The organism is Collinsella aerofaciens (genome assembly GCF_015670745.1).
Lineage (GTDB): Bacteria > Actinomycetota > Coriobacteriia > Coriobacteriales > Coriobacteriaceae > Collinsella > Collinsella aerofaciens_T.
Map to the genome: position 1 here is coordinate 57,672 of NZ_JADPCH010000002.1, position 57,671 is coordinate 115,342.

Annotated in this window: 49 protein-coding genes, 1 tRNA gene and 2 pseudogenes (1 of these 52 only partly in view); 2 read left to right on the forward strand and 50 right to left on the reverse strand. The window is 56.1% G+C overall.

Annotated features, from left to right (window positions below):
• From I4W07_RS01205 to I4W07_RS01295, 19 genes are all read right to left on the reverse strand, one after another.
• On the reverse strand, positions 1-523 hold the 5' portion of the coding sequence (locus I4W07_RS01205) for a YceD family protein (protein ID WP_196025335.1). It extends 32 nt beyond the left edge of the window; only the first 523 of its 555 coding nucleotides appear in the window; its start codon is at positions 521-523; the stop codon falls past the left edge of the window.
• Positions 523-1,020, reverse strand: coding sequence for an ATP synthase subunit B family protein (locus I4W07_RS01210; RefSeq protein WP_040358176.1), 498 nt, complete (start codon positions 1,018-1,020; stop codon positions 523-525). The genes I4W07_RS01205 and I4W07_RS01210 overlap by 1 nt, the downstream gene beginning before the upstream one ends.
• Positions 1,021-1,088: 68 nt before the next feature.
• Positions 1,089-1,589, reverse strand: coding sequence for a pantetheine-phosphate adenylyltransferase (coaD, locus tag I4W07_RS01215; RefSeq protein WP_196025336.1), 501 nt, complete (start codon positions 1,587-1,589; stop codon positions 1,089-1,091).
• Entirely contained in the window at positions 1,582-2,238 is a 657-nt protein-coding gene (rsmD, locus tag I4W07_RS01220) for a 16S rRNA (guanine(966)-N(2))-methyltransferase RsmD (protein WP_196025337.1), read from the reverse strand. Before rsmD ends, coaD begins: the two co-directional genes overlap by 8 nt.
• Positions 2,235-4,412, reverse strand: coding sequence for an ATP-dependent DNA helicase RecG (gene recG, locus I4W07_RS01225; protein ID WP_196025338.1), 2,178 nt, complete (start codon positions 4,410-4,412; stop codon positions 2,235-2,237). The genes rsmD and recG overlap by 4 nt, the downstream gene beginning before the upstream one ends.
• Before the next feature lie 10 nt (positions 4,413-4,422).
• A complete protein-coding gene (locus tag I4W07_RS01230) occupies positions 4,423-6,084 on the reverse strand; it encodes a DAK2 domain-containing protein (protein WP_196025339.1) in 1,662 nt (553 codons plus the stop codon).
• 27 nt (positions 6,085-6,111) lie between these two features.
• Positions 6,112-6,468, reverse strand: a complete 357-nt coding sequence (locus tag I4W07_RS01235) for an Asp23/Gls24 family envelope stress response protein (protein WP_022093773.1) — start codon at positions 6,466-6,468, stop codon at positions 6,112-6,114.
• A gap of 195 nt (positions 6,469-6,663) precedes the next feature.
• A tRNA-Asn gene (locus I4W07_RS01240) sits at positions 6,664-6,738 on the reverse strand.
• A gap of 189 nt (positions 6,739-6,927) precedes the next feature.
• A complete protein-coding gene (rpoD, locus tag I4W07_RS01245) occupies positions 6,928-8,277 on the reverse strand; it encodes an RNA polymerase sigma factor RpoD (RefSeq protein WP_055286388.1) in 1,350 nt (449 codons plus the stop codon).
• 110 nt (positions 8,278-8,387) lie between these two features.
• On the reverse strand, positions 8,388-10,487 hold the full coding sequence (gene dnaG, locus I4W07_RS01250; RefSeq protein WP_196025340.1) for a DNA primase: 2,100 nt from the start codon (positions 10,485-10,487) through the stop codon (positions 8,388-8,390).
• On the reverse strand, positions 10,480-11,487 hold the full coding sequence (gene ribF, locus I4W07_RS01255; RefSeq protein WP_230317408.1) for a riboflavin biosynthesis protein RibF: 1,008 nt from the start codon (positions 11,485-11,487) through the stop codon (positions 10,480-10,482). Before ribF ends, dnaG begins: the two co-directional genes overlap by 8 nt.
• On the reverse strand, positions 11,484-12,416 hold the full coding sequence (gene truB / locus I4W07_RS01260) for a tRNA pseudouridine(55) synthase TruB (RefSeq protein WP_196025341.1): 933 nt from the start codon (positions 12,414-12,416) through the stop codon (positions 11,484-11,486). The genes ribF and truB overlap by 4 nt, the downstream gene beginning before the upstream one ends.
• A gap of 15 nt (positions 12,417-12,431) precedes the next feature.
• The gene (locus I4W07_RS01265; protein ID WP_195919396.1) at positions 12,432-13,475 is read right to left on the reverse strand and encodes a DHH family phosphoesterase; all 1,044 of its coding nucleotides are present in this window, start codon (positions 13,473-13,475) and stop codon (positions 12,432-12,434) included.
• A complete protein-coding gene (rbfA, locus tag I4W07_RS01270; protein ID WP_196025342.1) occupies positions 13,468-13,878 on the reverse strand; it encodes a 30S ribosome-binding factor RbfA in 411 nt (136 codons plus the stop codon). The genes I4W07_RS01265 and rbfA overlap by 8 nt, the downstream gene beginning before the upstream one ends.
• An 11-nt stretch (positions 13,879-13,889) precedes the next feature.
• Positions 13,890-16,604, reverse strand: a complete 2,715-nt coding sequence (infB, locus tag I4W07_RS01275; RefSeq protein WP_196025343.1) for a translation initiation factor IF-2 — start codon at positions 16,602-16,604, stop codon at positions 13,890-13,892.
• A 91-nt stretch (positions 16,605-16,695) separates the two neighbouring features.
• On the reverse strand, positions 16,696-17,943 hold the full coding sequence (nusA, locus tag I4W07_RS01280) for a transcription termination factor NusA (RefSeq protein WP_006234042.1): 1,248 nt from the start codon (positions 17,941-17,943) through the stop codon (positions 16,696-16,698).
• Position 17,944: 1 nt separating this feature from the next.
• On the reverse strand, positions 17,945-18,439 hold the full coding sequence (locus I4W07_RS01285; RefSeq protein ID WP_152068090.1) for a ribosome maturation factor RimP: 495 nt from the start codon (positions 18,437-18,439) through the stop codon (positions 17,945-17,947).
• A 258-nt stretch (positions 18,440-18,697) separates the two neighbouring features.
• Complete coding sequence (gene leuS / locus I4W07_RS01290) at positions 18,698-21,274, reverse strand: leucine--tRNA ligase (RefSeq protein ID WP_196025344.1); 2,577 nt, start codon at positions 21,272-21,274, stop codon at positions 18,698-18,700.
• A 370-nt stretch (positions 21,275-21,644) separates the two neighbouring features.
• Positions 21,645-23,156, reverse strand: coding sequence for an IMP dehydrogenase (locus tag I4W07_RS01295; protein ID WP_055251158.1), 1,512 nt, complete (start codon positions 23,154-23,156; stop codon positions 21,645-21,647).
• A gap of 193 nt (positions 23,157-23,349) precedes the next feature.
• On the opposite strand from I4W07_RS01295, the gene I4W07_RS01300 reads away from it, so the two are divergent.
• Entirely contained in the window at positions 23,350-23,694 is a 345-nt protein-coding gene (locus I4W07_RS01300; RefSeq protein ID WP_196025345.1) for a winged helix-turn-helix domain-containing protein, read from the forward strand.
• Here the strand turns inward: I4W07_RS01300 and I4W07_RS01305 are convergent.
• The 12 genes from I4W07_RS01305 to I4W07_RS09335 all read right to left on the reverse strand — a co-directional run bounded on the left by I4W07_RS01305 (position 23,684) and on the right by I4W07_RS09335 (position 37,070).
• Entirely contained in the window at positions 23,684-24,688 is a 1,005-nt protein-coding gene (locus tag I4W07_RS01305) for a PLP-dependent transferase (RefSeq protein ID WP_196025346.1), read from the reverse strand. The genes I4W07_RS01300 and I4W07_RS01305 overlap by 11 nt on opposite strands.
• Positions 24,689-24,783: 95 nt before the next feature.
• On the reverse strand, positions 24,784-26,325 hold the full coding sequence (locus tag I4W07_RS01310) for a glycoside hydrolase family 32 protein (RefSeq protein WP_196025347.1): 1,542 nt from the start codon (positions 26,323-26,325) through the stop codon (positions 24,784-24,786).
• A 107-nt stretch (positions 26,326-26,432) separates the two neighbouring features.
• Positions 26,433-27,833 (reverse strand): PTS transporter subunit EIIC, encoded by a 1,401-nt coding sequence (locus I4W07_RS01315; protein WP_196025348.1) that lies wholly within the window; start codon positions 27,831-27,833, stop codon positions 26,433-26,435.
• A gap of 185 nt (positions 27,834-28,018) precedes the next feature.
• Positions 28,019-28,990 carry a LacI family DNA-binding transcriptional regulator gene (locus I4W07_RS01320; RefSeq protein ID WP_230317418.1) on the reverse strand — a complete coding sequence of 324 codons (972 nt, stop codon included), beginning with the start codon at positions 28,988-28,990 and terminating at the stop codon, positions 28,019-28,021.
• A gap of 230 nt (positions 28,991-29,220) precedes the next feature.
• Positions 29,221-29,670 (reverse strand): hypothetical protein, encoded by a 450-nt coding sequence (locus tag I4W07_RS01325; protein ID WP_196025350.1) that lies wholly within the window; start codon positions 29,668-29,670, stop codon positions 29,221-29,223.
• Positions 29,667-30,059, reverse strand: coding sequence for a helix-turn-helix transcriptional regulator (locus I4W07_RS01330; protein ID WP_196025351.1), 393 nt, complete (start codon positions 30,057-30,059; stop codon positions 29,667-29,669). Before I4W07_RS01330 ends, I4W07_RS01325 begins: the two co-directional genes overlap by 4 nt.
• 39 nt (positions 30,060-30,098) lie before the next feature.
• A complete protein-coding gene (locus I4W07_RS01335) occupies positions 30,099-30,506 on the reverse strand; it encodes a hypothetical protein (RefSeq protein WP_196025352.1) in 408 nt (135 codons plus the stop codon).
• Positions 30,507-31,414: 908 nt separating this feature from the next.
• Complete coding sequence (locus I4W07_RS01340) at positions 31,415-32,080, reverse strand: RloB family protein (RefSeq protein WP_196025353.1); 666 nt, start codon at positions 32,078-32,080, stop codon at positions 31,415-31,417.
• A gap of 1 nt (position 32,081) precedes the next feature.
• Positions 32,082-33,299, reverse strand: a complete 1,218-nt coding sequence (locus tag I4W07_RS01345) for an AAA family ATPase (protein WP_196025354.1) — start codon at positions 33,297-33,299, stop codon at positions 32,082-32,084.
• A 372-nt stretch (positions 33,300-33,671) separates the two neighbouring features.
• Positions 33,672-34,577 carry an Abi family protein gene (locus tag I4W07_RS01350; RefSeq protein WP_196025355.1) on the reverse strand — a complete coding sequence of 302 codons (906 nt, stop codon included), beginning with the start codon at positions 34,575-34,577 and terminating at the stop codon, positions 33,672-33,674.
• A 183-nt stretch (positions 34,578-34,760) separates the two neighbouring features.
• Entirely contained in the window at positions 34,761-36,308 is a 1,548-nt protein-coding gene (locus tag I4W07_RS01355; protein WP_196025356.1) for an AAA family ATPase, read from the reverse strand.
• 303 nt (positions 36,309-36,611) lie between these two features.
• The gene (locus I4W07_RS09335; RefSeq protein ID WP_196025357.1) at positions 36,612-37,070 is read right to left on the reverse strand and encodes a 3'-5' exonuclease; all 459 of its coding nucleotides are present in this window, start codon (positions 37,068-37,070) and stop codon (positions 36,612-36,614) included.
• Between the two features lie 300 nt (positions 37,071-37,370).
• Between I4W07_RS09335 and I4W07_RS09115 the strand changes: the two are divergent.
• Positions 37,371-37,642 (forward strand): annotated as a pseudogene (locus tag I4W07_RS09115) (transposase); the annotation flags it as partial.
• Positions 37,643-38,058: 416 nt separating this feature from the next.
• Here I4W07_RS09115 and I4W07_RS01370 read toward each other — a convergent pair.
• The 19 genes and pseudogenes from I4W07_RS01370 to thrS form a co-directional block, all read right to left on the reverse strand.
• Positions 38,059-38,886 (reverse strand): trypsin-like peptidase domain-containing protein, encoded by an 828-nt coding sequence (locus I4W07_RS01370; RefSeq protein WP_196025359.1) that lies wholly within the window; start codon positions 38,884-38,886, stop codon positions 38,059-38,061.
• A gap of 41 nt (positions 38,887-38,927) precedes the next feature.
• A complete protein-coding gene (locus I4W07_RS01375) occupies positions 38,928-39,419 on the reverse strand; it encodes a hypothetical protein (RefSeq protein WP_196025360.1) in 492 nt (163 codons plus the stop codon).
• A 108-nt stretch (positions 39,420-39,527) separates the two neighbouring features.
• On the reverse strand, positions 39,528-40,373 hold the full coding sequence (locus tag I4W07_RS01380) for a DUF3800 domain-containing protein (protein WP_196025361.1): 846 nt from the start codon (positions 40,371-40,373) through the stop codon (positions 39,528-39,530).
• A gap of 159 nt (positions 40,374-40,532) precedes the next feature.
• Complete coding sequence (locus tag I4W07_RS01385; RefSeq protein WP_196025362.1) at positions 40,533-41,708, reverse strand: helix-turn-helix domain-containing protein; 1,176 nt, start codon at positions 41,706-41,708, stop codon at positions 40,533-40,535.
• A gap of 459 nt (positions 41,709-42,167) precedes the next feature.
• Entirely contained in the window at positions 42,168-42,404 is a 237-nt protein-coding gene (locus I4W07_RS01390) for a hypothetical protein (RefSeq protein WP_196025363.1), read from the reverse strand.
• 48 nt (positions 42,405-42,452) lie between these two features.
• Positions 42,453-42,632, reverse strand: coding sequence for a hypothetical protein (locus I4W07_RS01395; RefSeq protein ID WP_196025364.1), 180 nt, complete (start codon positions 42,630-42,632; stop codon positions 42,453-42,455).
• A 326-nt stretch (positions 42,633-42,958) separates the two neighbouring features.
• Positions 42,959-43,744: a haloacid dehalogenase-like hydrolase gene (locus tag I4W07_RS01400; RefSeq protein ID WP_196025365.1), complete on the reverse strand. Its 786-nt coding sequence runs from the start codon at positions 43,742-43,744 to the stop codon at positions 42,959-42,961.
• 440 nt (positions 43,745-44,184) lie between these two features.
• Positions 44,185-45,393, reverse strand: a complete 1,209-nt coding sequence (locus tag I4W07_RS01405; RefSeq protein WP_196025366.1) for a Coenzyme F420 hydrogenase/dehydrogenase, beta subunit C-terminal domain — start codon at positions 45,391-45,393, stop codon at positions 44,185-44,187.
• Between the two features lie 9 nt (positions 45,394-45,402).
• On the reverse strand, positions 45,403-46,908 hold the full coding sequence (locus I4W07_RS01410; RefSeq protein ID WP_196025367.1) for a lipopolysaccharide biosynthesis protein: 1,506 nt from the start codon (positions 46,906-46,908) through the stop codon (positions 45,403-45,405).
• The gene (locus tag I4W07_RS01415) at positions 46,901-47,956 is read right to left on the reverse strand and encodes a polysaccharide pyruvyl transferase family protein (RefSeq protein WP_196025368.1); all 1,056 of its coding nucleotides are present in this window, start codon (positions 47,954-47,956) and stop codon (positions 46,901-46,903) included. Before I4W07_RS01415 ends, I4W07_RS01410 begins: the two co-directional genes overlap by 8 nt.
• Before the next feature lie 51 nt (positions 47,957-48,007).
• Entirely contained in the window at positions 48,008-49,096 is a 1,089-nt protein-coding gene (locus I4W07_RS01420; protein ID WP_196025369.1) for a glycosyltransferase family 2 protein, read from the reverse strand.
• Positions 49,075-50,301 carry an O-antigen ligase family protein gene (locus tag I4W07_RS01425; protein ID WP_196025370.1) on the reverse strand — a complete coding sequence of 409 codons (1,227 nt, stop codon included), beginning with the start codon at positions 50,299-50,301 and terminating at the stop codon, positions 49,075-49,077. The genes I4W07_RS01420 and I4W07_RS01425 overlap by 22 nt, the downstream gene beginning before the upstream one ends.
• A 20-nt stretch (positions 50,302-50,321) precedes the next feature.
• Positions 50,322-50,478 (reverse strand): annotated as a pseudogene (locus I4W07_RS09340) (DapH/DapD/GlmU-related protein); the annotation flags it as partial.
• A gap of 345 nt (positions 50,479-50,823) precedes the next feature.
• Positions 50,824-51,954, reverse strand: coding sequence for a glycosyltransferase (locus tag I4W07_RS01435; RefSeq protein ID WP_196025371.1), 1,131 nt, complete (start codon positions 51,952-51,954; stop codon positions 50,824-50,826).
• 1 nt (position 51,955) lies between these two features.
• Positions 51,956-53,227, reverse strand: coding sequence for a nucleotide sugar dehydrogenase (locus I4W07_RS01440; RefSeq protein ID WP_196025372.1), 1,272 nt, complete (start codon positions 53,225-53,227; stop codon positions 51,956-51,958).
• 46 nt (positions 53,228-53,273) lie between these two features.
• Positions 53,274-54,182 carry a glycosyltransferase family 2 protein gene (locus tag I4W07_RS01445; protein ID WP_196025373.1) on the reverse strand — a complete coding sequence of 303 codons (909 nt, stop codon included), beginning with the start codon at positions 54,180-54,182 and terminating at the stop codon, positions 53,274-53,276.
• Entirely contained in the window at positions 54,183-54,848 is a 666-nt protein-coding gene (locus I4W07_RS01450; protein WP_196025374.1) for a sugar transferase, read from the reverse strand.
• Positions 54,849-54,966: 118 nt separating this feature from the next.
• On the reverse strand, positions 54,967-55,557 hold the full coding sequence (locus I4W07_RS01455) for a hypothetical protein (RefSeq protein WP_196025375.1): 591 nt from the start codon (positions 55,555-55,557) through the stop codon (positions 54,967-54,969).
• A 325-nt stretch (positions 55,558-55,882) separates the two neighbouring features.
• Complete coding sequence (gene thrS / locus I4W07_RS01460; RefSeq protein ID WP_055309551.1) at positions 55,883-57,646, reverse strand: threonine--tRNA ligase; 1,764 nt, start codon at positions 57,644-57,646, stop codon at positions 55,883-55,885.
• Between the last annotated feature and the right edge of the window lie 25 nt (positions 57,647-57,671).

A 57,671-nucleotide genomic window follows, 5' to 3' on the forward strand; every position in this document is an offset into this window, starting at 1 on the left:
CAAATGGATTTTCCGTGGCTTCGGCCCATTCGGCCTCGGCTTGGGCAGCACAATCGCATTGCTCGACGTTGAGATTGCAACCGCAAGTGGGGCACAGGCCGCGGCAATCGGGCTTGCAGAGCACCACAAACGGCGTGTCCATAACGACCGCGTCATTGATGGGCTCGCCAAGATCGACGATGCGGTCCTCACCCAGGAGCTCGTAGCCGTCTTCGTAGGCCTCTGGATCCTCAGGCTCCTCAAAGAGGTAGAACTCCTCGATCTCGCCGGCGATATCAAACGAGGCGGGCTCCAGGCAACGATCGCACTCGCCGGTGGCATGCGCGCGAACCATACCCGTGAGCAAGACACCGGTACCGGCATTGGTAAAGACAACGTCGTAGTCAATACCGTCCTGTAGCTGGTACTCCTTCTCGCCCACCGTGTACGTGGCGACATCGACCTTACCGGTCAGCGGATACGAATCTCCAGGAAACTCGAGCTCCTCGGAAAGATCGACGGTAACGCTCGGGAACTCAGCCATTACCACTGACCATTCTGTTGGGCGGCACCCTCGTTGAGCTGCTGACGGCAACGGGTAACGGTGCCGGTCAGGCTCTTAAGGTTCTCCTCCAGGTGCGTAAAGACCTGCTCTGCGTAGTCCTCGGCGGCATAACGCGTCTCGCGCTCATACTGCTGGGCACGATCGCGGATGTCGTCGGCCTGCTGCTGCGCAAGGCGGACGATCTCCTGCTCACCGGCAATGGTGAGGGCCTGCTGCTGAGCGTCGGCGATGATGGAATCGGCCTGAGCGGCGGCGGAAGCCATAAGCTCCTCGCGCTCCTTAAGGATACGGCGGGACTTCTGCCACTCCTCGGGATAGCTCATGCGGATCTCGTCGAGGATGTTGAAGAACACGTCGGCGTCGATGACCTTGAACTGAGCGTTCTTGCCGAAAGGCGGCTTGGCTTCCTCGATCAGCCCTTCGAGCTCATCGACCAAGCTGACGATCCTATCGCCAGGAAAATTCTCGCCCGGCATCCGGTCTCCTTTCATAGGTAACATATCATCGTGCTAGTTTACCACATGCCACCAGGCAATAAAAAACGTCACGAAAAGCGATGTCTGAGCGCTTCGACCACGTTGGGTGGGACAAACGTCGATACATCGCTGCCGAGCGAGGCAATCTGGCGAACGACCGAGCTCGAGATATAACCGTACTGCGGCGCACTCATGACAAAGATGGACTCCAGCTCGCTATCCAAGCGATAGTTGAGGTCGGCCTGCTGCAGCTCATACTCAAAGTCGGTCATGGCGCGCAGGCCCTTGACCACGGCCCCCGCCCCCTGCTCACGAGCGAAGTCGACCAAGAGGCCGGTAAAGGGCAGGACCTCGACACCGTCGATATCACCGAGCGCCTCGCGGGCCAGCGCCACGCGTTCATCGAGCATAAACGTGGTGCCCACACCGTTTTTACCCTGCGACTCGGCAACAGCGACGATCACGCTGGGAAAGATGCGGCGGGCGCGGCGGATCACATCGATATGGCCAAACGTGATGGGATCGAAGGTGCCCGGGACGATCACGCGGTTGATGGTGTCATCATTCATGGACGTCCTCCTGAAACGTCGTGGCATCGTTGTTGTCAGCATCGGTACCGGCGCTATCGCCCTCACCATCGTCATCGCCGACCCAACGAAGCAGGTCGACCGAGGTAATGCCGTAACGCTTCTCACGTACAGTCTCAAAGTCTGCCGGATGCGCGCCCGCATCGGCGGCGGCATGCTCAAACAGGGCATAAGCGCCAGGTGCAAGCAGGCCCTGCTGAGCTAGGTTCTGCAGCAATTCCTCGACCGGCTCGGCACCAAAAGCATAGGGCGGGTCGAGCAGGACCAGATCAAAGGGGCCGCCCGGTACACGACCGCGCGAGGCATTCGCCAGCATGTCGCCCGTGACCACGCGCCAACGCGCACGGTCACGGCAGAGCGACTCGATATTCTTGCTGATGAGTCGTGAGGCATTCCGATCGATCTCAAACGTCGTGAGCGAGCGGGCCCCACGAGAGAGCATCTCTAACCCTAAGGCACCGGAGCCGCCAAAGGCGTCCAGCACACGAACCTCGTCCAAATCGAAATCGAATGCCGACATGACCATAGATGCGCACGCCTCGCGCACGCGATCAGTCGTTGGGCGGGTGACATCGCGACCACGGGGCTCCTCGATCTTACGACCGCGCCATTCGCCGCCGATGATTCTCATCCTCCGCTGACCTCCTTAAAAATGTGTCGATATCGCATGGCGACCGCATCGCGCAGGGGGCGCGTCGCCACGGAGTCAAGGGTGCAAGCATACCGCAAGAGCTCGACCGCGTCCAAATGGGCCCACTCGATCAGCTCCTCGTCGGCATCAAGGTCGACGAAGCGCAAGGTCACACCGCCATGCTGGCGATAACCCAGGATCTCGCCTTCATGGCGCAGGCGCAGGTCCATCTGGGCGAGCGTAAAGCCGTCCGAGGTCTTTTCGAGCGACTGGAGACGATCTTGCGCCGCCGATGCGCCGCCGTTGCCCTTGGAATGCGTCATAACCAGGCAGGTGCCCGACACACTGCCGCGGCCCACGCGACCGCGCAGCTGGTGCAGGGCCGCCAAGCCAAAGCGCTCGCCGTTCTCGATAACCATGACAGTAGCGTTAGGCACGTCGACGCCCACCTCGACCACCGTAGTCGAGACGAGCACGTCAATCTCGCCACGCTTGAAGGCGTCGATCACGCGATCCTTCTCCCCCGCTGGCATGCGGCCGTGAAGGCGCTCGATGGCAAGCCCAGGCAACGCCAGACGCAGGCGATCGAGCTCGGTCGCCGTATCGTGCAGCGGCACGGGGACCGTCACGCGGCCCTCGTCGTCGCGGGCGATACCGGGCACGTCCTCCAGCTCATCGGCCGAGTCACTCGGCTCCACGAGCGGACAAATCACGTAGGCCTGTTGACCCTTTTCATGCGCCTCGCGGATGGCACCATAGGCGAGGTCACGGCTCGACTCGGTGAGCACGCGTGTCGTCACGCCAGCGCCAGGGACTGGCCGATGGCGGATGATGCTCGTATCCAGATCACCGTAGACCGAAAGCGCCAGCGTACGCGGGATGGGCGTTGCCGTCATAACGAGCAGATCGGCACCCGGGCCCTTGGCACGCAGGGCATTGCGCTGGCCCACACCAAAGCGGTGCTGCTCGTCGATGACGACAAGCGACAGATGCTTAAACGTCACGTCTTCCGAAAGGACCGCGTGGGTTCCAAAGAGCACGTCAAGCTCGCCCGATTCCAGCTGTGCATGGATGCGCTCGCGCTCTGCGGCCGGCGTGGCACCCGTCAGAAGGGCCCAGGAAATACCGGCCTGCGACAGCACGGGGCCGGTCTTATCGGCATATTGGCGCGCCAGCACGCCCGTAGGCGCCATAACGCAGGCCTGCGTGCCGCTATCGGCAGCCACAGCCAGCGCGCAGGCGGCAACGGCGGTCTTACCGGTACCGACATCGCCCAGCAGCAGGCGGTTCATCACACGCCCGCCATCGCACATATCGCGCAGGATATCTTGGAACGCGACCTCCTGCTCGTCGCTCAGCGAAAACGGCAGGGCTTGCTTGAGTGCGGCCAGGTGCTCGCCCGCGGTGTGGGCATAGGGCACAACATCGACTAGGCCGCCATCGTTGCGCAGGCGAAGCGCCAGCTGAAGGTAAAGGCACTCCTCATAAGCAAGGCGACGTCGCGCGATATCCCGCTCAGCCATACTCGATGGAAAGTGGATCGATCGAAGCGCGCGGGCATTGCTCATCAGGCGGCGCTTGACGCGCAAGCGTGCGGGAATCGGATCGAACGGATTGCCGACGACCTCGAGCGCGCCGCTTACGATGCGGCGCATCCACGCCTGGCTCACGCCATCGCTCACGTAATGGACCGGCAGAATGGTGCCTGCGGCGCGCCCGTCCTCGAGCTTTTCAAAGTGGGGCGAGGCCATCTGCTTAAAACCGTAGGCAAACTCGACCTTGCCCATCACGGCCAGGCGGTCGCCCTGCTTAAGCTGCTGGGCAATCCAGGGCTGGCGGAAAAAGGCGACCTGTAGCACGCCCGTCTCGTCAACAAGTGAGACCTCGGTCACCTGCATGCGCGGGCGCGGCTGCTTTTGGACGATACGGTCGACCGTGGCGATGATGGTGCACACGGTACCGATGGGCGCCATCTCGATGGACCACGAACGGGTAAAGTCGAGGTATCGATGAGGGATATGGAGAAGGAGGTCCCCCACCGTCCGAATTCCCAGACGGCGAAGGGCCTCCTCACGTTTACCCGAAACATATTTGAGTCGCGCGATATCCTCGTCGAGCGCATTGCTCTGGGCAAAGCGCTCCGAGACGCGCGGCACGGAGCACAGCTCGGACATGGGCAGTTGCCTACTCGATCGAGAAGATCACGGGATAGAGCGGCTGCTCGCCACGATGGGCGTCAATCTCCAGATCGGGCTGAGCCTCCTCGATAGCGTCGACGATCTCCTGGAAGGCCTCATCGGACAGCTCCTCGCCGGCCAGAATCGTCAGCGCGTCGCCTTCCTCTTCCTCCTGCATGCGGTTGATACAATCGAGCGTGACCTGCTTCACGTCGGAGCCGACCACATCGATGGAGCCGGCAATGATGCCCATGACGTCACCGGAGTGAATCGGAGAGCCGTCGGAGGCGCTGGAGTCGCGCACGGCGCGGGTGACCTCGCCATCGCGGACCTCGCTGATGGCGTCGACCATGGCGGCGACGGCGTCCTCGAGCTCGGAATCGGGCAGGACCGCGAACAGCGCGGAGAACGCCTGTGGGACGGTCTTGGTGGGAACGACGGCAACCTTCTTGTCCGTGCAGGCAGAAGCGGCAGCCTCGGCAGCCATGCGGATGTTGCCGTTGTTGGGCAGAATGATGACCGAGGTCGCGTTGACCTGGTCCACCGCGCCCAGCAGATCTGCAGTCGAGGGGTTCATGGTCTGGCCACCCGAGACGATCACGTCGACGCCAAGGGACTTGAGGATGTCGGCCTCGCCGGAACCGGCGGCAACGGCGACAAAGCCCAGCGCCTTGGCGGGCTCGTCGGCCTTTTCCTGGTCCTCGTGAATCTTGGCGGTACGGTCGTGGGCCTCCATCTCCATGTTGTGGATAAAGACCTCGTAGATCTGACCGAGCTGCAGCATGTGCTCGAGCACCAGGTTGGGGGTGTTGGAGTGCACATGGATCTTGTAGTCGGGATAGGCGCCCACGAGTAGCTCACAGTCGCCCATGGAACCCAGGAACTTAAGGCACTCGTCCTCGTCAAACGGGGCGTCGGCCTTAAACAGGAACTCGTTGCAGTAGCGGAACTCCGAGCCCTCCCAATCGTCGTTGGCCTCGATCTCAACGCGACCAAGGGCCGCGTCGCGGGCAGAGCCAGCGGAATCAAACGTGGCGGAGAAATCCTCGACAACGGTGCTGCGGCCAAGCGCGGCGGCAACAAAGTTCTCAAGGAAAATAGCAAAGCCGAAGGCGCCGGAGTCAACCACGCCGTTCTCCTTCAGAACGGGCAGCAGGTCGGGCGTGCGAGCGACGGACTGGTAGGCCTCGACGACGATGGCGTCGAGCGCATCCTCGGCCGAGAACTTCTTCTTCTCGCACTCGTCTGCCTTGGTCGAGACATCGCGCAGGACCGTGAGGATCGTGCCCTCGATGGGCTTGCGGACAGCCTGGAAGGCAACCTTGACGGCGCGACGGAAGGCGAAGGCGATGTTGGCAGCCGTAATAGGCTCATCGGCAGAGACGAGGCCCTCGGCCACACCGCGCAGAATCTGCGAGGTGATGACGCCGGAGTTGCCGCGGGCACCCATCAGGGAGCCGTGGGTGATGGCGCCGGCGATGGCTTCCATGTCGGCGTCGGCAGGAAGAGCAGAAAGCTCCTTGGTCACCGAGGCGAGCGTGAGCGACATGTTGGTGCCGGTATCGCCATCGGGTACGGGGAAGACGTTGAGCTTGTTGATCTCCTCGGCCTTGTCGGAAACGGCAGCCGCAGCGATCGGAAAACAGGTGCGAATGGTCTTTGCAATCATGGGTATTTGAATCTCCGTTTTCGGATGCTAGTTCAGACGGCTCTTGAGCGCGTCGATGTGGATGCCGATCTTAAGGCTGGCGGGATCGATCTGGGCGATCTCCTGCAGAGTGAAGGCAACGGAGCTCGAAAGATTGTGGCAGACGGACTTCATGTTGACGCCGTTCTCGAGCACGACGTGAAGATCGACCGTAAGGCCGTTCTCGTCGGCGGAGACAAGCACGCCCTTGCGGAGGCGCTGACCGGCAAGCAGGCGCACGCTCTCGGCGCCCTGGAGCTGCTCAGCCATACCGACAACGCCATAGCACGTCATCGCGGCATAACCGGCAATATCGGCAATAACGTCGTTCGAGACGCTCAGGCTGCCGTTAATGGTCTCAGACACAAGAATCTCCTTTTCTTGGTGCTCGCGGCACCATGTCGTGGGAGCAATCATTGCAATATTCTACAACGACCGCGCCATGTTGAGGTGGCGGGCCTCGGGATTACATCCTCGACACGAAATGTTGATACGGTAACGTTCACGAACGGCGATCGCAGCATGAAAAAACCCGCCGCATAAGCGACGGGTTTTACAACCTGGCTCCCCGGGTAGGACTCGAACCTACAACAGCGCGGTTAACAGCCGCGTGCTCTACCATTGAGCTACCGAGGAATAGGCGCGTGCTCTCAAGCAACGAAGTTTATTATACGGACGAATCAGCTTAGGGCAAGAACTTTTTTTAAGAAATTTTCCGACCTAGTCGTTGGGGACGTTCTTAAACGACTAGTCATTCAAGAACGTCCCCAACGACTACATGAAAGCACCCCCGAGCGGATGTGCTTGAGGGCGCCTCTTGCTTGACTAGCTTTCGATATAGTCTTTGAGCTTGCTGCTGCGGCTCGGGTGGCGGAGCTTGGCCAGGGTCTTGGACTCGATCTGGCGGATGCGCTCGCGCGTGACGCCAAACTCGCGGCCGACTTCCTCGAGCGTGCGGGGATGTCCGTCGACAAGGCCAAAGCGCAGCTCGATAACCTTGCGCTCACGATCGGCAAGCGAATCGAGCACCTGGGTGAGCTGCTCCTGCAGCATGGAGAAGCTGGCCGCATCGGGCGGAACGATGGCCTGGGAGTCCTCGATGAAGTCGCCCAGCTGGGAATCCTCTTCCTCGCCGATGGGGGTCTCGAGCGACACAGGCTCCTGCGAGATCTTCTGGATCTCGCGGACGCGGTCGGCGCTCATGTCCATCTCGGCACCAATCTCCTCGGGGGTCGGGTCGCGACCAAGGTCCTGAAGAAGCTGGCGCTGCACGCGGACGAGTTTGTTGATGGTCTCGACCATATGCACGGGAATACGGATGGTACGGGCCTGGTCGGCGATAGCGCGCGTGATGGCCTGACGGATCCACCACGTGGCGTACGTGGAGAACTTAAAGCCCTTCTGGTAGTCGAACTTCTCGACGGCGCGGATCAGACCGAGGTTGCCCTCCTGAATCAGGTCCAGGAACAGCATGCCACGGCCGACATAGCGCTTGGCGATGGAGACGACCAGACGCAGGTTTGCACTGATGAGCGCCTGCTTGGCTTCGAGGCCCACGTTCTCAATGCGCGTAAGGCGACGCATCTCGGCACGCGTAAGTTCGAGCTCACCAGCATCGGCAGCCTCGAGCTTCTCGGTGGCCTCAAGACCGGCCTCGATCTTCATGGCCAGATCGACCTCTTCGGAGGCGGTCAGCAGGTCGACCTTGCCGATCTCCTTGAGGTACATACGGACCGGGTCGCCGGTCAGCATCACCGTGGAGGCATCGATGCCACGCACGCGGGAGCGTGAACGGGACGTGCGCACGGTGCGCTTCTTCTTGCTCTTGGAAGAACCCATCTCGGCGTCGGCCTGACGGGCCATCTTGAGCTCGTGATCGTCGAGCGAGCCGGAATCGTGCTCGTCGTCGTCATCGAAATCGTCGGTATCGGTATCGTTATCGTCATCGTCGACGTCCATGGGGGCGTCGTCGTTACCGCTCGCGGAGATAATCTGGATGCCGCTGTTGCGCAGCGCGGAATACACCGCGGTGAGCTGCTCGTCAGAAACATCGATATCCTTCAGGGCGACCTGAATCTCGTCCTCGGTTACCGAAGTCCTGTTTGAGCCGTTGCCCATGAGCTTTGCAACGTAGGATTCCAGCCCAGTACCCGTGCTCTCAGTCTTTTTTGGCACAGATTCTCCCTTCATAGTCCACAGGACTCAATACTTTAGCACACACATTGACGTCTATACCCAAAAAGAGGACTGGATATAGGCGAGAATACGCTGGTTGACCACAACATCTAGGCCTGTTCGGTTCCTGCGGTCTCCAAACCAATCAAACGGAACGGGTCCGCCACGCCGCCGATCGACTTTTGCAGCTCGCGTTGACGCTGCGAATCTTGCGCGGCCTGAACGGTCAGCGAGCGACGGGCCTCATCATCGAGCGAACGGTCCTGTCGCAGCTTGGCCTGTGCGGCACGCATGCGGCGCTTGATGGTGTAGAGCTCGAGCGTATCGAGCATAAACACGATGTTCGTCTCGGTGGGGTGCTTGCTCGTCGCCGAGATGCGCCCGGCACTCACAAGCGTTGCCGCCTCGGGACACACCGAGCGCGCCGCATCCATGCAGGCTGCAGGATCGGTTCCCGGCGGCGTTGCCAGCACGGCCCATGCAATGGACTCGTGACGTGGGTCGACCCACTCGATGGAGCAGATGCGGTCGGCATACGTGCGGAACAGGTCAGGGTAGCTCGTGAGCATGGTCAGCAGCTCGCGCTCCCCTGCCAAGGACTTGCGCTCTAGATCGGTAAGAACCATAGGGGCCGAGGCGTCTGTCGGGGCACCGGCGGGCGCAGCGCCCATACCATCAGGCACATCGATCGGCGGAAGATCGTCGACGACCTCCACGGGCGCGACACCGTAGGCATCGAGCGGGACGTAGTCGTACGGCTCTTCTTCGACCGGCGCGGACACCGGCGGCGTCGCGCCCGATGCCCAAGCGCCGCGACCGACATCGCGAGAACCCGATGCCCGACCGCCCACATTTCCAGAGCGCTCGGCCTGCGCCCTCTGGCGTTCATAGTTCTGCTCACGACGTCGTTCCGCATCCTCGCGCTTGGCGACATCGCGAAACACACATCCCGAGCTCGCGCGCACGGTCTCCAGGTCCAAACCAAGCAGGTCGGCAATCTGGATAAAGTACGTGTCGATCATATAGCTATCGCGCAGCGGATAGATAAGCGTCAGCGCATCTTCCAGCGCCTTGGCGCGACCGCCCGGCGTGCTAATATCGCTCGATTCCTGCAGAGAACGGTACACGAAGTCCATGAGCGGCTCGGCAGCGTCAATGCGTTTCTGCAGCTCCTCTCCGCCGTGCGCCGTGATGAATTCCATGGGATCGTTGCCGTCGGGCAGTACCACGCAGCGCAGGTCCATCGAATCCTGCTCGATAAACTGAATCGCGCGGCGGGCGGCCTTCTGGCCCGCGGCATCGCCGTCAAACATATACACGATGCGCTTGGCAAAGCGAGTGAGCGTCTTGACGTGATGCTCCGTGAGCGCGGTGCCCAGCGTGGCAACGACGTTTTTAATCCCCGCCTCCCAACAGGCGATGCAGTCGGTATAGCCCTCCACCACGATGGCGGTATCCTGCGCGACGATAAACTCCTTGGCCCAATTAAAGCCGTAGAGGTTTCGCTTTTTATGGAACACGCTCGTCTCGGCGGTGTTGAGGTACTTAGGCTGGCCGTCACCTATGATGCGACCGCCAAAGGCAATGTTATGACCCTGCTCGTCAAAGATGGGAAACATCACGCGGTCGTAGAAGCGGTCGGCAAGTTGCCCGCGCCCGCGGCTCACGGCCACGTTGGCGTCGATCATCTCCTGCGGGGTAAAACCCGTCTGGGAAAGGTGCGACACCAGCGCGTTGCGGCCCGGCGCAAAGCCCAAGCAGTAGCGGCGGCAGACGTCGCCACCCATGCCGCGGCTGGCAAAGTACTCGCGCGGACGGCCGTCCTTACCGCGCATGAGCATGGTGTGGTAGAACTGGGCGGTCTCGGCGCACAAATCGTAGATGCGGGCACGCTTGGTACCCCGCTCGCGGCGATCTCCGGTGTCATGCAGCTCAATACCTGCGCGATCGGCCAAATAACGGATTGATTCGGGAAAGCTCAGGTTCTCGCGCTTCATGATATAGGTGAAGACGTCGCCACCCTCGCCGCAGCCAAAGCAATGCCACACCTGCGTGGCGGGAATAATGTGGAAAGACGGCGTCTTTTCGCCATGAAAAGGGCAGCAGCCCCAAAACTCATGGCCGCGGGGCTTGAGCTCAACCGTTTCCTGCACGATGGCGACTAGGTCGGACGCAGCGCGTACCTGGTCTTTTTCCTCATCGCTAATCACGGATGCTCACCCCCTGCTCGCCCAAGTTGTGACGAATATCTCCGATATTACCCTCGACGGTCGCGATCAACTCATCCAGCGAATCGAACACGCGCGACGGACGCAGCCAGCGCGTAAACGCCAGCGAAACGGAAGCGCCGTACAGGTCGCCCGTATAACCAATTAAATTAGCCTCGAGATGCGCAGATGCCGCATCGTCAGCATACGTTGGCGGCAGGCCGACGTTCACGGCAGCGGGCCACGCGGTGTCATCGACCAGCACCAGACCCTCATACACGCCATCGGCTGGCACCTGAATGCCGTCGGGAACCTGCAAGTTTGCCGTGGGAAAGCCCATGCCAGAACCCTCGTGACGGCCGCGAATAACACCGCCACGCACCATATACGGACGGCCGAGTAACTCAGCAGCAAGCTCCACATGGCCCTGTCCCAACTCATGACGAATGCGGGTGGCGCAAATGGCCTCACCGCGCTCGCAAAGCAGGTCGTGACCATACACGTCAACGCCGTGCTCGGAACCCCAGGCGCGCATCTCGGCAACACCAGAAGCACCGCCACGACCCAGTCTAAAGTCACTGCCAACGCGAATCGATCGAATGTCGACCAGACGCGACACCAGCGAGAGAAAATCAACATGGTCAAGCGCCGCAACCTCAGGCGTAAAGGGAACGGCCACCACCGCATCGACCCCGGTTTGAGCCAGGGCATGCAGACGGTCGGCCGTCGTCATCAATTTTTGAGCGGGCGAAGGGCTCACCACGACGTCCGGGTCGGGATCGAAGGTAACCACAACCGCCTTACAGCCATGGGCACGGGCATCACGGACAAGCGCTTCGATGAGTTCCTGGTGTCCACGGTGAACGCCGTCGAACACGCCAATGGCGATCGATGCGGAACCCAAGTGCTCACACTCATAAAACGTATCGGCAGCAATGATGCGAGCCTCGTCCGACTCGCCCGCGAAAAAGACACGCGCGAGCTCGCGAGCGGACAACATCATCGAACACCGCCGATTGCCTGCGGAAACACGTGCTCCATAACAAAGCGGCCACTCTCAATGCGGGCGAGCGCCTTGAGTCCCCCATCGAGCACCAGCGCAAACGGCGCCTTCGAGGCATCGAAATCGGCAAGCGCACGCTCAACGGGAATGCGTCGGCCGCAAAGCAGGTCGTCGGCAAGATTGCCCGGCAAGTCAACACGCGTGGCGCCCAGGGCCGCAATGGGATCCAGGGCAAAGCCAGCCGCGGACTCGGGAGAAAGCTCCTCGATCGCATGACAAGCGCCAATGGAAACAACACCGGAAGCCGTGCGGCGCAGCGCGGAAATATGCGCGGCGCTGTCGCAGGCGCGGCCCAAGTCGCGAGCGAGCGCTCGGATATAGGTGCCCTTGCTCACCGAGAACGCCACGGTCCACACGCACGTATCACCTTCGCCGCCCACGGCGATCAGGTCGGCGGCATAGACCTCGACGGGGCGCGGAGGTAGGTCCACCGCATTGCCCTCGCGAGCAGACTTGTAGGCGCGAACGCCATTGACCGAGATAGCCGAAAACGCCGGCGGCACCTGCATCTGCGGACCCAGCATGGCGGCCAAGTGCTCACGGGCATAGGCAGGATCGCGGAGCTCGTTGGCAACAGCCACCGTGCGGACGGCCTCGCCCTCCGCGTCATCGGTATTGGTCTCGGCGCCAAACGAAATGTCGGCGACATAGCTTTTGGTATCGAGGGTAAGCATGCCCAGCAGACGGGTGGCCTGGCCCACGCCCGCCACCATGACACCGGATGCCATGGGGTCAAGCGTACCGGCATGGCCAACGCGCCGCTCATGGAGGGCGCGTCGGCATTGCGAAACCACGTCATGGGACGTGCAGCCCACCGGCTTATCGACGGCGAGTAGCATATTCAATTGAGAAGGCGTTCGACGAGCCATGTACCATCCAATTAGTTAGAGCTCGACGGTCACCGAAGCGGGATCCTCCCCCACCAGCTCGGCCAGCATGGGAAGTGCCACGGCGAGCGTCTCGCGAATTGTTCCGTTGTTGGAAAAGCCGGCGGCGGCATGATGCCCGCCACCGCCAAAGTTGGCAGCAATCTCGGACACATCGAGGTCGCCCTTGGAGCGCAGGTTGCCACGCACCTTGGTATCGCCCTCAATGCCCTTTAAGAACATGCAGACCTCGACGCCCATCACCGAACGCACCACATCGACCAGGCCGTCGCACTCGTCCGAGGTGACACCGCAGGCCTCAAGGTCGCTCTGGTAGGCATAGCTATACGCCACGCGCCCGTGGGCCACCGTCTTAATGCGACCCATGACAATGGACTTGAGGTGCAAAAACTCAACGCGCATGCTCTGGTAGACCTCGAGCGCAACGCGCGCCGGATCGGCACCGTGGGCAACCAGACGCGAGGCCGCATGGAACGCGGCGGCATCGGCGTTTTGGTACTGAAAACGGCCGGTATCGGTAACCAAGCCACACAGCAGGCAGGTCGCAACGCCATCACGTGCGACAATGCCACAATTGTCCAAGAAACGGTCAATGATCATGGCGCAGGCTGCAGCATCGACGCGCCTCAGACTGAGCTCGGCAAACTCCTCGCGCGCCGGATGGTGATCGAAGCACACCACATGCTTGGAGCGGCGAAGCACCTCGGCCGAGTTGTTGAGGCGCTCGACGACCGGCACGTCCACCGAGATGAACAGGTCCGGATTGCCGGTGTACGCAGATGCCGGCACCAGGCGATCGGAGCCTTCCATAAAGCGGTAGATGCGCGGAACCGGGTCATCGTCTGCCAGCAGCAACGCAATGTCCTTGTTGGGAAAAAACTTCATGAGCGAAAGGCCCAGACCCAACACGGAGCCCAAGGCATCGCCATCGGGAGAAGTATGTCCAGAAATCGCAATGGAGGACGCACCCTCGATGAGCTCGAGGATGCGTCGCTGAATATCTGCAGACTCGCACGAGGCGAGGTCGGCGGAATTAGTCATCTAAAGCTGCCTCCTGGGCGGCATCCGCTATCGGATAGCCGTCCTCGTCCTTTTCGATCGCCAGCGTGGCCGGAACGTTTTCCAGCGCACGCGTGATGCGCTCGGCCTCATCGGTCGAGCGATCGATGCGAAAATCGAGCTCGGGCGTGACACGCCAATCGAGCGAGCGGGCCAACAGGCTGCGAATGCGGCCCTTGGCGCTGGCGAGCGCCTCCATGACCTCGTCGTAGCGGCTCGCATCGCACGACACGTACACGCGCGCGAACGAACGGTCCACCGCGACCTCGACCGCAGTCAGGGTGACCAGGTTGAGGCGCGGATCGGAAACCTCAAAGAGCAGGATATAACCAAGCTTCTCGCGAAGCTGCTCGCCCAGTCGGCGGGTTGCCTGCGTTTGCTTCATAGCGCTACCCCCTACTCGGTACGGGCAACCTGGTCGATGCGGTAACCCTCGATCTGGTCGCCGGGCTTGATGTCCTGGAAGTTCTCCAGGCCAATGCCGCCCTCGGAACCGCTCTTGAGGCTCTTGGCCTCATCCTTGTAGTGACGCATCGAGGCGATCTTGCCGTTGAAGACCACGATACCGTCACGCACCAGGCGCACGGAGTCGGTCGCGGCGATCTCGCCCTCTTCGACGCGGACACCGGCGGCAATGCCGACTTTGGGCACCTTGAAGGTGTCCAGTACGGTCGCGGTACCCGTGGAGACCTCGACCTCGGTGGGCTTGAGCATGCCGATACGAGCGGCGTCGAGCTCCTCGAGGCACTTGTAGATGACGTCGTAGCAACGAATCTCGACGCCCTCGCGCTCGGCAGCGGAGCGGGCCTTGCCGTCGGGACGCACGCCAAAGCCGATGATGATGGCATTGGAGGCGTCTGCCAGGACGACGTCGGTCTCGTTGATAGCACCGACCGCGGAGTGAATCGTGTTGATGCGTACCTCGGACTGGTCCATCTTGTCGAGCGAGTCCTGAAGGGCCTCGATGGAACCCTGGACGTCGGCCTTGATGATCAGGTTGAGCTCCTTGACCTCGGCGTCGGCGATGGTCTCGAAGAGGTTCTCGAGCGTGACATGCTTCACGCGGCTCTGCTCCTCGATACGGGCCTTGAGCGAACGCTCATCGGCCAGGGCGCGAGCCTCGCGCTCGTCCTCGAAAACGCGGAACTCGTCACCGGCGTTGGGCACGGACTGCAGGCCCAGGATCTCGACGGCGTCGGAAGGACCGGCCTCGGTGACGGCGTTGCCCTTGGGGTCGAGCATGGCGCGGACGCGGCCGTAGGTAAGGCCGGCGACCAGCGTATCGCCCACGTGCAGGGTACCGCGGGTCACGAGCACGGTAGCGACCGAGCCGCGGCCCTTGTCGAGCTTGGCCTCGAGGACGTTACCGGAGGCAAAGGTGTCGGGGTTGGCCTTGAGCTCAAGCACGTCAGCCTGGAGCAGCACGGTCTCGAGCAGGTCGTCGATACCGATCTTCTGCTTGGCCGAAATGTTGACGAACATGTTCTGTCCGCCCCACTCCTCGGGGATGATGCCGTACTCGGTGAGCTCCTGGCGCACGCGGTCGGGGTTGGCGCCCGGCTTATCGATCTTGTTAACGGCGACGACGATGGGTACGCCGGCGGCCTTTGCGTGGTTGATCGACTCGATGGTCTGGGGCATGACGCCGTCGTCGGCGGCGACGATCAGGATGACGATGTCGGTCACCTTGGCGCCACGGGCACGCATAGCCGTAAAGGTGGCGTGACCCGGGGTATCGATAAAGGTGATCTTGCGGTCGTTGATCATGACCTGCGAAGCGCCGATGGCCTGCGTAATGCCGCCCGCCTCGCCGGCAGCAACGCCGGTGTGACGGATGGCGTCGAGCAGCGACGTCTTACCGTGGTCGACGTGGCCCATGACGGTGACGACCGGGGCGCGCGGCTTAAGGTCGGCGGGATCGTCGTAGAACGAGAAGGTGTTCTCCTCCTCGGGGGTGATGATCTTGATCTGACGACCCAAGTCGTCGGCGACGAGCTCGACGAGGTCGTCGGACATGGACTGCGTCATGGTGAGCGGCGTACCCAGCAGGAACAGGCGCTTGATGATGTCGTTGGCCGGAACGTCGAGCGCCTCGGCAAGCTCCTGGACGGTAACGCCCTGGGAGACCTTGATGGCGTCGAGGTCCTCGGGGTTCACGCCCTGGGCCAGCGCCTCCTCTATCTTGCGCTCCTCCTGAGCCTTGGCAGCCTCGCGCTCGCGCTTCTCCTTGCGCTTCTTGCGGCGACCGGTGGACTCGCGAGAGGCCTCCTCGACGGCGGCACGAGCCTCCTCGAGCACCTTCTCGCGGCTGTACTCCTCGGCCTCGCGAGCCATGCGGCTGTAGTGGTCCTCTTCGTTGTTGTGACCGCCCTTGCGCTTCTTGCCCTTGCCCTGCTTGTCGGGGTTGGGGAAGTCCATGCCGGCAGCGACGTTGTTGCTGGCGTTGGTGCGATGGCTGTGCGGACGGCTCTCGGAGGCGTTGCGCTCGGAGTTGTTGTCGGAAGCGTTGCGATCGTTACGACGGCCACCGCGGCGGTCGTTGTTGCCGCCACGACGGTTACCGCGCTCGGCGGCGCGCTCGGCCTTGGCCTTGTCCTCGGCGTCCTTCTTCTCCTTGAGCACGGTCTCCTGTGCGGCGATCTGGTCGAGCAGCGAACGGAAACGCGAACCGGAGTCGGAAGCGGGAACGGCGCGGCGCTGGGCCTCGCGGGCAGCCTCCTCCTTCTCGCGGGCAAGGCGCTCCTGCTCGGCCTTCTTCTTGGCCTCGGCCTCGGCGCGGGCAGCCTCCTCGGCAGCCTGGGCTGCGGCAAACTGGCGACGCTCCTCCTCGCGGGCCTTCTCGGCGGCGATGCGCTCGCGCTCGGCCTCGGCAGCGCGTGCGGCCTCCTCGGCGGCAGCTGCCTGCTCCTCGGCCTGCTTGGCGGCCTCGACTTCCTGGGCGCGGGCCTCGATCACCGAGGCGAGCTGCTTGCGGACCATGGCGACATAAGCGTCCTCCAAGGTGGAGGAAGCGGACTTAGCGGGAATCTTCATATCGGCGAGATGACCCATCAGTTCCTTGGAGGTCATGCCGAACTCTTTGGCCAGGGTGGACACACGGACTTTTGCCATATGACTTCACCTACCCTTTCTGGCACCTTGGGTGCCTAGAGACTGAACGAGCGTGGGAGACGCGCCGGGACCCGCCCGGCGCAACCGCGCGCTAGATCAGGTCCTCCGCATCATCGAAGGCGTCGGTGTCGTGGACACCGCAGAAACGGGAGCCGGGACGAGCCTGGTTTCGGCACTGGATGCCGTCCTCGGACACATACTCGCAGCGGCGGACGTCCTCGTCCTCCTCGTCACCGATCAGGTCGGCGGCGGGCTCCTCGTGAACGGGAACGTTCTTGAGGATGTCGGCGGCAAGCGTCTCGGACTTAATGTCGATGTGCCAGCCGGTCAGGCGCGCGGCGAGACGGGCGTTCTGGCCCTCCTTGCCGATGGCGAGGGACAGCTGGTCGTCGGGCACGATGACGCCGGCGTAGGCCTTCTCCTCGTCGATGAGGACGCGGGTGACCTTGGCGGGCGACAGGGCGTTGGCGACGTAGACGGCAGGATCGGCATCCCACAGGATGACGTCGACGCGCTCGCCACGGAGCTCGCCCACGACAGCGCGAACACGGCTGCCCTTGGGGCCGACGCAGGCGCCCACGGGATCCAGACGGTCGTCGAGCGAGTGGACGGCAACCTTGGAGCGCTGGCCGGGCTCGCGGGCGATCGACTTGATTTGGACGGTGCCCTCATAGATCTCGGGCACCTCCTGCTCAAACAGACGACGCATGAGCTCGGGGTGGGTACGGGAGATGACAATCGGCGGACGGCTGTGCTCGCCACGAACCGGCTGCAGGTTGGAGTTGGGGTCGCGAACGTCGATGATCACGGCCTTGATGTGCTGGTTGTGCAGGTAGCGCTCGCCCATCGGACGCTCGTTGCGCTCGTTCTCGTAACGGCGCTGGTCGAAGTGCGGCAGCTCGGCCTCGACGCCCTCGCGAATCTTGACGATCGTGAAGTCGGGCGTGGACTGCAGCACGGTACCGCTGATGAGGTCACCGATGCGGCCGGAGAACTCCTCGTAGATCTGCTCGCGGGCGGAGTTACGCACGATGGCGTTGATCTCGGCCTTGGCGTGCTGGGCAGCGATGCGGCTCGTATTCTTGGGGGTGACGTCGATCTCCTCGAACTCGGTGAAGTTGCCCTCCTCGTCCATGGAATCGTCGATCGGCTCCAGGCGGTAGACGTAGATCTTGCCGGTGGTGCGGTCGATGGTCACCTTGGCGCCCCACTCAAGATGCAGGATCTCGGCATAGCTCTTGGCGAGCGACTGCTCCAGGCGGTCGATCAAGTAGAGCTGGTCGATGTGCTTCTCCTGGCAAAGCTCCATCAGGGCGGACATCATGTCGGATGCTGCCATCTTACTTTCCTTCCTTCGCGGGCTTGAAGTCGTAGGTGGGCTTCAACTTGCACTTTTTAACATCAGAGAAATCGAGGGTAACGGACTCGCCGTCCTCGAGCTCGAGGGTCACGTTCGTCTCGGTGGCGGCGGCAATCTTGCCGGCGTACTTGCGACGGCCCTCGGTGGCGGTGGAGGTGAGCTCACAATTCTCGCCCACAAAGCGGGCAAAGTCGCACGGGCGGCGCAGCGGGCGCGCCATGCCCGGGCTCGACACCTCGAGCGTATAGCTCGAAGAGATGGGATCGAGCTCCTCAATCACATCGCCGACCCACTTTGTGTTGGCCGTGACGTCGTTGAGCGACAGGCTCTGACCCTCGGCACCCTCGATACGCACACGCACGCAGGGGGCCTTGGTGGCACCCACGAGCTCGACGTCGACGATATCGATATCGTGCTGGGGAGCGACGGCCTCGAGCGCGTCGATGATCGCCTGCTCGGTCTTGGTCTTGACCATTGCGGCACCTCCATCCATACAAAAAAGAAGCGGGGCCGAAACCCCACTTCTTTCAATTACAACTTCATTTGCAAGCAAACTATACCAATAGCTGCGGAAACGTGCAAGCACAGTACGAACCTGCAGGTCAGCGGGAGCACAGGTTCTCCACAAGAATAGAACAATTGACCGCAGGCACCAGGACAGGTACATGAAAAACGAGGGGCGACCTAGCCGGATCGCCCCTCGCCTATAGCACGTCAGCTAAGCGCGCAGTGCTTACTTGACCACCAGGTTGACCAGCTTACCGGGCACGCAGATGGCCTTGACGACCGTCTTGCCCTCGAGCCACTTGGCGACGGCGGCCTCGGCGGCAGCCTGCATATCCTCATTAGAGGCATCGCGGGCAACGTCGACGCGGCCGCGGACCTTGCCGAGCACCTGGACCACGATCTGCACCGTGTCCTCAACGGACTCGGCCAGATCGAACTCGGGCCAGGCGGCGGTATAGGCGTTGCCCTCGCAGCCGAGCGCCTCGTGCCACAGCTCGTCGGCCCAGAACGGGCAGATGGGGGCAAGGACGCTCACGATGTCCTTGGCCACGCCGTAGCACAGCGCCTTGTCGCGGGCGGTACCCTCGGTGGCGTTGAGGTAGGCGCTCGCCGCGTTGACGAGCTCCATGACGGCCGAGATGGCGGTGTTGAACTGGCCGCGATCGAAGTCCTCGGTGCACTTGGCGATGGTGCGGTGACGCTCGCGATAGAGCTTCATCGCAACCTCATCGAGCGCGGACTTGTCGAAGGCCACGTTGGCATCGCCGGACTGGACGAGCTGCCAAACGATACGCCAGGCGCGCTTGATAAAGCGGTTGGCGCCCTCGACGGCCTTGGGATCCCAGTCGAAGTCCTTCTCGGGCGGGGCGATAAACAGGATCGCCAAACGCATGGTGTCGGCGCCGTAAGGTTCGATGACCGAGCTCGGGGGCACGACGTTACCCTTGGACTTGGACATGGTGTCGCCGTTCTCGTCCTTGACCATGCCCTGGCACAGCAGGTTAGTGAAGGGCTCGTCCACGCTCAGCAGGCCCAGGTCGCGCAGTGCCTTGGTAAAGAAGCGGCTGTAGAGCAGGTGCAGAATGGCGTGCTCGATGCCGCCGATGTAGTTATCGACGGGCATCCAACGGTCGGCGGCCTCGCGGGAGAAGGGCAGCTCGGTGTTGTGCGGATCGGTATAGCGCAGGTAATACCAGCTGGAGCAGGTGAAGGTGTCCATGGTATCGGTCTCGCGCTTGGCCGGGCGGCCGCAGACCGGGCAGGTGGTCTCGTAGAAGTCCTTGCACTCGGCAAGGGTTTCGCCGGCGCCCAGGTCCAGGTTCTCGGGCAGCGTCACCGGCAGCTGATCCTCGGGCACGGGCACGATACCGCAGTGCTCGCAGTGGATGGCCGGGATGGGGTTGCCCCAATAGCGCTGACGGGAAATGAGCCAGTCGCGCAGACGGAACTCGACCTTGCGACGACCGCAGCCCATGGCCTCGAGGTCGGCCACGATCGCAGCCTCGCCCTCGGAGTGCTTACCGCCGCGCATGCCGGTGTACTTGCCGGACTGGACGAGCGTGCCCTCGGCAGCGTGGGCGCAATCCCAGTCGACGGTCTCGGCATGGAAGGTATCGATGGTCTCGCCGCTGGCCTCGACGGCAGCGCGATCGTCATCGTCCAGGATGATCGGCACGATCGGCAGGTCGTACTTGCGGGCGAACTCAAAATCGCGCTGGTCGCCACAGGGAACGGCCATGACGGCGCCGGTGCCGTAGTCTGCAACGACATAATCGGCAACCCACACGGGGACCTTCTCGCCGTTGACGGGGTTTACCACATAGCGCCCCGTGAAGGCACCGTGCTTCTCGAGGGTGCCCTGGGCACGCTCGACGGCAGAGATGTGTTTGGAGTCCTCGACGATCTTGGTGACGGCCTCCTCGTACTCCGTGCCCTCGACGAGCTCGTGCAGGCCGGCGTACTCGGGAGCCAGGACAAAGAAGGAGACGCCAAAAAGGGTATCGGCACGCGTGGTGAAGACGGTGATCTTGCCCTCATCGCCCTCGATGGGCTCGCCATCCTGGTCGCACAGGGTAAAGTCGACCTCGGCGCCCTCGGAGCGACCGATCCAGTTAGCCTGCATCTGCTTGACGCGCTCGGGCCAGCCGGGGAGCTTCTCCAGGTCGTCGAGCAGCTCTTGGGAGTACTCGGTGATCTTGAAGTACCACTGCTCCAGGTCGCGCTTCTCGGGCTCGGTGCCGCAGCGCCAGCACTTACCCTCGGTGACCTGCTCGTTGGCCAGAACGGTCTTGCAGTTAGGACACCAGTTGACCGGGTTCTTCTTGCGGTAGACCAGGCCCTTTTCCCACAGCTTCTCAAAGATCCACTGACCCCAGCGGTAGTAGTCGGGGCTGCAGGTCTTGACCATGCGATCCAGATCGTAGGAGAAGCCCATGCGCTTCATCGTGGCGAGCGCCTGGTCCATGTTCTTATACGTCCAGGCGGCAGCCTGCGTATTGTGCTTGATGGCGGCGTTTTCGGCGGGCAGGCCAAAGGCGTCAAAGCCGATGGGGTGCAGCACGTCGTAGCCGCGCATGCGGGCCTGACGGGCCATGGCATCGCCGATGGTATAGTTGCGTGCGTGGCCCATGTGCAGGTCGCCCGACGGATACGGGAACATCTCGAGCACGTACTTCTTGGGCTTGCTGTCGTCGGTGTCGACGGCAAAGAGGTTGGAGTCCTCCCAGGCCTTCATCCACCGGGACTCGATGGCCTGCGCGTCGTAGGCAGGGATCTCGTCCTTATGATCTGTGCAATCGCACATATCAGCTCCTTTAATCTTAGCTGGGGTCGGGCGGCTTGGCTTTATTCGCTACTGCGGACAGTCCTGCGCAAGACGAAGAGCACATTAAGTGCTCTTCTTTGCGTGCGGAACTTGTAGCGAACAAAGCCAAGCCGCCCGACCCTAAGGTTAACTTGACTGATGATAGCAAATACGACAAGCGAGATGCCTGCGACTTGCAGGCATCTCGCTTTATCTAAATAACGTGGTTGTGAATCAACCACTAATTGTTACCCGCCCAAGCATGGTCGGGTTTTCCAAGTGCCGCAGATTGCCGTGAAAGAGGAGCGACGCGTACTTTCGAATGCGAGCGACGGTTTGAACGGCAAGGTGCGGTGCTTGGGAAAGCCACTTAGCGGTAGCTGACGCTCTGCTGGGAATCCTTGACGACTACGTCGTGGGCGCCGCCTTCGACGATGGAGGTGGAGCTGACCAGCGTTAGGCGCGCCTTTTCCTGGAGCTCGGGGATCGAGAGGGCACCGCAGTTGCACATCGTGGACTTGACCTTGTAGAGCGTGCCGCCCACACCATCCTTGAGGGAACCGGCGTAGGGAACGTAGGAGTCGACGCCCTCGACGAAGCTAAGCTTCGCGGCGCCGCCCAGGTCGTAGCGCTGCCAGTTGCGAGCACGCGCAGAACCCTCGCCCCAGTACTCCTTCATGTACTGACCGTTCACGTTGACGCGCTCGGTCGGGCTCTCGTCAAAGCGGGCGAAGTAACGACCCAGCATCATAAAGTCTGCACCCATGGCAAGGGCGAGCGTCATGTGGTAATCGTAGACGATGCCGCCATCGGAGCACACGGGCACGTAGACGCCGGTCTCCTCGTAGTACTCGTCGCGAGCGCGGCAGACGTCGATCAACGCAGTGGCCTGGCCACGGCCGATACCCTTGGTCTCACGGGTAATGCAAATGGAACCGCCGCCGATACCGACCTTGATGAAATCGGCACCACAGTCAGCCAGGAAGCGGAAGCCCTCGGCGTCGACGACGTTACCGGCACCGACCTTGACGTCCTCGCCATAGTTGGCACGGATCCACTCGATGGTGCGCTTCTGCCACTCGCTGAAGCCCTCGGAAGAGTCGATGCACAGGACATCGGCACCAGCCTCGATGAGCAGCGGCACGCGCTCGGCATAGTCGCGGGTGTTGATACCGGCGCCGACCATGTAGCGCTTGTCACCATCGAGCAGCTCGTTGGGGTTGGTCTTGTGACTGTCGTAGTCCTTGCGGAAGACGATGCCCATGAGGTGATCGTTGTCGTCGACAATAGGCAGAGCGTTGAGCTTGTTATCCCAGATGACGTCGTTGGCAACCTTGAGGCTGATGTTCTTGTCGCCCACGATGAGCTGCTCACGCGGGGTCATGAACTCGGAGACCTTCGTCTGGTGGTCATCGCGACTGGGGCGATAGTCACGGCTGGTGACGATGCCCAGGAGCTTGCCCTTGGGAGTGCCGTCGTCGGTAACCGGCATGGTGGAGTGGCCGGTCTTCTCCTTGAGCTCAATGACCTGCTCCATGGTCATGTCGGGGGTCAGCGTGGAATCGGACTGAACGAAGCCGGCCTTGTGATCCTTGACGGCCTTGACCATAGCGGCCTCGGACTCGGCGCTCTGGGAACCGTAAATGAAGGACAGGCCACCCTCGGTAGCGAGCGCGACACCCATATCGACGCCCGAGACGGACTGCATGATGGCGGAAACCATGGGGATGTTCAGGGTGATTGCCGGCTTCTCACCGCGCTTGAAGCGGGTCAGCGGCGTCTTAAGAGAGACGTTGTTGGGGATGCACTGCGAGGACGAGTAGCCAGGGACCAGCAGATACTCCGAAAACGTGTGGGACTCACCGGGAAAGAACGTAGCCATGTTTCTCCTTTTTCCATGCGACCGGTCGGCTGCAGGCCTCGTAGGACCCAGCCCAACCTTGGGCGCCCAATACTGGGGAAGTATCTTAACGCACTTTGACTGCTACAATGCATGATTTAAGAAGAGCACACGAGGGTTTGACGCAGGCTATGCGTTTGCCCAGCAAACACTTTAGCGGGGAGACGTGGAGCACATGGAGTACAAGACGACGGCAAAGTTGGTCATTCAAGCGTGCGACAAGGATCTGCCGGGCGTGTTCGGCCACGGCTGCGTCTTGCTGCTGCAGGGTATTGCCCGCGAGCACTCGCTCAACCGCGCCGCCAAGAGCATGGGCATGGCGTATTCCAAGGCATGGCGCATTGTGAACGAGGCAGAAGGTCAGCTGGGCTGCAAGCTCATCGAGCGCGACGGCGCCCGCGGATCCACCCTCACCCCCGCCGGCGAGCGAGCCATAGCGGTCTACGAAGAGCTGCAGGCAGAGATCAACAACGTCATCGCCAACAAAGCAAACGACCTCATCGCCAGCATTAAAGAGTAGCTAATTTACGAAGGGCGTTGTCTAGGGCGGACGCTACGACCAGGGGGTCGTCGGTGCCGGCGAAGAGGCGGATGGTGTTCCCCTGCTTGCCGCGTGGGGCCGAAAGGCGCGTCGTTGCACCGCCGGCGGGCGATGCGCGGAACTCCTCAGGCAAAGCATCAAAAAGCTTGCCCGCGCTACGCTCGATAAGGTCAAATTCAACTGCCGGGCCAAAGCCGTGCTCGAGGATTCCCGTTGCAACCGCATGGTCGGGATGCGAACTCAGCCCGGGATAGCGCACGTTGCGCACCATCTCGTTGGCGGCCAGATACTCGGCCAGCGCACGGGCGCGGTCGAAGTGTGCCTGCATGCGGGTATCGAGCGAGTCCAGCCCGCGCTCCAGCACACCAGCCTCGTCAGTAGGCAAACCAAGCTTGCCCAAGCCACAGCCCTCAAACAGGACGTGCACGCACTCAGCCGCGGCATCCACACGATGGCGCTTGAACTGCGAGCGCGCGACCGATACGGCAACCAACTTGCGTGAAGCGTTACCGGCGCACACACGGTCGAGCGCTTCGAGCGACAGCACGGCACCCAAGCGCAACGGATCGCAGCCAAAAGCCGACGCCACGGTGTTGTCCACAACCAGCAGCGCATGGGCCTCGCGAGCCGCTCGACCCAGCGTACGCAGATCGGGCACGCGCAGTCCAAACCCGCCGATGGAGTTGACGAACCACCACAGGTGCGGCCCCTCGGCATCAAACGAAGCATCAAAGACCTCGGACGCGGCGGTAAACGCATCGGCGGACGGCGAGCCCGCCAGCGCAACATCGCGGCCATCAAAGCCGTGCGCAAATGCTTCGGTAAAGTCATCCGCAAAGGCCACCAGGCGGTCACCGGGACGCACAATCCCCAACAGAGACAGCGCCGCCGGAACATGCGAAGCCGCAAGCAACCGCGCCTCACGCGCGCCGGTCCTCAAAGCCCAGGCCTCTTCTAGCCGCTGTACGCCCATACGGCAACCTCCTTTCATTAACAAAAACCCACGATGCGGATGTTCCCGCATCGTGGGCAACGGCTGCAGTATAGCGCCGATATGCGACGAATCTCCTAGATATTGAGCGCGTGATAGGTCACGCTCGCACCCGGAGCGTCAACGGTCACGCCATAGGCCTCGGGATAGATGCGCGTCGAAAACACGAGCGCACCATCGTTCACAAACACCTCGACCGACGAGGCATCGCCAACAATGCGCACGTTACGAACCTCGTCGACGGACTCCCAGCGCACAGTACGACCGCAACCGGCAGAAGCGCGGCCCTCATCGGTAAATCGCATCTCAAAGCGCGCGGGCAGTTCGCCCTCGGCGGGCACAAACGCCAGCTTCAGCTCGCCATCAACGGTCGCGGTGAACGCACCGTCAACACCGTCGACAACAACGTCAAAGCAGGTATCGCCGGCAACCTCCAACGAGCCCTCCCCTACACGCACCGAGGCATAATGGTGCTCAATCTCGCGCGCCGGCTGCTGCAGTACCACGCCGCCGTCACCGGCCGTAAGCTCGCGCGGCACCGTCATGCAGTGCTGCCAGCCGCACACCACGGTCGGTGCGTTGCCATAGGTCGGCTCATCGGGAATGCCCATCCAGCCGATTAGAATATGGCGACCGTCCTCGGCCGTGAACTCCTGCGGCGCATAGAAGTCAAAACCGGCGTCCCACAGGCGGAACTCGCCCAGCTCATAGGCACCGTCACCACCGGCAATGTCGCCCGTTACAGGCATGTAGCCAGCAGCGTATACGTTGCCGCGGTCCCAACGGCCGCCCTCGAGCCCCTGGGGAGAGAAAGACAGAAACCTTGCCGGTACACCGCCATCCGCCTCAAGCTCAAGGTATCCCGGGCACTCCCACATAAAGCCAAAGCGCTCGGGCGTAGACACACGGCTCTCGAGCTCCCAACTCAGCATATCGGCCGAGCCATACACCAGGATCTCACCCACATCGCGCCCGGCACCCTCGCCGTGCATGGCGCAAAATCGACTATCGACATGCGGACCGTCCACGCGACGACGCGCGCCCAGCACCATGTGGTAACGCCCATCATCATCGCGCCACACCTTGGGGTCACGCACGTGGCAGGTCAAATCCTCGGGATAATCCTCGGACGCCAGCACCACGCGCTTTTGGCTGAACTCCCGACCGGCAAGGCCATCAACGCTCTCGACATAAACAGTATCGGCGCGGCGGCCGGTATTGACGTAGTCGTACGTCCCGTCCGAATCGGAAAGCTTAACGTTGCCCGTATAAAGTACGCGAATGCGACCGTCCTCGGCAAGCGCTGAGCCCGAATACACGCCATGGCAATCGAACGGCTCGTCGGGCAGCAATGGGGCGCCAACGTAGTCCCACGTCATAAGATCGCGGCTCGTCGCATGGCCCCAGGTCTTAACGCCGCCCTCGACATCAAACGGCGCATACTGAAAATAGGCATGGAACACGCCACCCGCCTGGCAGAGACCGTTGGGGTCGTTGAGCCAACCCGCCGGCGGCATAATATGGAAGTGCTGGCCATACACGCCATGACCGCACTCAGAGGCGGCAGCGTCAACAGCGGCAACCAACTTTGCAAGGTCGCGACCAAGTGCATTAGACATATCAAAGTCCTAACGGATCGAAAGTAACAAGGCACCAGAGATCGGCACCAGATACGGGAAACGCCCGCGAGCATACGACCCGCGGGCATCTCCTCAATCAAAAGCTCTTAGGCCTGCTCGGAAGCCTTGGGCTCGTCCTTGTACAGGACAAACGAGATAGCAAAGGAAACCAGCGCGGCGACCGCAAACATGATCGCGTACTGCACGGGCTGGGCCAGGCACAGCAGGATACCGAAGATACCGGTAACGCCCGTGCCGGAGGCAGCCAGCGAAGTGAGCGCGCAGACCAGGGCACCGCAACCGCCGCCGATGCAGCCGGCGATGAAGGGCTTAAAGAAGCGCAGGTTCACACCAAAGATGGCAGGCTCGGTAATGCCCATGAAGGCGGACAGGGCCGAAGGAAGCGCCAGGCCCTTGATCTTGGCATCGCGGGTCTTAAAGGCAACGGCGAGCGCGGCACCACCCTGAGCGATGTTGGCGGCACTGGCGATGGGCAGCCAGTAAGTCACACCGTACTGGGCGAGCTGGCCCAGATCGATGGCGGTGTACATCTGGTGGATACCGGTAACGACCGTGGGGGCATAGAACAGGCCGACGATAAAGGAACCGATGCCGAAGGGCAGGGTCAGCAGGGCCTGAATCAGACCGAGGACGGCGTTCTCGGCCCACACGAAGATGGGGCCGACGGCAACGAGCGTCACGAGCACGGTCACGAACACGGAGACGAGAGGAGTCACAAAGAGGTCGAACATCTCGGGGACAACCTTGTGGAGACGCTTCTCCAAAAAGGCGAGGATGGCGCAGGCGATAACGATGGGGATCACGTGGCCCTGATAACCGACCCACTCAAAGCTGTACACGCCGGGGATGACGGTGACCATGGTCTGCACGCCCTCGGAGGCAACCGTGTAGGCGCTCTGAAGCGAGGAATTGATGAACGCACCGCCGACGACGGCACCCAGGTACGGGTTAGCGCCAAAGGCCTTAGCCGCGGAGTAGCCGATCAGGATCTGCAGAATGCCAAAGGACGTGCCCGAGACCAAGTCGGCGATCTTATAAATAAAGTTATTGGTGTCGAGCGCGATAAAGCCGTTGGAGGCCATGAAGTTGAGGGCGCTCATAATGCCCAGCAGCAGGCCCGAAGCCACGATGGCGGGGATGATGGGAACAAAGACGTCGCCGAGCACCTTAATGGCACGCATAAAGATGTTCTGCTGCTGAGCCGCGGCCTCCTTTACCTCGGCCTTGGTGGCAGCCTCGACGCCGCTGAGCGCGATGAACTCTTCGTAGACCTTGTTGACGGTGCCAGTGCCAAAAATAATCTGGAGCTGGCCCTGGGCCTCAAAGACGCCCTTGGCGCCATCGACATTCTCGAGGGCCTCCTTGTCGACCTTGGCGTTATCGGCAACCACCAGGCGCAGACGCGTGGCGCAGTGTGCGGCCGAAATAACGTTGTCGGCGCCACCGATGTTGTCGAGCACCTCTTGGGCTGATTTGCGGTAGTCCATGACTTCCCTTTCCTCCAACGGGAGCATCTGCACCCGGCCATCTTTGACACTTACACTGTAATCGTTTTCAGTTTCATATGTCTGTAATCGTTTTCATAGTAGGGTGAACGGTAGGAAAAAGCCGGCGAATGGTAGTTTTGGGACAAAAAACGGGGGACTCAAAGGCGGGCAGGCACGATCAAGACCTAGACATTCATCAGCTGATGGCCGAGCTTAAGCGTCTTTAGGCCGTTCTCCCCCTCCGCGCCATCGAGCGTGTTGAGCAACATATTGGTCGCCTCGACACCGCTGGTCAGGTAGCCGTAATGCACGGTGGGAATGCCGCCCGTCAGCGCGCGCAAAAACGCGTTGTCGCCGAAACCGCTCACGCGGTGCATGCCCTCGCCCATGCCGCGAACCTCATCGATGGCACGCAGCGCGCCCGCCGCCATGGTGTCGGTCGCGCAGGCGATAAACGAAACATCGGGATTATCGGCAAGCAGCTCACGGGCCGCGCCATAACCCGAGTCGAGCGTAAAGGACCCCTGGCGAATCAGGCTCGGATCAAGCGCCACGCCCGCGGCGCGCAAGCCGGCCTCAAAACCGCAACGGCGGTCATAACCGGCCGCGCGGTCCTCTTCGGTAACTCCAATATAGGCAATCTTGCCGTCAACGCGACCCGCAAGCGCATGGCCCAGCTCAAAGGCGGCCTCGTAATCGTCGTGATAGACGCACGCCGCGCCCTCGACATTCTGGCCGATCAGCACGATCGGCACGCGGCACGACTCAATCGCCCGACGATGCTCGTCGGTAATCATAGTTGCCACCAGCACAATGCCATCAACTGGGTGGTTTTGGAACAAATCGAGGTATTCGAGCTCGCGATCGGCCGCGTTGTCGGTGTTTGCAAGCAGCATCTGGTAGCCACGGCGACCGAGCACCTGGCCAATACCGGCGGTAATGCGGCTCACGGACTCCGAGTTAATCTTAGGCACGATGACGCCGATGAGCTTGGTGGAACCGGTGCGCAGCGCGCGAGCCTGGCTGGACCGCACGTATCCGGTCAGCTCAATCGCCTGCTTAATGCGCTCGGCCTTGTCCGTCGATATGTAGCCACCGTTGAGGTAGCGCGAGACGGCGGCGCTCGAAACGCCGGCCAGCTCGGCCACATCTTTCATCTTTACCACGAGCACCCCCGTCATTGAAATCGCTTTCACCATGATACCCGTGTGGAGCTACATGCATATCGCAAGACAGGACGTCACGGTCAATTTAGCTGTCGTAGTACGGGCATCGCAGGGCTTCAACTAGAAACTTCGAAATTTAAATGCCGAATCGGTCAAACTACCGATTCGGCACCTCGTTATATTTGCACACAGTGGCAGGCAAAATCCAACTCGAGAACAACTTACTCACTTTGGAAAGACGCATCGCTGTCCGCTGCCAATTCCGAAGGAAGAATTGCCGGCAGCGTCAAAGCCCCCATGGGCGAAAGTCCAGTAACGACCATCAGATAGCTCTTAGCGTGACCATACGCCATGGAAATCGCATTAGAGAGAAGATAACGGCGCGCTTCATCGTCTGAAATGTCGAACGGCAATTTTGTAGACACCGAAATAGCGACCGACACATCAGCGCGCATTTTTTCCTTTGCATCGTCTCTATCAATCAGACTGCCACACACATACAGCTTTAAGTCTGCACGCTCGCCCGCCTTGTTCCTCAATAGATGGACGTCCTGATAACTAACGTCAACTTTTAAATCCATATTCTGGGAGGGCTCATTCTCAATATGAAAAGTTGAGTCGACAACAAACAAATGAACAACCTGAATAGGCGCAATGAAATCCTTACTCATGCAGCCAAACCTCCCGGAATCATCTCAAAGTCCAATCGTTTAGCCGAGCAGTCGCTGTTAAATGAAGACCATTGTTCTCGGACAGAGTTATTAGACGAAGAAAACGGCGCCTCATTCGAATAACTGGAAATGACCTGTGGAATAATTTTGACACCCAGCGCAAGCTCAAACTTTGCGATTGTTTTCAGCGTCATGTTGGGCTGAGAATTCAACAATTTCGAAAGCGACTGAAGACTCACGCCCATACGCTTTGCCAGCTCGCTTTTACTCAAGCCCGAGCGCTGCATCTCGCGATGAACAATAAACTCAATATCTAGTGCGTGCTCATAGGCACGGGTTTCACTCGTTTCCGTTTCCGCGTAAAAGTCTGATAAATCGACCTTAACCATTACAAGTCTCCGTTTCGTAAGCGGGCAAAAAAGCCGACGCTATGACTCCAAAAGCCGCTTTGCTATCGGGGCCAACTGTTTTGCGCGTTTAATTTCTTTGGAAATATTTCCCGAGCCTTGATGGCCCTTAAACCAAAAAAGCAAAACAATCTTGTCCACGCCTTGGCAAATCGCGTAGACCATTTCTCGATTAACCCCATCAAAACCCTTGAGTTCGTATAGTCCAATCTTAGGCTCGATACATCGAAGCTTTGACGTTCCACTGACATCCTTTAGCCCGTAATCATAGATTTTTGAAATCTGATTGATCATTTTACGGGCGGTAAACTTCGTTTTAGGATCAGACATCATCTTCTGAAACTGAGAGTTCTCAGGGGAGGTGGTTAGTTCCCAAAAAGGTCGTCCCTCGGGATCAGCATATTCGACAAGCTCATAGTCACTAGCCAAAGGCCACCCCCTCCGCTTCAGAAGAAACCAAATATGGTTAACTTATAAGTTAAGTTTAGTCAAATTCAAATTTATGGCAAGCCCCAAGCCGTGTTCAAGCAATCTGCATTATTGACTCAGAGAAATGTGGGAAAGAAGCGGCAGAAACTACATTGTCAAATAAAGCCCCCAGCGAAGTGCCCGAACTTTTATGGTGACCAACAACATACCTAGAAGACGAAGGCAAGGCACGCAACCACCCAGTCACCGTGGCCGGTCTTAGGGAGCGCGGCGGTTTGCGTTGTTGCGGGCTAAGTCTTCTTGGCAGTCTTGGTCGCAGGCGTCTTGGAGGACGCGGGCGCAGGTTTTGCGTCCGACTTGGGCGACGAATCAGGCGTGGGGGCGGGTTTTCGCTGGACTTGGTCTCATCACCGGGCTTTTCTTCGCTACCGGGCTTTGTATCCCCCGCGGGATTGCCACCGGTGGGCTCATCGGTATCGAGCTGGGTCTTCCCCGCCGGCGGCTGGGCGCCTGTGGGTTCAATTACCACATGCTGAGCTACGGCCCCGCTGGCATCCATAACACAGGCGGTACCAAAGGCCCCGCCCATCGGCGTCACAAACTGCGCCGACGTAAGTGAGCCACTCTCGCAGGCAGCATCGGCTATGGCGCCGGTCGCGTCCACCCAGGAGGCGTCCACGGCAAACTGGCCATCGGAGGCGTACAGGCCAAAGAAGCAGCAGTCCTCACCCGATCCGCTGCTAGCAGCAGCAACGTGCGAGCCCGTAGGTTGACTGCGTCAATATCGCTAGATTCGGCCTAGTATCCTATCGGGTCCCAAAAGGTCAATCCAGTTAAAGACGGCAGGCAGCCCGAAACAACATCTTTCATGAATCTCCAGTCCTATCAAGCCCGATCGAACTTGACCGTCAAACCAGATACGGCCCAATCGCATCGAATACCTCGCCCACCTTGGTTGCAGGGTTTTGCGCGGATGGTTTAACGTTACCCAGCCCCCTATGGTATGTGACGAGGCGTCCAGCACGCTGCAACGCCTCGCCTCGTTTGCCGTCCACCACCTCGAACAGCCCTGCCAAATTCTTGCGGTACTCAATGCCCAGGTCTTTAGACATGGCTTGAGCGAGGCCACGCTGGCACTCTGCGGCCGACATGGGAGCAGTCGTATATCGAAGGTGCAGAAGGGGCCACAGCTCAAAGCAGGGGTTCGACCACAACGCATGGAAGGTCCTCGAACCATCGGAGAGCTCGTCGCATTTGCGTCCCATCGCGTCAAAGTCGGACGCAGGAAAGTCATCCTTGTCATACACGAGCCACACATGGTCGAATATCTCGGGCGCATAGTGGCAGTGTTCGACGGCGAAGTCAAGCAGGTCAAGCGTATGTTTGCCCGTTCCCTTAACGATAACGGCAACCTTGCGTTCGTTTGCCGCACACAAAGCGGCGCGCACGCCCTCAAAGTATCGAGGCTCAGTCTCCTTGCCCTCGGTCACCACGAGGTGGCGCGTCATCTGCACCATGCGCGGTCGAACCTCGCGTTTGCCACTACGCCAGCCCTTCGACTTCTTCGCCGCCATGCTAATCCCACTCCTCGATGCGGGTGAGATACGGATCGGCGCCGTAACGACCAGACAGATACTGTTTATCAAAAGCCGCGTTCTTGCTAACTAAATTGCCATTTGCCTCGTGGATGTCGGCGAGCGACCATAGCTGGCTCGCCTCCCCCTCGCCGCGTGCGGCAAACCATATCTCGTCGCGGCGAAAAACATCGTTTCGCATAGTGGACACGTCCTGAGACGAGAAGATGAGCTGCGCGCCGCTCTTGTTGACTTCGGGATCTTTGAACAGCAGGATCACGTAGCGCAGGAGCTTCGGATGCAACTTGGCGTCGAGTTCATCGACAACGACGGTACCGCCGCGTTCGAGCGCCGCCAGCAGAAACGCCGCCAGCCCCATGAGCTTCTGAGTACCGGCCGACTCCTCGGACAGGCGCAGCTCATAGCCCTTACCGTCCACCTCATGCTTTACGAAGACGCGCTGGCCCCGCCATTCCGGAGCTTTCTCAACCCTAAAGCCATCGATACGCACGTCAACGGCACGCAGAAAACGCGTGATCTCGGGTGAGTCATCCTCATCGAGCAACTGTTCGAGCATCTGCTCCAGATAGGAGCTGTTGTAGTTCAGGAACACCCCATCAAGAAACCAACTGGCAGCCTCCTTGATCACCGGCGCGTCAAAGTTGATGCAGAGAAACGACAGGTATGGCAGGCTCGGGTTGAATCTCGCGGCCGTCACGAGCTTACGCAGCGTGGGACCAAGCTCAACCCCCGTGCCCTCGCGCTCGAAAAGCATCGCCGTGCGTGACGCCCCCAATTTGCGCCGCCACAGTCCTTCGGACACGATCTCGTCCGCATGCACGGACAGGGCATAGCGGTACTCATGCTCACCCGCGCGATAGTAGAGCTCGAACTCGGTGGGCTTAGCAGCCGACACGTCATCGAACTCGAACGCAGAGCAACGGGGTATCGAAGGGCGATCACCCCCTGGTGCATCAGCACTGGCAGACAGCAGCCTAATCGGTCTGGCTACCGCCGAGCGAACGTAATCGAGAGCCTCGAGCAGGTTTGACTTACCGCCAGCGTTGGGTCCGTACACCGCGGCCACTGGTAGAAAGCCCTGCCCGTCAGGGCACACTATGAGGGAGCGCTCGAACTCCTTCATCGGCGTCGCCTGCATGGAAAGCTCCGCCTCATCGCGATAGGATCTATAGTTCCTGAAGGTGAACTGGCAAAGCATCGTCCTCAACATTCCTTTCATTGTTTTGAAAAGATATTTCAGAGTTTTTCTTTGATTATAGGCTTTAAGCAGGCTAAATCAAGTACTTGCTACACCAATGACAACAGGCATAAAGTGCCAAACCGCCCATGTTCGGCCATTCCATTGCCGGAATGGCGCCTAGCCATCATATCAGACATTAAACGCATGAAAAAAGGGCAACACTCTCTTGTCGAAAGCGTCACCCTTAAAGCTCCCACAGAGCTTTTGTATGATAGCTAGGTATGCTACACCATCTCGCAGAGATGCACAGCGCCGAGAATCGCTATTCCCAGCAGAACAAACACCGTGGATGCGGCGGTCCAATTGCAATCGGCGTTATTGAAGCTTTCTCTACACCCTGATGTTCATCTCTTTAAACACGCTGTATAAAACATCTTGTGCAATTAGCCCACGATAAGATCCAACAAGCTCACCTAATTCATCAAGCATTGCTTTCGTCTCGTCGTCAGGCAGGACACGGCAGAGCAGGGAGTACATATCGGAAAACCTTGCCCCTCTTACGACCGCACAATAGAGCCGCTCGTCATGCGCACAAATATTCCTAAAGCCAGATAGAACCTGAATAACGCGAAGCAGCATTACCGGCTCGAGCCTTTGATTTCTATTTGCGGTTTGGCTGACCAACTTACAGGCGGCATTCTGAACGCCGTGTTTTTGAAGCTGATAGAAATGTGAGATATTGCCAAATGTCAGATCGTTCTGAAGAACCCATAACGGGACTGCGTCGTATTTATTTAAATAATGCTTCACGAAGGGACGCATGCGCTGTTCATCTGTCACCTTGTCATTCAGAATTTTTATCAGGTCAGCAAGCCTCTTCGAATGCTGTTTCTTTTTATCACCTCGAAATGCCTTGGGCACAAGCATATCGTTAGGATCGACATAATTAGCCCGATTCAGATAGGCATCAGCAGCACGATATTGATCGCAAAACGAATACGCGACCGCGTTCTTGAGCACAGCTTCGGCCCTCGCGAGATATGAAAAAGTAAGTTGCCTAAGCTCCCTGTCAAACAAGAATAAATCGTAAATGTTCTTAAATGAAGTGCCTTCCCTATAAACATCACTTGACGAGGACTGCGCAGCGTTTTTATCAAGAAACGGAGCTTTGTAGCCGTTTATGACCGCATAATAACTCTCACGCCTCAGGCAATCTGTCGTAGAAGCATCAGTCGCCACCCCACGGCTCTCTAGGAGTTCAATAAGTTGAGCGAAAGTCTTAAATTCCTTTGCCAAAGCAAGCTCCTAAAATCAAAGGGCCGTTGCCGGAAGCCTCCGAACAACGACCCTTCTTTGTCATCGCCTCACTTAGAGTCCACGACGACTGTATCACTATTGGTATAGTACCCTAAATTCATCGCTAATGCGGTGCATACGTGAATTACATTAAGCGTTCGGTGCGCGATGTAATGTCTGTAGTTATTTCTGCTCTTTAGCCATCGTGATTTGCTTATCAATACGCTCAATGGCATCAATTAGATGCGTCAAAATAGGTTTGAGCTCCCCTTCTGGCAGAGAGCAAATATGGTCACAAAAAGCTTGCTTTTGAAATTCGGAGATTACCTTTTTATCGCCATAATCTCCAAAGGTTTGCTTTTCCTGATAAAAAGCCGACGTATCGAAATCGTCATCCAGCACTAGGGCATTTTCGATTCCCTTCTTAAAATGCTTTCTGGAGTCGTAAGTTTTCATTTTCGTTCGCAACACATTGTTGCTTAAACACTCATTAATCTTTTGATCGCAATCGAACAGGAAAGCAGTGAAGACCGAAGGAGGATTTGCATCCAAATAAGCGGCTGCTTTATTAAGCGATGGTGCGCCCGTGAATTCACATGATCCATCAGAGCTCTTCTTTCCTATCCATTTAAATCGCAAGTGGTTATTAATATGGGCAAAAGAAAGTGCTTTATTGAAATACTGCTCATCGGTAGGCCCCTCTAGATAAACAGTGGGGGCTTCGTTCACAAACCACGAAACCGAAAAAGCATCCTTCACCGCTTGAACCGTACCAGGACCGTAAAACTCTGGATTAGCCTGTGCGACCACATCGCCAGATTCATTCCTGGCCAATACAATTACTTTGTCGTTGTATCTTTTTTCATCATGAATAATAAAGGGCGAGTGGGTTACACAGAAAATTTGAGAAGTTTGGTTCCCGTCTTCGTCCTGAAACAACGATTTATAAAAGTGAAGAATCTTCTCCTGCCATGAAGGATGAAGGCTAATTTCAGGCTCGTCAATAAATACAAACGAACCTCTGAGCGCATGCGAGTCCTTCAGCATAAAGCACCCACGATAGACAATCTGCTTTTCACCAGAACTCAGCTGATCAACACGGACATCATGGCCATTCTTTTTAAAGAGAATTTCTTTATGGCCGTTGCGATTATCAACACGGTCGTAATTCAAGTCGTCAAACATCAGATCAAAAGCTTTGGTGAACCTAGGCATCCTTTGAGGGACTTGAAGTCGCGAGAGCCCAGTTTCCATATTGTTCCTAGCAACCCTAGCGACATCAGCATCATCAAGCGCCTGAATATCAATAATAAGTTGATTAATTTCAGTGGGCAGATCACTTGACGAGCGAATACTCTCAACAGATTCATCAATATTTCGACTTGTTACACTAGTTATTTGATCAGACTTAAAATTAATATCGACATCAGAAAAGATAGCGGAAGTGGGAAAAATCTCGGCAAATTCATCCGAACCCACCCAATTATCGAGGCCTAAGCCATCTTTGACATAGAGATAGTCGTGCCCCTTAATATCCTTGGCATAAAACTCGTATGTTCGTATTTTGGAGTCAAAGTCTACTTCGATCGAATCAACATAACATGGCATGTCGTGATACTTATGAGCCATGATTTGATAGAGCAGCTCGACTAAGCTGCTTTTGCCAATGCCGTTATTTCCAGCGATGATGACAGTATCAACGGCTTTATTTGAGGAGTCGGTAAAGTCCAACTCCAGATTACCCAATACCGGATGATTCGATAACTTCAACTTTCGAACTCGGATCATGAGAACCCCACTTCAAACTGCTTTTATAGCAGTTTACTAAACCCACGGTGCCAAATGATCGGCAATGCCGCGCAACCGTTTCGCAATATTCAACAGTGGCTAATTAAACAAACACCGCATCCCACCAAAACGCTAGTGCCCAAGCCGTTCTAGCCAAAGAACAGCTTGGGCACACTCCATGAGACCACAGCAAGAGCCGCAACCGGACCTCGCGTCAGTAGCGGACACGCCCCATCCCGCCGGCAATCACCCCTCTCCGTCCATGACCGACCATCTCACAGGTTCAATGCCCGGAAGAGACGTTAGGCAAGAGGGGCAGGCAACCTGATAGTTCCCGTAATTTGTTCTGCGCTGCATCGAAGCGGAGACGTATACCGCTTTGCGGGCGCGAGTGACGCCGACGTACAGCAGGCCTATTTCCTCAATAAGCCCATCTGGCATTTTCTCCGCATCAGCAATCTGGCAACCTCGCGCAGAACGTAAGCATATACCAGCATTTTCGCAACGAGAGCAAATCCCTCCAGGCCAATCGAAACGCGTAACGCCCGGAATGAAAACGGTGTCCCACTCGAGTCCCTTAGCGGAGTGAACGGTCATCATCGAGATGTCCGCATCAAGGAAATCGGAGAAACGTCGCGGGGAACCCTCGAAAAGATGCTCACGATATAGTCGAAGCGCTCCGATGGATCCAGCGAAGTGGCGCATAATTTCTTTCGCAAATTGACAACCGCATAGCGGAACACGGCCCGCGCCCCGTCGTATGATTTCTGGCGACTAAACAACAAATCACCGACGAAAGGGACACAGGCCGTGTCTGCGAACGTCGCATCGGTAGACGAGGGGTCGGTCAACGCGCTGCTCGACGAGGAGGCGTCCGAGCTCGTCGAGGCCGAGCGCTACGAGAGGACGGCGGGCCGGGAGACCTACCACAGCGGCCAGTACGCGAGATGGCTCGTCATGGGCGTCGGGGAAGACGATCTCAGCGTTCTGAAGCTCTGCGGGACGGCCGCGAGGACGGTGCGCGACGGGTTCGCCGAAACGCTGGCCGACACGGAATTCCCGCCCGAGCACTGGCGCCGGATCAGGACGAACAATGGAATCGAGCGTATCAACCGCGAGAACAGGAGGAGGACGAGGGTCGTCGGGACCTTCCCGGACGGCAATTCGGCCCTCATGCTAGTGACGGCGAGGCTGAAGTACATAGTGGAGCACGAGTGGGGCAAGAGGAGGAACCTGGACATGTCGAAGCTGGAGGAGATGGACGAGTCGAAGTGAAAGGTGGAGGGCTAGAAAGAGGACGGGGCCGAGGACGGCTAAATCAATTTGCGAAAGAATCTTGACGGTAACGTTCGCGGCACGAGAGAACGACATCGTTGACAACGCCTTCGTGATTTCCAGGCGAATGAACGATGAGTTCAGGTGCTTCGACGGTTGGATCAGCATCGTGCGACATGACCGCTTTGAGCGGCCACTTAATAGGAATAGTACTCTAAAAATGACATTCCCCCACACGGCCCTGTGCGGTCATATCAAATATGCTGTAAAGAAATAGCCAAAAAGAGGGCCGACGCATCAACCCTCTTCAAGTGTCGCCCGAGGGCAGGCAGCACCAACAGAGAATGATATTTACGATTTGCCGCTCAGCACCCTAACAGAAAAGGTCTTAAACCAACGCAAAGAAACTGGATAGAACTTAACCCTCGGCCATGTTCCACAAAACCGCCCCAAGCTCCTCTAGCTTCTTTGACTTAATAACGTTTCCCAAGTTCACCATAATGTCGGTAGAAGAAACTAACTGTTGGGTCGTGGGAATATCTATAACAGCAATTTCACCACTTGCATGTTGCACCGGCCCCGAAAACAAAACTCCGAGAAATTTAAATCGCCGCTGGCCAAGAGTAATCGCTCCGTCGTCGACATATGGCCCATTATCCAACAGAAATACTGGCGACCCGCTCGACCCAGGAAAACAAGCGCAATCTATCATAAATTGAGGCAAGCCGTTGAAATCGTATCTTGGATGGGTGGCCGTCATGCCCCTGCGCATAAGTGGGGCATTGTGCACTTCATCAATAAGACCGATCGGATAACCAATCATAATGACGTCTTCAAAAGGGCTCAGCTTGTTAAGTTCAGCTTGAGAAGGGATAAGACTTTCGTCTACGGAAACATGATGCGCATTGGGGTCATGCTCATGCATTAGTTCGATAACGCCATGAAGCGGAAGTGCACAAAGATCTATAGAATTATCGGGGTGCCCAACCCAAACGTCCTCACCATCACCGATGGCAACGTTAAATGAACGACGCTCACTAATGTCGCCCTCGCGATGAACGTACGGAATCGAGAGGAGTGTCCTAGACGCTCCACTCACCACATGCTTATTAGTAATAAGCACTGGAAGCGTTGTAGCGCCCCTAGAATAAGTGAAAATAAAGCCGCTCCCCCGAGACACTCCCCCGTCGGTGAGTTCGCAGCGCACCTGAACCGTAATGTACATTAGCTTTTCTGTAAGATCCACTATGTCATCCTTCTTAAGCTCTTAGGGACAGGAGCCCCTAACTATAGAAAATCAGCTCTAAATCTGCCTTCGAAATACTGAAACCTCACCTTTCCAGGAAACAAAATATCTTTAAAATCAACATTGGAAAGCACCATACTGACCCAGCCAGCAAGGTCAGCAGGCAATATATAGGCATTTTCATGTCCATTCACAGATATCAGAGCCATTGGAGCATCATCTTCACCAAACATAACATCCATCACCTTATAGGTTCTGGGCCGATCGGTGATCCTAAGACGAGGGCGGAATAGGTTTTTAGAATCGCGCAAATCGCCCATATGCAAAGGGTCATCGCTTAGCAATTGAAAATGCTCCGTAAGGCTGTAGCAGCAGAAGGCGTTGAATCTTTCCGCATTATTAGCGCCAAGCTCGTGGACCTGAGCGGCACTATCGAAACTGTTGAGGTACTTTAGCAGCGCAATTAAAACGACAAGGTCATCAGAGAAACCGCTTCCATAAACCTTGTACCAGCATTTATCATACTGATTCAACACTCGACATAATTTTTTATACAGTTCGAGCCGCTCATCATTTAGGTTGAACCACTCTACATCAAAAAGGTTCTTTTTAATCTCATCCTCTCGCGACTGATAGGTAAGTTAATCACGAATAGCTTTCATGAGTTTTGCCACTATTCCAACAAGCATGTCAGCCATTCTGACACCGAAGCACTCAGAAGAATCAGCTTCACGCACCCTATCAAAACCAAGCCGTTCTGCAGCAGCTCTAGTATTCTCTTCTTGATCAATGACAAGCGTGCAGCTATCGACCTCATTATGCTCGCTCAGATATAGACCAAATCCCGCAAGGGGCGCATAGTATTCCCACTGATAATCATCCAGCGGCATCACACGGTCCATAACTTCCAAGATCGATCTGCATTGATCCATTTCGGTCCACTTAAGCTCTGGATTCGCTTTGTCATCTTCGATTCTATTTATGAGAAAGCACCGTAAAGCGTCTAGTAAATCGTCGGGCGATTGGTATATCGCTTCAACTACTTCGAGGGGCCTATATTGAACCAATAGCTTTGCAAGAGAGTACTTCATTAAATCGGCATTAAAGCAAGGTTGGTTTTGATATTGGCTGAACAGTCTATCGACAAGAAATTCGACCTTACTTGAGAAGGAACAATAGACATACATTTCTCTATCAATCAGATCGAGATAATCACTGATCAAGCGCGCGTTGTGTTGAGAAAGGGATTTAAATCCATATTTGAAATGGCTCTTTTTAAGAACGGTGCTCTTTAACTCCTTAGCGTTTGGAGAAAGATACTTTTTCTCGAATTCACAATACTGGGCAGCCAAATCGGATTCCCGCCGGGAGTCCCACCCTACTATTGCAACAACAAATCCATCGTAGAATTCATCGGCTTTGACGGTCTCGAGATTGAGTGAGCGACTATGCTGACTTTCGTCGTAGTAGAAATTGTAATCAGACACCCGTGATCAATCTCCGATCCATGTATGAATAGCGCGACGATAGCAAACACAAACGTTCGTTGCCTTTTTCAAATAATAATTGCTACTGATATATTGTCTTAATAATGTACTGATAGCTAAGTGATTCTAAGTCGAGCTGCTGAGGCGTTTTGGTAAATTTCACCCGAAAGCCTCCTTGAACACGGATCCAAGAGAATCCGGTTTAACTCCTAATGCCGAAGCTGCTTCATACTCGCTATAAACACCTAAAGAAAGTGCTCGATTTACATAGGCGCAATACAAGGCCCCATGGAAATCAACCATCTTCTTTTCGTAAGGCATATACCCCATGGCGCGTCCAGACTCTTGAGCTTTTGCTTTCTCTCGCAAACTAGACTCAATGGCTTCACGCCGAAATAAATCCAATAATTCCTCATAGTCAGTGCGGGACATTTGACCGATGTCGTATACACGCCTTGCAACAACATCACGACTAATAGAGTATTTATTTGCTATCACATCAAACGAATGAAAGTCAGAAGGATTAAGCCCATTATTTATTTCGTGAAGTGCAGTCTGTCTGGAAAAAAGAAACTCACCAGCAACTGCATTGCAATATACCTCTTCGGCATCATCGCATTCAGCATTTATACAAGAACAGGTGGTTGATTTCCTGTAGCATAGGTGAATCATCTCGTGTAACAAACTAAAACACTTCGCTGGCCATCGATCCGACTGATTTACCGCCGCAATTGGGAGCATCTCAAAATAGAGAGATATGCCCCTCGCCTCATCGACAGATGGCTCTGAAAACTGAGCAACGCAAATGCCGCGTTCTTCCAATAGAGAACGAAGACTCTTATACAAAACTCGCGACGAAGCAGAAGAGATCTGGTTGCTAAGCGGATAATCAATCCAATCTCGCAAACGCTTGGCAGCCTCAACAATATCGCTCTCTAAATAAGGCAAATCACAGCTTAGAATTTCGGGACCCGTCTTTTTTGCTAGCTCCAAAATATCCTCACGGCGCAAGAGCAAATCTTCTACGGCAAGGTTCAACGCACTGTCATCGGAATAACTTGGTTTATATCCAATTCGCTTGTTGGAAATTGGAGGTTTTCGCGTCTCTTTCAACTTATTCGGTTCAAGATAGAGTCCCGCCAATGGGCAAAGCAACACATTAGCCATAGCTTCGGCTTGATTGATTGTCGGATAATCACCAGGATCACCATGCTCCCAGCCCCTCAGCTGCGTAATGGAGATTCTGACTTTAGCAGCAAGAAAGTCTTCGGAAACTCCCCTTATGACACGAAGACGCTTTAGAGTTGCACCATTAATTAGGGCGAGCTGAAACAATAGATCCCTCATTTAAACTTTGAAAGATGTTTTTACTCATTTTAGCAAATGAGAGCTAATGTGCATGTCAGGTGTTTCCCCGAAATCGATTATAACCAGTCCAGCTAATTCACCTTGGAAACATATCAAGCCCAGTAACTGTCAAACATATAAATACGAGTTAATCCGTAAATAACAAACGCCATGCTCCAGACAGTGAGTACTTAAGAAAAATTACTACCTGTCGCCATAACGACACCTAATGATTAAAGCAATTCGATAGTCATCATTTATAAAAATGCGAGCAACGTCACTGCGATCACGACGCACGAAACGCCAACAGGACTCATCACCCGCAACAAAAGACACCGGGACTTTTGGCCCCGGTGTCCCGAATAACATCTTGATACAAAACACAATCAGTCAAGAGGCTACGGTTCAATCTAAGTTGAGTAGCCCATAAGACATGAGCCCATTCCGCTAATCTAGCTGAAATATCTTGTACACCTCAACCGCCAAGCAGAAGACCCCGGCGAAAACTGCAGCGAGCATAGATTTAACCGTTACCGCAGTGATGACCCCAGCAATAATGGCTGGAAATAAAAGCATCGAGAAGAATACCAACGCACCAGATCGCACAGCCAACCAAATCCGAAACCGAGCGCGAATACCGATGACACCCATATGAGCTCTTGCGGCCAAATAGCGAAAGAACATAATACGCACCCCAACCAAATTGCGACTTTTTCGGCCTCAATGCAGAGGCTACTTAGCAAACTGCTCGAGAATAGAACTCAGGCACTTGGCTTGCACCTCAAGCGTCTGGTTAAACTGCTGTTTAATGAGGTCGGTCATGATTCCCTCGCTATCGTAGCGCTGGTACAACCTAGCGGAGTTTGCCAACGTAGACATCATCACGCTCGTAAGCTGATCTACATAGCTCATCTTTGCCGCAGCATTGAAGTATTCGACTGCAATGCGAATGCTTTCTACCTGGCCACGCTTAAACTCCCTAGAGCACCTATAAGTCCACGTAGCATTTACGACCGCGTTCAGCACCTCCTTCGTGAGCTTGATTTCGGTATCCGTTACTGGTCCAAGCGATATCGCTCCCATAGCAACCACCCTGCCTTCCGTCGTTTGCCCTGTCTACATAATGCCGCGGGCGACCGAGGTATTGAGTGACGAAGCTGATCAAGTCCAGTGAACCAAGTACATGAGCCAACCGAGAAGCAGATACAAAGTCCGCGACAAAGCACTCAGGTTTCGCTTCACTTTGTAGTACTTTGTAAGTTAATAAACGGAAGGATGTCTCTCAGGTCATCGCAGCACTGGCAGCAGTGGGTCCAAGACGACCGATCTGTCCCCGTAGTATTAGAGGGAGACACGCAAACGGTAACTGCACCGCTGCCTCTCACGGATGCGTCGTTATTCGAGTTTCCAACAAACACAATGTCTTGGGGCGAAACGCTCAGATCGCCCGCGACCCTGCTCACAAATCTGCGCTTACCCTCGTAGTCAAAAGGACTAATGCGGATGCCATCAACAACGCCTTCAGAATCAAACAGAAACTGATTGGACTTGATTTCCTCCACGTAGCAAGCAAGGTCACCAAGGGCCGCGCGTATAAACTGCCTCTCCGAGCGAGAGACAATCCAGATCAGAACGCCCGCATCGTTAAGCACCTTAAACACGTCACAAATACCCGGAATTAGCCGAGTGCCATTTCCGATGCGAGTGATGTCATCTTTGGTAATACGCGCTTCCCTGAATAATTCCGTAGCCTGCTGAAAATAGCTTCGCCTATCATCAGCATCGTGAGAATAGTGCGCAAGGATATTCTGGAATCGGGCTTTATCTTGGCCAGATTCGAGCCAGATATAACGAAGGCTACTGTCAGCATCGATCTTGGGCAAAAGAGTGCCCACAAAATCAAACACAACTGCAACAGTTTTTCCAGAAGGACCAGCGGCGTTATCGCTAGTTAAAGGCAACGGGACCATCTTTCTGCCCATACGCCAATAAATCTCTAACAACGCAGGAATATATCGCTGCATATCCCCCTCAAACACGGAATACGACTCAACCGCATCCCATGCTTACGTATTGGAACAGTCCGAAAAAACGCGTTCAAGAATTATAGGTCCAGATGAATCACTGACCCTAGGAGCAATGAATGACAGTAGCAAATTAAAATACGATGGACCTGGCAAATTTCTCCCCGACACCCAGGTCCGGAAAGCACTCAATAATATGCCAGCATCGCTATCAAGATGATCGAGCTTGATATTATTGCTCTCAACAACCAAACGAAGAAGCTTGGAAAACTTACAAGTCCACTCTTCATCTCGCTGGCGACGTCCGCGCCTCGTCATTAATGACCCCCTAAACGCAAACCTTTATGCATACTGCTTTCGATACCAAATTAATTGTTTATGGAGTAAATAACCGAAGAGCATCCATTGCCTTATAAATAAACTCCAAATGCAAAGCAAGACTATTGTGAATCGCCGCAAACAAACTTCTTAAGTCGTCGTTTAATGCCGCAAAGTATGCCGCGAACTCGCCGCCAGAGAGAAGAACGGAAATCCCACTTGACCATGAGATCCGGGATGGACAACCCCGCAGACACGTCATTCAAGAACTCGTCGCGCCTTGGATAGGGCGCGACAGAACGGACGAGGCTGGGGTTGCCCGCGATTACCTCCTCAAGCGTGGCCGGGCCGTTTACAGTGAGCCCAAAGATAGCCTTGAATGCCCGCTCGCCCTTCTCCGTATTGCATAGGACGGCGGATACGCCCTTGGAGTAGTCGACCTCGGGATGAATATTCTGAAAACCCCAGAAGTCGCCAAGCGTGATATCGGCACCGCTCGAGCGCTTTACAGGACATGCGAGACAAGATGAACGAAGGCTTGCGTTGGCCAAGAAAGCCTTCATGTACCAGTCCTTCCCAAACACCTGGGACTCGGTGTCCTCGGTGTTGTCTTTCTCCGCTATGTGCTTGTACATAGCGGAGTAAGACAACCATCCGGTTGTCTTACTCCGCATATTTACGTCGCAGACATCCGACCCGAAGCCCTCAGCGCGGTAGTCTACCCAGCGCGACCAGAGTTCGGGAGAGGGGACACCGTGGCAGATAACGTCGACGGACAGAAAAAGATCGCCGTCGGCGAGGCCCCCGAGATACCCCCTCATGCCTGCGACCTGGCAGGAGGTGCCGGCGAAGAGGACGCATCGTCCAGAACGGATTACATCGCGTACGCCCCTGTACGCCTCTTTCCCGACGGAGCTCTGCACGTATTTGGAACGCATGACGGCATCGAGACCAGCTTCGTTGTCGACGAGCACATGGCGGACAGCCCGGCATCCCTCATCGAAGGCCGCGCCGCAGACGACGCCGCCATCGGCAAGCACCTTGCGAGCAAGGAGCCCGAAAATACCACCGGAAGAAGACCGCTCAAGCAAATCTGGAGAATCGGCCTTTGCCCACGATATGGATTGCAGCAGGTCATCCCGGTGCTCACCCAACGCGGGACAGGCCCGCTCACAGGCGCCACATCCGACGCAAATATCGGAATCCACTATAGGATAGGAAAAACCAAGTCTGTCACGCTTCATGAAGATACACTCCTTGGGACAGACGGCAGCGCAGGCGCCGCAGCCACAGCAAGTGTCACCAAGAGCAGAAATAGTCGTATTTGACATAGAATTATCCTAACGAAGGAGCGGAAGACGGGTGGTAATCCCCGCCTTCTCATTTGAATCGAGCACGAATAGCCACATGGCGACTGTGAAAAACACGGTGTAAGCCGCACCCCACGCGAGAAACAAAGGCCAGCTCACAACAGGCAAAAAGAAGCTTAGTGACTTGCAGACGACAAGGACAGATGCGGCCGTCAGCGCTACCGGTAGGTTACGCTTCCAGAAGAAAGCCATATCGAGCCCGATGCGGTTCTGGTAGTACCAATTCATGAAGAGACCGTTGCCTAGCGCAATGCTCACAATGTAGGCGATAGCTGGAGCCCAGTAGCCAAGATACGGAGAGGCAAACCAGGTAAAGGCGACATTCAACAAGGACATGCAAAGGTAGACGACGCTACGTGCTTTGTGCTTGTTCTTGGCACGCTGAATCTCAATACCAGTGTTCTGACAGAGTGGGACGCCGACGGGAAGCGTCATCGCACAGATGAGATAATACGCATCGATGAACCCTGCGCCCGCCCACTTGGTAATAAAGAATCGGCCCAAAAGAACGAATCCACAATAGACCCAGCAAAACAGGAACATCTGGTAGCGGCCAACGCGTGTCATTAGCCTAGTAAGCACATCGTTGTCATTGGATTCGGCAACAATGCGGTTAATCTTGGGAACGAAGACGCTCGACATGGTGGTCGAAAGCGAGTAGAAAACTTGCCTTATCTGAAGCGACACCGCAAACACAGAGACCGTCACAGCGCTTGCAAGTGCGCCGAGCATCATGTTGGGGACACTCTGGTTGATGAGATCGCAAACTTGGTTCACAAAAATCCAAGCGGAGAACGACGCGATTGCCCGAAAGAGTGCCGTGTCGAATCTCTTGAAGCTGAACCTCATACCGAGTCTAAAGTAAGCGAAACGAGCATTAAGCAAGAGAAGGATAACAGTGACGGACAGCTGAGCAGTTGCAACGCCCACGGCACCCATGCCAGCACAGAGAAGCAGAAACGCTATGCCAGGAGTTGCCAGAGTGGTGAACATCTGCCTGGTCTGCTGATACTTGAACTGCTCATGCGCGATGATATAGGCATCGAAGACGGTGGAGAACAACGTACACGCCACATTGACGGCCATAATCGCCATGAGCTCCCCGGCAAGTCTTACCTGTCCGGAAGTGAAACTTCCCGAAAAGAACGTTTCCACGTTTGCGGCGAAAAGCAGCCCCAGCGAAAGCGCGACAGCGCAAACGGCAAGGTACAGCATGAGGTACATTCCATTGAGTGAGCGGATGTCATCCTCCGTGCCATGCGCGTTCCTCTGCGTATAGAAGCGTACATATGCCTCTGAAAATCCAAACGTGAGCAACGTAAGCGAAAACACGAACGAATTCGAGGTTTGGTAAACACCATAGTCAGCCTGCCCCACAAAAGAGAGAAGCATAGGTGTGTAGATAAGATTCACAAGGTTCTTGACGATGATATTCAAGTAGCCAAGAATAGCCCCCGCTTTACGTTGGCTAGTCACGAGCAACACTCTCCAAAGCGCAAGCTAACCAATTTCTTGAAGATTCACGTAACATCGCAAGTCGAGAATCAACATCATCCCAATCGGTACCAAAAATGGATTTAGGTCCGAAAGAAGACTCTGAAGAGCGATGACCTACGAGGCCAAAATTTGAACAAAGCGTGTCAAAACGGGAAGACATATCAGCGTCAGTACTAACACGCTCGAAAATTGCAAGCGGTTTGTGATGCAGAAGCGCAAAAACACTGGCGTGAAAGGAATCGGTACAAACAAGATCGCTATGCGAGATAAGCCAGACGAATTCGGAAGGTCCAATTTTCAGCGATTTATCCATTACGTCAATAATCGCAATGCCGCGAGAAGCCGCAAGCTCTTCAATCTTCGCATTGTTAACGTCGTTGCCGAGAACATATTTGAATAGGTACGGTTGATCGCAGGCGACGCCCTTGGGTTTGACGGAGACAGCTTCCCAATCAGCGGCGCCGAGCAATAAAGTCGGATCAAGAACAACAGCCACATCGCGACCGGTGAGATCGCGCACAATATTGGAGCCAGCGGATTCACGTACAGAAATGGAACAAATGCCATTAAGCAGCCTAGCGGTCTCATCCCTGTTCGAAACGATACTGCTCACCCCAAAACTAGCGGCGTACGCAATCTTCTTTTCAGAAGCAACCATCGGAAGATACTCAAGCTCACTGTTAAAGACAAAATCGGGATTCCAAACTTGATCGGAGCCGATAACAAAACATGAATAAGAATCAAGCAAACCCGGAGAAATATATTCCTTTGTAACCGTACCATTTGAAAAATTGATAAAACTGTTGTTAAAGGCCCTGAACAGCGAATTACGGTCATTGATATGTCTCAAAAGACTCATGCATTTCTTAAAGTATTTAGCTTTAGATGATAGTGGGCCCATAATTGAACCATCACGTCGTAGAGACTCAACTTGGCAGCCATAGTCTTCAAGAACATGCTGAAGTGCGTAGTTTTGAAGCCTATTACCGAAATTAACACTTTGGATTGTAAGTATTCCAACTTTCATAATATAACACCAATCAATTATTGAAACCCGAACGGGCGAGAACGGAAAAAACTAGAACTGCGAGCTTATTAATTTCTGTAAATTAAAGACGGCTTTCTCCAACCAATAAGCGCATTTAATGCGTCCCTTTAGTAAAAGTAGAATGGAAGGTATCAAAATTTGAAAAGGCCCCAAGACAGCACTAGGAAAGTCGCTTAGTTTAGGATTTGTCTCCAGGGCAGCAAGCGCATCAATCCAGAGATCTTGAAACTTACTAGCAAAGACATCATTAAGGCGAACAAACCGTTTGAATTGATTTGAAATCTCGGCCGCGAGAACGCGATTGCCCTCAGACTGGGACAAGAAATTTGCAGTAATTAATTGATTTATTGCAAGCGAATAATCGACCAGCCTGGCTACGTCTGTCTCGCGGAATATGCCCGTAGTCCCAGATGCATCAAGATCCCAGCAATACAACGGAGTATCAGAAAGAGATACGGTGCCGCCAGGAAATACGGACAATAAGGCAATGTTGAACAACCTATCCTCTGAAAATTTTATTCCAGCCGGAAACAACAATTTATTCCAAGGGCTTTTTAATGAGAATTCCAGCAATAAATCCCTACGATAAAGTCTCGACCAAACAGCATTAAATTGATACTCATTAGAATATGGCACGCAATCAAAATTGAAATTGAGACATGCTTCCCTCAAGTCTCCAAATGACAAGGCGCTCACAGCCCGCAGCGCACGTTTGCCACCAAAGTAACGGTTGGTGCCAATCTGAGAAAAGCTATGTACAAACGGAAACAAAACGATTTCCGATCCAGAATTCATGCCTTGTTGAACGGCAGAAGACACATCCGGCAGAAGAAAATCATCCGCATCAACAAACATAATCCAATCACCGGTTGCGGCGCGAAATCCAACATCACGCGCGACGGACCTACCGCTATTCGATTGCTCAATCAAATTGACGCGCTTATCGAATGAAACGATGCTGCGAACCATCTCTGAAGTAGAGTCGGTTGACCCATCATTTACAACGATCACTTCAAGCGAATCAACGTCAATAGTCAATACGCTTTTGATTGCACGCGCAATCGTTTTTTCAGCCTGATATGCCGGAATAATCACGCTTAGAGAGGAGTCGACAAGCATACTCCCTCCCTATCATTAAGTACGCTCTTCGAACTTTGACCCAGGGCTAGACTTATGCCGATAACTGTCCAAATTAGCAAACCGTATGTAAAGTTGTTTTGAGTCAAGGACACCTCTAGGCACTCGTGAACCAACATCGCAAGAAGGAGAGAGACGCCCACACGGGAACTGAAGTCGCCGCATTCTACGAGTTTCCCTCGAATCATCCAAAATAGACAAAGCAGAAGTAGTAATCCCACGACACCGGACTGAAGTATTGTCTGCAAATACATATTGTGAGAAGAGAAATCAGTGTTATAAATCATTGAAGGTGTCATCTGAAGCCCTAAGCCTAGAGCCTCATTTCCATGAACCGCCAATAAAACCATCTTCCACACAAGCTCTCGCCCGCTAAAAAAGTTTTTATTTAACCACTCGCGAGATAGGGATTCCAATTGAAATCCGAGATTGGTTCCATAAAGAGATGGATAGACGATTGAAAATGTTAAAACCCCAATTAAGATACAGATAAATACGGCATTCGTCAGAAAACGCGCACCAGATTCATCTCTATTCTTTAATGCCAATACTAGGATAATAAAAATGAGGCAAGTCAGAAGTGCCGAACGGCTATTCGTAAAGCTTAAAAGAATGCCGCAGAGAACGAGTGACAAGACATGCAGGCTTTCTAATTTCATTTGGCAATCTAAAAAAGTAATAGCAATAGCAGCCAAAATGACAACAGCAAAGCCATTTCCGTGCCCATAAAATGCGGAATAGTAATTTGTAATCCTCCCGCTAACAAACCAGTATGCTAAACACAAACTCATAAGAACTAGCATAATTAGGAACAATCGATGGACGTTCCTGCCTGTCCATTGATAACGAGAAAACGAGATAAGCGTCAAAAGAAATAAAGCTGTTTGAATTAATCTCTCTTCACCTTTTTGGCCGAAGCCAAAATAAAGACCCAGTAAATATAAAAACAAAGCAGCTGCGGAAATCAAAAGACCGATATCTAGCCTATTCCCTTTAATTCGCTTTGCGCTTACCAACATATATAAAAGCTCAAATACAATCACGGCACAATAAAGTAGCGAAGTCAATGGTGCCATCACCTTTATTGGCAGCAACAGAATGCACCCAAGGATAAGAGCCATCAATATTGACTCTTCCCATAGCCCTTCGTCTCGTAGGCCGTTATATGAGATGTTATTTGGAGACAAACTATTCTCCTTTAGCATTTTCGATTTCCGATCTGCTTTGCTGGGACGCCGCCCACAATGCTATACGGTTTGACATCCTTGGAAACAACAGCTCCAGCAGCGATTATCGACCCCCCCCCCAACGGTAACTCCTGGAAGAATGATCACGCGCCTTCCTATCCAGACGTCATCACCGATAACTACGGGGCGATAATCTTCATAACCTTGGTCAATCATCGGGATATCGCAACGGTCGTGCTGGTGGTTGCGGGTTAGAATGCAGCATTCAGGCCCCATCATCACATTGCTGCCAATAGTGACTGGGCCAAATACTTGAGAATCAACGCCAAGGCTCGATCGATCACCAATCGTCACATGTTCGTCAAACTCGGCGCCGCTCTCGATATTTACAGCCTGTCCAATGGCGCATCCCATCTTTCTGGCCCAAAAAACTCGAATTTTCATCGATGCTCTAGAACGACGAGAAACAGGGAAATGCTTTCCGAAAGCGCAATATAGCCCTCGAAGTAACTTGGTTTTCATCTAATACGCACGCACACTTTCGTTTGAATCATAAATATACTGAATACGACGGAAGCATGACGTGTATTCATATGCCTGGGTTACATAGGCGCGCCCCAAACAGGAAAGTTCTGTCCTGCGCTCGGGGTCGTCGGCCAGTTGTTCGACAGCGTTTGCGAGAGCCTCATCGTCACCGCGCCGTACCACGATGGCGGTCTTGCCATCATCACACGCTTCCATAAGGCCGGGGATATCCGAAATCACAAGAGCAGTACCGGAAGCCTGCGCTTCGACAGCAGAAACGCCAAAGCTCTCGCTCTCGCTCGGAACCAAAGCGACATCAAAAGAAGCCCATTCGCAAGCTGCGTTTTCCTGAGTGATAAACCCGAGCCATTTACAATAACCATCCATGCCAAGAGAGCTGGCAGTATCTCGAAGATATTTCTCCTGCGTACCAGCCCCAGCAATGCGAACCTTAAGGTTGATATCAGGTCTATTGCGGTGCACCAAACTGCATGCGTGAAGCAGAGTCTCTATTCCATATTTCGACTCAAGACCTTTTACCGTTCCGACAACAAATCCCTCATGCGGAACCGCCTTATCAGGATTAAACAGGCTCATATCAACACCAAAAGGCGTAATTGCAATCTCTTTGGATGTGTATTTATGAGTTTCAACGGCCATGGCTCGGCTGGTTGACATAATCCAAGTTGCTTTATCTAGAGAACGTTTTAATATGGCTTTATGCAAGAAAGACTTATGCGGAAATTCATATACATCGCTGCCCCAGACAGAAAGGTAGTAAGGACGTTTGCACGCAAACGAACAAATAGTTCCATAGCTTGAAGCATAGTGTGCGTGAACGATATCAGGATTTACCTCTTTAATAAGAGCCTTTGCTTGGGAAATGGTTCTAAAATAGGACAATTTTTGAATATCAGAGCCCAGGCGCTCGCTGTCATTAGAAAGCCAGTGAACAGACACACGATCGATTGTACCGGCATTTCCAGCAAGCGGCTTTTCTAAGCTTGCGACGTGTACATCATAGCCTACAGAAGAAAAGTATGAACACCATTTTATGGTATGATAATTGTTACAATTAGCAAAATACAGAATCGTATTCTGTCTGGCTACACCGGACTTCCCGATCAACTTAATCCCTCTTAAACAAATCCCTCGTATACACCTTGTCCGCCACGTCCGCGAGCTCGTCGCTCCAGCGGTTGGCGACGATCACGTCGCACTCCGCCTTGAAGGCCTCCAGGTCGTGGGTCACCTCGGAGCCGAAGAACTCCGGCGCGTCGAGCGTGGGCTCGTAGACCACCACGGGCACGCCCTTGGCCTTCACGCGCTTCATGACGCCCTGGATGGAGCTCGCGCGGAAGTTGTCGGAGTTGGACTTCATCGTCAGGCGGTACACGCCCACGACAGGCTTCTCCTTGCCGGCGTACACGCGGTCCCACACCATCTGGAGCACCTCGTCGGCGACGAAGTCCTTGCGGGTGCGGTTGGCCTCGACGATGGCCTCGATCAGGTTCTGGGGCACGTCCTTGTAGTTGGCGAGCAGCTGCTTGGTGTCCTTGGGCAGGCAGTAGCCGCCGTAGCCGAAGCTGGGGTTGTTGTAGTGGCTGCCGATGCGTGGCTCCAGGCAGACGCCGTCGATGACGTCGCGGGTGTTTAGGCCCCGGACCTCGCAGTAGGTGTCGAGCTCGTTGAAATAGGCGACACGGAGGGCAAGGTAGGTGTTGGCGAAGAGCTTCACGGCCTCGGCCTCGGTGGTGCCCAGCACCAGCTCCGGGATGCCCACGGTGCCGTCGGCGTTCACGCGCTCCAACTCGGCAGGATCGGCACCCTGAGCGAGCAGGCCGGCGAACTTCTCGGCGGCTACAACGGCCTCGGCGTCATCCTTCGGCGCGCCGACCACGATACGAGAGGGATGCAGGTTGTCGTAGAGAGCCTTGCTCTCGCGCAGGAACTCGGGACTGAAGAAGATCTTGCTGTCGCCCAGCCTCTCGCGAAGGCCCGAGGTGTAGCCGACGGGGATGGTCGACTTGATGACGATCCAGGCGTCCGGGTTCACCGAGCGCACTGCGGCGATGGCGGCCTCGACGGAGCTCGTGTCGAAGAAGTTCCTGTCCGAGTCGTAGTTGGTGGGCGTGGCGATGACGGCGTAGTCGGCGCCCGTGTAGGCCTCGGCCACGTCGACCGTGGCGTGCAGGTCGAGCTCGCGCTCCCCCGCTTTAGCCTCCGCCAGGAAGCGCTCGATCTCGTCGTCCTGGATGGGCGACTCGTAGTTGTTGATCTTCTCGACCTTCTCGGGCACGATGTCCAGCGCGTGGACCTCGTTGTGCTGCGAGAGCAGGACGGCGAGGGACAGGCCGACGTAGCCGGTACCGGCGACAGCGATCTTTAATTTTTCAGTCATAAAACGACTCCTGAGAAAAATTGAAATTACGGTTCATAACTCGTAGCTAAGATTTACTTTTCCTAAAGAATCCAAAAGCTTCGGTAACGCAGGCACTCGGCGACGCAAAGAAAGCCTTGATCGCATAGCCGAACGCATCCACATATCGTCGACTACGCTTCATTGCAAATGCCAAAACGGCGTTATGTCGAAACTCTATATAGTTGATATCTTTCTTATCGAGCTGTGGGTAATAACTTTGAACGACCTTGTGTCTCGCCACTTCGCCTTCGATCTTGTTGTTTCCCAGAGAAAGGCGCTCGCCAGAATGCAGATACTGATGCACGTGGACTTCTGGCATATAGCCAATACGCGCGCCAGCTTCAATACAACGAAGCATTAGCCACCAGTCTTGACCCGTAGCAACTTCGCCGAATCCCTCGGTCACGTCAAACAGACTCTTCTTTAGCATGTAGATTGATGTGGGTGCTATTGGCGTTAATAGATGCGCTCTGAGCAAACCCTGTTTTGAGAAATCATCACAATGATTGAGCCGGCGATGCTCCACGAGTTTACCCGACTCGTTATACCAAGAGACATCCTGCCAGCACATATCGAGGCCGTTTTCCAGCATATAGACAAGCTGCGTTTCGACCTTATCTGAGAGAAACTCATCATCATCATCAAGAAATGCCAAGTAATCGCCCATAGCTTGACGACATGCATAATTACGCGCGGAACCCCCGCCCGTACGACCAGCAGTATGGATAGTCCTTAGACGCGAATCTTCGCATGCTAAAAGTACTTTATTTGTTTCCTTATCCCACTTGGAATTCACTTCGTTGTCGTTAACGACAAGTATTTCGAGATTCTTGTAAGACTGATTAGAAATAGAATTTAACGCTTTTGTCAGCCGATCTGCCCTTTTATAAGTTGGAACAATAACGCTAACCAGAGGTCCATTCTCAATAGCCACTTATCGCCCCGTCCTCTTCCTGCCAAACATGGCACCAAAGGTGCCGGTAAAACATTTCCAATCCATGCGGAAGCATCGGTTACGCACGTAATGAAGCTCGATCTTTTGACGCAGGCCGCTCTCGAACGTCGCAGCGTTGCGATCGGTCGCCTGCCACAGGCCCGTGATGCCAGGCTGGACAGAAAGTAGCTCGGCCTTTTCCTCATCGGAAAAATGCTGCTCAAGTTCGTCTCTTGTAATGGGACGCGGTCCGATGACGGAAAGATCGCCGTTTAGCACGTTCAGGAACTGCGGCATCTCGTCGATGGAGCACTTGCGAATGAACTGGCCCACCTTAGTAATGCGGGGGTCGTCGTCGACCTTACGCTCGACTTCCCACTGACGCAGCTGCTCAGGGCTCAAGTACTTCTGCACGTTGCCGGCATCGGCGACCATGCTGCGAAGTTTAAGGATCTTGATAGCCTTACCGCCCTTGCCAACACGTTCTTGCGCATACACAGGGCTACCCGAAGACTCGAGGCGGATGAGCACGCACACGACAGCAACAGGAATGAACAGCACCACACTCACGCAAAGGCTGAAGACAAGATCAAACAGTCTCTTCAAGAAACGGTAGGCCAGCGTACCGCTCGGTTGTATCTTCTGAATAGCTAGTGTCTCCCCCATGGATGCGCTGCTTTCAGTCTTCTCTTCAACAGTCAAGTTCAAATTCACGTCCCTGTTCCCAGGACCCCCCCCCATCGATGAATTCAAAATACGAATGAATTACCAGTGCGACGTCCCCTTACGTTTTGCTGGGAACGTCCAACGGAAGCAGCTCCCTAAATGCGGAGTCGCCTTCGCCCACGTCCACCAGGCACCAGCGTTTATGACGGTCGATCTTCTTTACACGGGCCTCTTGCCCCACCAAGGGCCCCTGCTCTATGTGCAGCACGCCGTCTTCTATGCGGGCTACGCTGTTGCGCACCACGCCGTCGTCATCGAGCACGCTGCGGTACCAGTCCTGCGCATCGTCCGGCATGGGCGCATAGGCCCGCTCCCCGCTGCCGGCAATGCGGCAGCCAAAGCTCAACTGGGCCAAAGCCCTATCGAGCAGGGCGGCATCGCGCGTGGCGACGAAGAAGTATTCCTTGTACATGGGTTTGGTTTGGAGTGACCAGGCGCCGTCCCGCTTAAACCAGAACTCCTTTTGCATCACAAAAGCGTCCTGCATCAGCTCGTGCGGGATAATGCGGCGGACCTTTTCACAGGTCTCGCGCTCTTTTCCATTGGGGGTGTGGACCAGATACCAGTGGACGCGGCCGCGCTGACTGTTGGTGATGGCGCCACTAAAGGCACCGGGCAGCTGCTCTTGGCGCCGCATTGTCTGTTCCATCTCTCGCCCCCTTAACTTGAATCCGCGACGCACGCGGATGCAGGGGCGTTAAGAACAGGCTTCTCGCTCGCAGCTAGGCGCAGTCGCAAAAGTACAGGTTTTTGTATCTTTCGACGAAGCTCATTATACGAGCAAACTGCTCGCGTTTTCCCAGATTACACAAAATGCGCCGCGAATAGGCGCATCTCCATACGCCTCTACAAAAACCTGTACCTTTTTGCACAACAAAAAAGCCGCTCTAACCAGCGGCTTTTCTTCTATAGACAACAAAAAAGGCGACCGCCCTATAGGACGATCGCCTTTGTTAATTCTTGTATTGTTTGTGCTAGGCGCGAGTTTTGATCTCCTCGGTCACCTTGGCAACAAACTCGTCAACGCTCATCTGAACGGTCTCGTTAGAGCGATCGCGGACGGAGATGTTGCCGGCCTCGACCTCCTTCTCGCCCAGGATGAGCATGTAGGGCACGCGGTCGATGCTGCGGGCCTCGCGGATCTTGTAGCCGATCTTCTCGTCGCGGTCGTCGCAGACCACGCGAATGCCAGCTTCCTCCAGCTTGGCGCACACCTCGTGGGCGTAGTCGCGGCTCTTCTCAGAGACGGGAAGCGCCTTGACCTGCACGGGGGCAAGCCAGGTGGGGAACTTACCCGCAAAGTGCTCAATCAGAATACCGATGAAGCGCTCAATGGAGCCAAAGCACACGCGATGCAGCATGATGGGGCGCTTCTTGGTGCCGTCGGCGTCCACGTACTCCAGGTCAAAGTTGAGCGGCATCTGGAAGTCGAGCTGGACGGTACCGCACTGCCAGGTACGGCCGAGCGAGTCCTCCAGGTGGAAGTCGATCTTGGGGCCGTAGAAAGCGCCGTCGCCCTCGTTGACCTCGTAGTCCATGTGCAGCTGCTCCAGGGCGGTGCGCAGACCCTCCTCGGCGCGAGCCCAGTCCTCGTCCGAACCCATGGAGTCCTCGGGGCGGGTGGAAAGCTCAACGTGGTACTTAAAGCCAAACTTTTGGTACACGGAGTCGATGAGGTTGACCACGCCCACGATCTCGTCGGTCAGCTGGTCGGGACGCACAAACAGGTGGGCGTCGTCCTGGTTAAAGCAGCGCACGCGGAACAGGCCGTGCAGGGCGCCGCGCAGCTCGTGGCGGTGCACCAGGCCAATCTCGCCGGCGCGAATGGGCAGCTCGCGATAGGAATGCGGCTTGGAGGCGTACACCAGCACGCCGCCCGGGCAGTTCATGGGCTTAATGCAGTACTCTTCGTCGTCGATGACGGTGGAGTACATGTTGTCCTTGTAGTGGTCCCAGTGGCCCGAGGTCTTCCACAGCTGCTTGTTCATGATGAGCGGCGTGGAGATCTCCACGTAGCCGGCCTTGTGGTGGATCTCGCGCCAGTAGTCCAGCAGCGTGTTCTTAAGGATCATGCCGTTGGGCAGGAAGAACGGGAAGCCGGGGGCCTCGTCGCGCATCATAAAGAGGTCCATCTCGCGGCCGATCTTGCGGTGGTCGCGCTTCTTGGCCTCCTCCAGCATGTGCATGTGCTCGTCGAGTTCTTCCTTGGTGGCAAAGGCGACGCCGTTGATGCGGGTGAGCATCTTGTTGTCCTTGTCGCCCTTCCAGTAGGCGCCCGAGACGCCGGTGAGCTTAAAGGCCTTGAGGGCCTTGGTGTAGCAGATGTGGGGGCCGACGCACATGTCGATGTAGTCGCCCTGCTGGTAGAAGGTGATGCGGGCGTCGTCGTCCAGGTCGCCGATGTGCTCGACCTTGTACTTCTCGCCGCGCTCCTCCATAAGGGCGATGGCCTCGGCGCGGGGCTTCTCGTACACGGAGAACTTGAGGTTCTCCTTGACGATCTTTTTCATCTCGGCCTCGATCGCGGGGAAGTCGTCCTCGCTGATCTTGACGCCCTCGGGCAGATCGACGTCGTAGTAGAAGCCATTGTCGGTCGCGGGGCCGTAGGCAAAGTCGGCCTCGGGATAGAGGCGCTTGATGGCCTGCGCCATGATGTGCGCGGCGGAGTGACGGATGACGTGCGTGACCTCGTCCTGCGGGAGCTCGGCCACCGAACCGTCATTGTAGAGTGCCTTCATGGGTATGTTTTCTCCTCTCGGATGC

Excerpts from the sequence above, each read along its gene's own strand:
- I4W07_RS01210 (WP_040358176.1), bottom strand. The coding sequence starts at position 1,020 with ATGCCGGGCGAGAATTTTCCTGGCGATAGGATCGTCAGCTTGGTCGAT.
- coaD (WP_196025336.1), bottom strand. The coding sequence starts at position 1,589 with ATGAATGATGACACCATCAACCGCGTGATCGTCCCGGGCACCTTCGAT.
- rsmD (WP_196025337.1), bottom strand. The coding sequence starts at position 2,238 with ATGAGAATCATCGGCGGCGAATGGCGCGGTCGTAAGATCGAGGAGCCC.
- recG (WP_196025338.1), bottom strand. The coding sequence starts at position 4,412 with ATGTCCGAGCTGTGCTCCGTGCCGCGCGTCTCGGAGCGCTTTGCCCAG.
- I4W07_RS01230 (WP_196025339.1), bottom strand. The coding sequence starts at position 6,084 with ATGATTGCAAAGACCATTCGCACCTGTTTTCCGATCGCTGCGGCTGCC.
- ribF (WP_230317408.1), bottom strand. The coding sequence starts at position 11,487 with ATGATGTTGTCCGCTCGCGAGCTCGCGCGTGTCTTTTTCGCGGGCGAG.
- truB (WP_196025341.1), bottom strand. The coding sequence starts at position 12,416 with ATGGCTCGTCGAACGCCTTCTCAATTGAATATGCTACTCGCCGTCGAT.
- I4W07_RS01265 (WP_195919396.1), bottom strand. The coding sequence starts at position 13,475 with ATGACTAATTCCGCCGACCTCGCCTCGTGCGAGTCTGCAGATATTCAG.
- rbfA (WP_196025342.1), bottom strand. The coding sequence starts at position 13,878 with ATGAAGCAAACGCAGGCAACCCGCCGACTGGGCGAGCAGCTTCGCGAG.
- infB (WP_196025343.1), bottom strand. The coding sequence starts at position 16,604 with ATGGCAAAAGTCCGTGTGTCCACCCTGGCCAAAGAGTTCGGCATGACC.
- nusA (WP_006234042.1), bottom strand. The coding sequence starts at position 17,943 with ATGGCAGCATCCGACATGATGTCCGCCCTGATGGAGCTTTGCCAGGAG.
- I4W07_RS01285 (WP_152068090.1), bottom strand. The coding sequence starts at position 18,439 with ATGGTCAAGACCAAGACCGAGCAGGCGATCATCGACGCGCTCGAGGCC.
- leuS (WP_196025344.1), bottom strand. The coding sequence starts at position 21,274 with ATGTGCGATTGCACAGATCATAAGGACGAGATCCCTGCCTACGACGCG.
- I4W07_RS01295 (WP_055251158.1), bottom strand. The coding sequence starts at position 23,156 with ATGGCTACGTTCTTTCCCGGTGAGTCCCACACGTTTTCGGAGTATCTG.
- I4W07_RS01300 (WP_196025345.1), top strand. The coding sequence starts at position 23,350 with ATGGAGTACAAGACGACGGCAAAGTTGGTCATTCAAGCGTGCGACAAG.
- I4W07_RS01305 (WP_196025346.1), bottom strand. The coding sequence starts at position 24,688 with ATGGGCGTACAGCGGCTAGAAGAGGCCTGGGCTTTGAGGACCGGCGCG.
- I4W07_RS01310 (WP_196025347.1), bottom strand. The coding sequence starts at position 26,325 with ATGTCTAATGCACTTGGTCGCGACCTTGCAAAGTTGGTTGCCGCTGTT.
- I4W07_RS01315 (WP_196025348.1), bottom strand. The coding sequence starts at position 27,833 with ATGGACTACCGCAAATCAGCCCAAGAGGTGCTCGACAACATCGGTGGC.
- I4W07_RS01320 (WP_230317418.1), bottom strand. The coding sequence starts at position 28,990 with ATGAAAGATGTGGCCGAGCTGGCCGGCGTTTCGAGCGCCGCCGTCTCG.
- I4W07_RS01325 (WP_196025350.1), bottom strand. The coding sequence starts at position 29,670 with ATGAGTAAGGATTTCATTGCGCCTATTCAGGTTGTTCATTTGTTTGTT.
- I4W07_RS01330 (WP_196025351.1), bottom strand. The coding sequence starts at position 30,059 with ATGGTTAAGGTCGATTTATCAGACTTTTACGCGGAAACGGAAACGAGT.
- I4W07_RS01340 (WP_196025353.1), bottom strand. The coding sequence starts at position 32,080 with ATGGCGGCGAAGAAGTCGAAGGGCTGGCGTAGTGGCAAACGCGAGGTT.
- I4W07_RS01345 (WP_196025354.1), bottom strand. The coding sequence starts at position 33,299 with ATGCTTTGCCAGTTCACCTTCAGGAACTATAGATCCTATCGCGATGAG.
- I4W07_RS09335 (WP_196025357.1), bottom strand. The coding sequence starts at position 37,070 with ATGCGCCACTTCGCTGGATCCATCGGAGCGCTTCGACTATATCGTGAG.
- I4W07_RS01390 (WP_196025363.1), bottom strand. The coding sequence starts at position 42,404 with ATGTTCTTTCGCTATTTGGCCGCAAGAGCTCATATGGGTGTCATCGGT.
- I4W07_RS01395 (WP_196025364.1), bottom strand. The coding sequence starts at position 42,632 with ATGAGCTATGTAGATCAGCTTACGAGCGTGATGATGTCTACGTTGGCA.
- I4W07_RS01400 (WP_196025365.1), bottom strand. The coding sequence starts at position 43,744 with ATGCAGCGATATATTCCTGCGTTGTTAGAGATTTATTGGCGTATGGGC.
- I4W07_RS01405 (WP_196025366.1), bottom strand. The coding sequence starts at position 45,393 with ATGTCAAATACGACTATTTCTGCTCTTGGTGACACTTGCTGTGGCTGC.
- I4W07_RS01415 (WP_196025368.1), bottom strand. The coding sequence starts at position 47,956 with ATGAAAGTTGGAATACTTACAATCCAAAGTGTTAATTTCGGTAATAGG.
- I4W07_RS01420 (WP_196025369.1), bottom strand. The coding sequence starts at position 49,096 with ATGCTTGTCGACTCCTCTCTAAGCGTGATTATTCCGGCATATCAGGCT.
- I4W07_RS01440 (WP_196025372.1), bottom strand. The coding sequence starts at position 53,227 with ATGACTGAAAAATTAAAGATCGCTGTCGCCGGTACCGGCTACGTCGGC.
- I4W07_RS01450 (WP_196025374.1), bottom strand. The coding sequence starts at position 54,848 with ATGGGGGAGACACTAGCTATTCAGAAGATACAACCGAGCGGTACGCTG.
- I4W07_RS01455 (WP_196025375.1), bottom strand. The coding sequence starts at position 55,557 with ATGGAACAGACAATGCGGCGCCAAGAGCAGCTGCCCGGTGCCTTTAGT.
- thrS (WP_055309551.1), bottom strand. The coding sequence starts at position 57,646 with ATGAAGGCACTCTACAATGACGGTTCGGTGGCCGAGCTCCCGCAGGAC.